Here is a 57,671-nt window from a genome sequence, read left to right on the forward strand (position 1 = left end):
GAAATTTACATGGCGTCTTTTTTTTTCACAATTGAGTGGCTAAGTTCATTCTAAAATCCACCAGAAATTTTCTCTTTTTTCAAATTATTCAATAAACAAAGAAATAGTAGAGGAAGGATTAGATACAATTGTTAGATATATCCTCGATAAAGAAGTCGTTTCTGAGAGAGATGGAACAGTAAATTGGTTGAGTTTAACTGTAGGAGACTTTGATGACTTGGAATTAGAGCCTATGAATTATTCTATTTATAATGGAATATCAGGATTAGCATTGAGTCTTATAGAATGTTACGATCTTTTAAAAGATGAACATTTAAGAATTCAAGTAAAAGAAACGATTGTAAGAATATATAATACTCTCAAAATTTCTTATAATTCTTATGGAGAAAATTATTCCTTGTTTTTAGGGAAGTTAGGAATGCTTTTAACCATGCGAAGCATAGAAAACTTTTTAAATATAACTCATACATTAAAATTTACAAAAGAGGTCAAAGAAATATGTAATTTGCTATGTCAACATAATTGTACAGATTTATTAGATGGGATAGCTGGAGCAGTAGATTACATATTTTGTAATCCCGAATTAATTAAAGAAACGAAACCGGAATTACTTCAAATGAAGGATATTCTATTGAATACCGTTCGACACAATGATGAAGGAAGCACATTCTGGGATAAATCGGATAGACCAAATGTTAGTTTAGCTCATGGAAATCTAGGCATTGAAATAGCTCTTTTAGAATTATATGCCATATTTAGAGACTCTAGAATAAAGAAAGTATTTTCGAAAGCTATCGCTTTTGATATCTCGAGAAAGTTAAATCAAGGATGGCTGGATATTAGAAATAATTCACATAGTGCTAATTGGTGTCACGGCTCAACGGGTGTTTTGATTTCTAGATTGAAATTTTTACGTATACATCAACAAAGTAATTGTCTATCTGAAAGTGAATGTAATACTTTCATTGAAGATATCAAACATGCAGTTTATGATATAAAAAATATTGGTATCGATATGACTAATTTTACGTTGTGCCATGGAACAAGCGGAAATCTATTGGCACTTTCTTACTATATCAGAGAAGATGTTTCAATTGATTTGAATAATGATATAAATCAAGCGTTTTTGTTAAATAAGTTTTGTAAGTTAAATAGTTTTGGCTTGGAGTTGGGATGGATGTGTGGACATGGAACTAATTATGAATCGTTAGGGCTGTTTACAGGTATAGCTGGAATTATTATGGCTAATAGTAAGTATATAAAATCAGCTACGATATCAAATAGTAATTTGATTGGTATATAACATAATAAAGGAAAAGGGTAGCAATGAAAATTATTTTACAAAATAATGAAGAAGATTGCTTGTTGGCATGTTATGCAATGCTATTGAACGATCTGGGATACAAAGTCCCTTTGTATGAAATCTATGATAAAGATTCGTTACCTGCTGATGGATTAAATTTAGAATATTTATTATCGTTAAATAATAGGTTTCATACAACTATTAAAGCATACCGTGCTTCCTTTGAAGGGGTGTATAGATTTTATCAAGAAAATAAAAGAAGACTAATTCTACATTGGAATTATGATCACTTTGTTGTGCTTGAAAAAATTAACCTTAATCAAGTTACAATAGTTGATCCTGCTATTGGGCGTCTGAGATATAGCAATGAAGAGTTTTTAAAACATTATTCGGGAACGATGGTTGATGTAAATAAAGCTAAAGATTTTCAAATAATCAAATATAAATCAATTTTTTGGAAGTATTTCAAAAAAACTTTAAGATTGAAGTCGATTAGCTTATTTCTTATGTCATTACTCTTAATCCAAGTCAGTATATTATTGTTTTCGGTAGTTCTACGACAGATTTTAACGAAGAGTCACGAAGTTGTCTCAAACATACTAGTATTAAGTACAGTCGTCATTTTTCAACTATTAGGTTACTATATAAAAAATGGGGCGCTAGATAAGTATAATTGTGATTTCGATAAATATTATAGCAACATGATGTTTCAAAATTTATTGGAGAAGCCGTTGCTTTATTTTAGAAATCAGCTAAGCGGAGGGGTGTCCGAAAAAGTTAATATCAAGTCAACGCTTAGGGATAATGTAACTTTGAAAATTATCCCATCGTGTATAAGTTTGATTTCTGTGGTTATTATTTTCCTATATTTAATGATGATTTCAGTACGGCTGACTTTTGTTTTGATTACAATGATAGTTGTCTATGGTATAGTATCTGTCATGGTTTATCAGAGACAAAATGAGTATAATCAAACATATTTACAATATTTAATTGATTTTAATTCGGAACTGCAGATAGATTTAGACGATATTGATTATATTAAAATTATGAGGAAGGAGAAAAAGACCCTTGAGTCTTGGAAGCATCATAATAAACAACTTACCTCCAAGTATGCTCAAATTCTTAAATTAGAAAATTTTTCTCTGTCTATTGGAATTATTTTTAAGTATATTAGTTTGTCTATGATAATCATTATCGCAACATACTATAAGGACTATATACAAATTTCTCTTGCTGATTTGTTGGTGTATCAAACAAGTATCTCTTTATTGATATCATCAATTGAACAAGTTAAAAGTGCAGTTTTTGAAATTAATCGATTAGATGTCTATGCAGATAGACAAGGAGATTTATTAAAAAAGACTGATCCTATTGTTACCCCAAGTAAGAAAAGTGATGAGTATTTAATAAGAGCAAAGCACTTAAATTTTTCATATGGTACACGATTAATATATAATAATCTGAATTTGACAATAAATAAAGGGGAAAAATTGGCTATTCTAGGTAAGTCAGGTAGTGGTAAGTCTACACTTCTTTTACTACTTGCCGGTGTGTTGAGATACGAAGGAGAATTAAATTATGGAGTAGAAAAAATTGAAGATTCTTTGAGTGTGGTTCTTCAGAATATGACTCTTAGAAAAGGTAGTGTTTTAGAAAATTTGGAGTGGAAGTCTGAAGATGCAGAATTGCTCACGCAAGTATTGGACGATACAACTGCTTCTGAAGTTATTGAACAGCTACCAAATAAAATTTATTCAAAATTACTGAAACAAGGAAAAAATCTCTCAGGAGGACAAATTCAAAAGATACTTATAGCTAAATCCCTTTTGAAAAAAGATGCAATTATTTTATGGGATGAAGCATTTAGTAATTTAGATGAACAAAGTAAAAATAAGATTTACCAAAATGTCCTACAAAATGATAAGTATTATGATAAGACAATGTTAATAGTGAGTCATCATCTTGATATCGTTAATTATGTCAACGGAGTAATTTTTATAGATAGTGAAACTGGAGAAGTTATAAAAGATAAGCATGAACACCTTATGAAAACAAATATTAATTATCGAAATTTCATCAAATCAAAGGTATAAACTTTTAATTTGATGAAATAAATGGAATTTTCTCTGGAGAGAGTGTAGTGGAGGAACTATATACATGGAAAACATAATTGAATTACATAACCTAACAAAGGTTTATAACGACGTAACAACAGTAAAATTAGAAAAAATTACAGTTAAAAGTGGTGAAATATATGGCTTTCTAGGGCCAAATGGAGCAGGAAAAACTACGATAATGAAAATGATTTTATCATTGATTGAACCAACTACGGGAAAAATCCTAGTAAATGGGAGAGATGTAAAGAAAAATAAAGATTACCTTAGTCAAGTTGGTTCAATGATTGAAGAACCATCTTATTATCCCAATTTAACTGGTTACGAAAATCTATTAGTATTTCAAAAAATGATTGGTTTTAGTGAAGGTAATATTTGGCCAACTTTAGAATTAGTAGGACTAACTGAAGAAAAAAATAGAAAGAAATTGGTTAGGGATTATTCTTTGGGGATGAAACAAAGACTTGCATTAGCGTTTGCGTTAGTTAAAGAACCAAAAATTTTACTTTTAGATGAACCAACAAATGGTCTCGATCCATCCGGCATTCATGAAATTCGTGAATTAATTGTTAGATTGGCAAAAGTAAAAGGGCTAACAGTATTTATTTCCAGTCACATCCTAACAGAAATAGAACATATAGCTGATAGGGTAGGAATTATAAACAAAGGCCATCTTGTTTATGAGGGAAAAATAGAGAGTATAAAATCTAGTAATTGGATAGAAATAGGTGGAAATTTCTATCAAAATAATATTGGCGGATTTTAGAAAGAACTTAGCCGCTCAATTGTGAAAAAAAGACGCCATGTAAATTTAATGTTAACATTGTAGCTGTACGACAAACAATGAAAGGATGAATTTACATGACGCAAACCGATAGTAGCACATCTCTATCGAATAGGAAATATTTAACCTATTAGGATCTGTGTAAAATAGAAGCTTATCGTGAAGAAAAATTATCCTTTTCCCTAGTAGTTTAACAAATAATATTAGAACTTCTATCAGCTAAAGCTTCAACAGATGGCAAAATACTCCTAGACAAAGTAACAGCTAACAATGATAGAGATGCTTCGGTTGCTTAAAGCTGAAATGCAGTCTATCGAAACAATGCCTCAGCTTGTGAAATGGATTGATGAAGAGAAATTCAAATTATCGCAGTAATTTATGCGAAGCGTGATCAAATAGCAGCGCTTAAAGGCCTTTAAATGCTGACCAAAGAATTACAAGCGTTGATCAGTAACTCAGATGAGTAGTAATAAGTCATCCTTCCTGAACTCCCAAGCTATGTAGAGATTGTTACTCTCAAAGTGAAATCGCTCCCCCTAAAGTTAGACCAATTAATCTAACTTTAGGGGGATTTGTAAAGTAGTTTATAGTTTTTCAATGCAGTCTTGAGATAAATCCTAAGACAGAGCAAATTGTATCAGTAGAAAAACAAGAGAGACATCGAACGGCACATCAAAATGGGGAGTGCATGGTTCTGTGTCTCTCTTTTTCTCCGGCCGACTATGTTTGCAGAAATTACTCATGCCAATTATTCGTTCCTCCTTTATGATAAATCTAGAATAAGAAAACAAAATTAAAGGAGGAAGCATCATGAATGTCATCACTGTTAAGGATCTATCTAAGAATTTCAATAACAAGGCTCTCTTCAACAACTTTTCACTTTCAATTGAACAAAATACCGTCCATGCTATTGTAGGACCAAATGGGTCTGGGAAGACCTCACTGCTACGTATTTTGACAGGTCTCTATCAGCCAGACCAAGGAGAAGTTCAAGTGAAAACTGACCACGCCATGCTATTAGAAAATGACTACCTCTATGAGGATAAGAGTGGACTGGAAAACCTAAAGTTGTTTGGTCTTTATTTTGGTTACCAACCCCATGGTTACGAAGATTGTGCAGAACTTTTAGAGATTAAAAATGATTTAGACCGTAAGGTCTCGACTTACTCTAAGGGTATGAAGCGGAAACTCTCCTTATTAATCATTGTGATGATGCAAAGAGGAATCATTTTTCTCGATGAAGTAACGTCTGGCGTGGATCCGATTTCTAGACGACAAATTCGCCAATTAATTGCCTTACTCAAAAGAAATGGGAAAACAATTGTCATCACATCTCATGACCTGGATGAAATTGAAAAGGTCGCCGATGTCGTCACAATGATAAAGCAAGGACAGATTCTTTTTACCAAGCGGATGGAAGAGATTAACGGTGAGAGCCTAGAAGATTTATTTATTGAGGAGGGATTAAAATGAGCCGTAAAGAAGGACTCTATAAAGCAAGTCAATATTATATACTCCATAGTCGGGATTATCGTGGAAATACGATATTAGCACTCATTTTCTGTATTTTGTTCAATGGAGTTATCTATGCCTTTGATGTATTTCCAGGAGATCAACGAAATGACATCCTAGTTTTATTGCAATGGATGCTGATGTTGGGAATTAGCCTGCTCTTTGGGAATTCGATGATTGTCGACTTAACGGTGAAGGATAAGTTGAGTCTGCGCTTGGAGTTTATCCTAGCATCAGGCCTACAAGTCAAAGATTTGGTTTTAGCCTACAGTTGGCAGATGTGTTATTTTTCAATGATTATCCCTTTTTTGCTTTTAATGACTATAGGTTTCTTATCTATATATGAGTTCAGCTTTCTTTATACATTTGGACTTTTCTTATCAACATTTGCCTTGGTTTATGTGGTGATATTATACTTTAATCTATTGGCTCTGGAACAAAAAAACTTAAAATTTTTCAAGTACCTACTGTTTGCGTCGTTGAATCTTTTGATCTTTTTACTCGGATCATATTCCAAAGCGTTTTTAATCTTCTTGAATGCCCATCGGATCGCCTTACCGATAATGATTCTTGCTGTTAACGGATGTCTAGTCTTGGTTTTTGCAGTGTTAGCTTATCTTAAGTTCAGCAAATTGACCAATGAATCCGTCATTAGACAGGAGGGGACTTGGTCATGAAGCTCATCCAGAGCCAAATCAATTCCTTGCTGGATCGGAATGCTTTTGTCTTAGCCGGTTTCGCCTTCTTAGGTGTATGGCTGTCAAGCAGTATTCAGGCTCCACCTCATGATCCGATGGCAATGTTAATGAAGATCGAAGGTCTTATTCTTTTATTCATGGTCATCGTGACAGAACTATCTAAGTCATTAATTATACGAGACAAGCAAAGTAAACGAACGGAATTTATGCTAGCCAATGGCGTGGACCAACAGACGTTAGTTAAACAATATGTCTCAACTCTATTTCTGACCAGCTTCTTATTACTTATTCCTGCTTTAGGCGTTTATGTTTTTAGTGCGTTAATTCAAAATAATCTAACAATGATATTGTGGTTTGGAGCTTCATTTCTGATACTAGCGCCATTGGCTTGTCTTTGGGTCACTTATTATATTCTGTACACCGAAGACCTTAATCGATTGAATGGGATTCAGATGAAGGCAATTGCCTTTATCCTATTTTTGATGATCGTATCATTTATTATCTATCACTCTATTCCTATGATAGAATTATATTTAGGAATTAAGGTGATTATGATGGGCATAGCCACTCTAATACTAAATCATCTGACAACAACTGAACGAATTGTAAGGAGCTACTATTAAGCCTATGTATAAAAAATTATCTGCCATTAGCTTAATTCATACCTCGATCATCATTTATTGGGCCTTTCTCTATCGGCAAGCTCTCTTGTTCTCTGAAGGTGTGGGATTGAATCTATTATCCATGCTTATATTTGGCACGCTTTATATTTATTTCTACGGCTGCTTATCGGGTCGACAGGCTTTTAGTCATAAGGATCTGTTCTGTTTAATAGGATCTTTCTTACCTTTGGCTGTCCTGCTTAGACAAGATGTACCTTATCCGACCATTTGGCTTGTTACGAGTCTGGGGGTAACTGTAAGTCAATATCTAAGAAGAGAAAGACTTCGAACCTTCAGCCTCTTGCCTCTATCTAAAAAGGCCACCCAGATCTTTACCTCCCTCTTTGTTTTGTTTTTGATGCTGATTATTTATTTATTGAATTTAGAAGTGGCTTTGGTTCAACTTTTTATCCATTTAATTTTTTGGGTGTGTGAGCAGTGGCTCATCTTCTATCTCAAGGAGAAGGAAAATACCTATGAAAAGCTCTATCAAATTTACTACTTGTCAGACTATTTGGCTCAAGATCGCAATGAATTTGCACGCCTCATCCATGATGAAGTGATTCAAGATATTTATGCGGCGAAGAATTTGTTGGCGATAAAGTCACCAGATATTACCTATACCAAAGAGGTGTTAACCCAATTAGAAGCAAAAGCGCGTGATATCATGAATTTCTACCAAAACCATCTCTTCGAAAACATGAAGTTAGAAGATAACTTGCTGACGATCTTTCAATCAATTCGAGTTCTTTACCCTCAGAAAAAATTAGATATTCAATATCAAATTGAAGACACGCTCTCACAATCAATGGATCAAGCAACCGTTCGATTAGTGTGTATTTTGACTAAAGAATTAATTAATAATATCTATAAGCATTCTCAAGGAACTTATTTGTCCTACCAAATTCAACAAGTGGGACAGGATATATTGATTGAATTGGAAAGTGATGGAGCAGATGATCAAGATATTGAAGAAATTCAAGCATCGAAGCGTGGTGTCCTGTTGATGAAAATGCTTGTGAACACACAAAGTGGCGAGCTTAACTACCAATTGAATGCCGATGTTTTAACCACAAAGATTCTACTGAAAGGAGGTCCTCATGAAGCTATTAATTCTTGATGATCACCAATTATTTGGTCAGAGCTTAAAGCGATTGTTAGAAGACCAGACAGAGATCGATCAATGCGATTATGTCAGTGACCCTGAACAGTTCTATAAATTCCTAGCTAGCAAAGAATACGATCTCCTCTTGATAGATATTAATCTTAAGGCCGATCTAACTGGTTTTGATGTGGTCCGTCAACTCAGGGAGAATCAGTGTGAATTACCCGCTGTCATCTTAACAGCTTATGATTTAGCGAATTATCGAACCACCGCCTATGAACTAGGCGTTAAGGATTTTATCAATAAGTCCGTTGAAATTGATGAATTAGTCATGCGTCTTAAAGCAGCCAAAGATGGAATGAATGCACCTCAACCAGAGAAAATTCTTGATCCACTAACTCCTCGGGAGATTGAATTATTACAAAAGCTCGTCCAGGGTCAAAGCAAGAAAGATCTAGCCAAGGAATTGTATATTAGCGAACGAACTTTATATAATCATTTAACTAATATTTATAGTAAGTTGGATGCCAGCAATTTAATTGAAGCCTATAATAAGGCGATGGAACTGGGCTACATTAATCCAGTGATGTAATTTCTCAAAGGAGGGATTAATTATGAAAAATACAGGCAAATGTCCAAAATGTGGGGGATCTGATCTATGTACCCGGAACATCCAGAGCTTGGGGCGCCGGGAATAATATTATGACAGGCGCAACAATCTTCTCGGCTGTGAATGTGAGTCGTTACGTTTGTGCAACATGCGGGTATATTGAAGAATGGGTGTATTTGGAAGATATTGCTAAGATTAAGAAGGCGTACGAGCTTCCATAAATAACATAAATAATAGGAAGGTTCTGAATAAGATGATTCGACAAATAATTGATGTCATTCTTTTAATTGTTTTAGTCTATTTTTTGCTTCCTATATCCTATTTCTCATAAGATCTGTGCTTTACGGAAAGGATAAAGTATATGGAACCAAGAATCCGACATTGAGAGATAAGATAAGAGGGATATTTTTCTTGTAGAAAGAATGATGAAATAGAAAATAGAGATGCCCTTGGTGTTTTCATGATTTGTATCTTAGGAGCACTTGCCATATTGTGTGTTCCATATTTATTTAATTTTGATTTTTTAATGAAAGTTTCAAGTTATTGGTAGGAAGACGCTTATAATGTCAACAAAAGAGTGCAATCAACCTATCTATTTCAATCCATAGCCTAACATCGACACATGTGGAGTGCGTCGTATTGCTTGAGTCTGTTCGAACGTAGTGAGTTACAGACTCAGCTCCGTAGCGTGAGCGTAGGTGATTTTATAGGAGAGTTCGAACGCAGTGAGCTACTCTCCTAAATGCGTTAGCTGAAAAAGTTAAGTGATAAATCGCATAAGGACGGGGTTCATAGGCATGTACTGAATTTCTAGGGACCTCGTTTTTGGCTTGGAAAGTAGAAATTTTGATCTAGGAGATGATTTACTGAGGGAAAATAGTGGTTGGAATGTGGGAACAGGTCGATTGGTGTGATACGGTGGAAAAATAGTAAGCGAAAGCGATTAGCAGACATCAAAACCTTCCTCAAGGGGCGGCATATTAAGCTAGAGGAGTATGATGAGAGCTTAGTCAACCGGTTGGTGGATGAGGTGAGAGTTAAAGAAGATAGCTTTGAGGTGAAACTGAAAACAAGCCGAATAATAGTTGTTGAAAAATAAGAGAGACCTCGAACGATGCATCAGAATGGGGATTGCATGGTTCTGTGTCTCTCTTTTTATGATGTGCAGAAATAGTCTCTTTTGAATTTATTTGGTGTAAATTTACCGCTGGTTTTTTCTTATATGATAAATTGAACAAAAAAATAAATCATTTATGCAATTCGAGGACAAATGGGTATTAATCCTTTAGTAAGCTTTCTTTCAGGCCGAAGTTGCTCTATGATTCCATTATTTATTAATAAAAATCTTGACACAGAAAACCCAAATCCGTATACTGTGTATATAGTATATACACAAAGTGTGAAGGAAAGAAGTTAAATGATTAATATTAATCTTTCGAAATTTTCTAAAGTCCCATTGTACGAACAGATAATAAAAGAAATGAAGCGTAACATTATATCTGGTGAATTAAAGGAAAAGGAACGTTTGCCATCTATTAGACAGTTGGCTAAAGATTTAGAAGTCAGTGTTATTACTGTTAAAAAAGCATACGAAAATTTAGAACAAGAAAAATTTCTGATGTCCATCCCAAGTCAAGGAACGTATGTAGCCGATTTGGATATTGATTTGATTGAAAGAAAAATTCTAGCAGAAATAGATGCGGGTATCGAACAAGTTATTATAAAAGCAAAAAGTATAGGCCTAAGTTCTGAAGAAATAGTTCAACGGTTCAGTGAAAAAGTGGAGGAATAAAAAATGCAATATGCGATAAAAATGAAAGATGTTACCAAAACACTTGGTGACTTTAAAATTGATTTAAAGAATTTACGGATACCAAAAGGCTATATTACGGGATTTATAGGACCCAATGGAGCTGGGAAATCAACAACCATTAAATTGATAATGGATTTGATTAAGGCGGATACAGGACAAATAGATCTTTTAGGCTATGATCATGAAAATGAAGGAAAAGCCGCACGTGAGCGAATAGGTTTTGTTTATGCTGAAAATATTTATTATGAAAATTTGAATGTTTGTTCTATTGGTAACTTAGTTAACGGTTTTTATCCTAAATGGGATAAAGATAAATTCGACTCTCTCTGTCGTGATTTTAAGCTGCCTTTGCAGAAAAAAGTAAAAGATTTATCTACAGGTATGAAGGTTAAACTTTCATTAGCCGTTGCTTTAAGCCATAATGCGGATCTGATCATCTTGGATGAGCCAACATCTGGATTAGATCCAGTCGTAAGGTTGGAGATTCTAGACTTACTGTATGATATTATCCAAGATCAAGAAAAGACGATATTATTCTCCACCCATATCCTAGCCGATTTGGAAAAAATTGCGGATTATATTATCTTTATTAATGATGGAAGATTATTAATTCAGGATTCTAAAAATTATTTGCTTGAAAATTACAATCTCATCAAGGGTCCACTTCAATTGCTGGATTCAGAGATGCGAGACTTATTAATAGGTTATACAGAGAGAGAATCTGGCTTTGCTGGTTTGTGCGAAGATGCAAAAAGTTTTCAAGAAATTTATGGTGATAAGGTTCTAATTGAACCAGCGTCATTGGAAGATATTATGATTTATCACTTGAAGGGAGATAATTAAATGCGAGCATTACTAGTTAAAGATTGGATAGTAAGTCGAAAACTATTAATTTTATCATTGATTATTCTTATCTTAGTCTCCTTTGTAGTGAGTAATGATCAATTACCTTTAATTTTAGGCTTACTGCTGTCCATGTTTAATATGCGAAATATCGATGGTCTGGAAGACAAAAATGAATATCACGCCCTCATTCAAAGTATGCCAGTGAGCCGCTTTGAAGTAGTAGTAAGTAAAACTATTTTTCATTTCTTACAAGTTGGTGTTAACTTATCGATTATAATATTGTTAAACAGCATACTTCCAAGTTTAAAAGGCAATAGTATAAAAGAAGTTTTCTTAACTGTAGTCATGGCTATCCTGTTAATTTTAGGTTATCAATTGTTGTACATTATTTTTGGCCCTGTATTCATGAGTTATGTTACTATCATAATTTTTCTAGTATTAATAACGTTTGGGTGGACATTAGCAAATAGCCCATTTATTCAAGGAGCATTAAGGTGGCTATCATCAATAAAACCAGCCACTCTAATCCTATCTTCTGCTTTAATAGTTCTAGTGGTATCTGCTTTATTATTGTTCTTGACTGTGAAAGTTTATGAGAGGAAAGATCTGTAATATATTTAATTGGAATCATATGTATTCTTCAGAGTGGTTTGGAGTGACTAGATAAAGTCCATATAAAGGAAAGTTCACCAAAGTCAACTTGCCTCGCCTGTTGGATGATCTAAAGGCAAGTAGACGACTGTCTCCTGTTTGACCTCTTCTCTTAATTCAGCCACTAAAGAGCGAATGATCCTAGGTGAAGCCTTTAAGAGCAAATCGCCTTGTTCGTGGAGTTCAAGGAGTCGGTCATAGACTCTTTGAGCGGTATGTCTTTGCTTCCTGGGGGCTTTAAAATCGTCTAGGAGCCATTGCTTAACAAGTGCTCGATAGGGATCTGTTTTGCGACTTCGCTTCTGTTTAATTGGGACATCAGGGCTAAAATCTTCCTGATTGACATATTTACTAATTGTGTCGCGATCGAAACCAGTCTCCCTAGCAATGCTTCTGATACTTTTCCCTTCCATGTCGTGCTTCAATCGTATATCATAAATTTGGTTCACTGTTAACACCTCTAATTCCATCCTTTCAGTGGTCGTATACTAAAAGGATATCGTATTATGGGCGGCAGTGGACTCTTTTGTTGGTCGAGTGGCTGGATTTTTAATTGCCACTTGGCTGATTTTTAGTTTACCAAATACAGATAAACCGCATGAGGACAGGGTTATCGCTGTTAGATGAATGTCTGGCGACCTCCTGTTTTGAATTTAGAAAATGGTGGTTAAGAGAAGATTTCTGGTGGCAAAATAAAAGTTCGGATGAGGGACAGGTCGGTGGCTGCGAAACAGTGGTCAAATGAGAATGGACAAGCTGCAACAGTTTAATCGAATTAAACTTTAATTTAAGGGCAGTTTACTTTACCGTTTTGCGATAGAGAGGGAATTTTTAATGATTGACTTGCGTGCGATTACAGAAGAAAATTTTAGCGAGTGTATTGCATTGACACCACCGTGTATTAATGAAGATCATGTAGACAGTGTGTTATATTCATTGGCTGAGGCTTGGTTATATTATGAATATATTGAACCTTATGCGGTATATTCTGATAATAATTTAATTGGATTCGTTTCTTTGTACACGGGAGAAAGAAATTACCAGATTATCAATTTTTATATTGATGAAAAGCATCGTTGCAAAGGAATCGGCAGCAAAGTAGTAACTATGTGTCTCAAGTATCTAAAATATAAATATGGAGCGGATCGAGTGTCTGCTCCAGTTGCACTCAGTAATAATGGTGCAAGAAGTTTTTGGAGAAAAATGGGTTTTGTTGATTCTTCCAATATTGAGGATGGCTATATTTATGTGCGGCGCATCTACTGATTTAGATACTCTATAGTAGGGAAGTTATCTGAATAATAATTATAATGTCAGTAAAAGAGCACAAGTACCCTATCTATTTCAATCTATAGCTCAAAGACGACACATGTTGAATCAATCGTTTTGATGATAAGGAGCGATGCTACCATGCCATCAATTACGAAAGATTAATTCACTTATTAGTCAAGTGGCATGAATATAGTGATAATTAATGGAGTGAAGATAGATGTCTGCTATTTTATTTATGAACTTTATTTTTCTATTTGTAATTGGATTCAATCTCTATAGAAGAAAAAAGAACTTAATCCAAGCCGAAATGCCTAAAACAGCATGGTATGGAGGAGCCTTATTATTCTTGCTAGGGCTGATGACTTGGTTCTGTAAGGATCAGTCAGTTCTGGGCTTAGTCACAGTCTTTCTTGCGGTAGGGACTTTTCTGTCTACTTTTTTAGCAATGGGTATTAATCACAAGGGAGTGAATTGCTTTATGGGAACCAATTGGTTCATTCAATTCATCCCCTATCAGAAAGTCAAGGGTATGAAGTTAATCTATACAGAAGGTCAGATCCAACTTCAGGTGGAAGCTTATGGGGATTTTGTCACACTATCCTTTGATACGAGTAAGAAAGAGCTTTTTAATAATCTACTCTTAAATAATTGCAAGGAATCTAAGTTATCACGCACTTATCTAAATGTTAGATAGGATCTATCTTCATTGGGTGATATTGCAATAACGGTCCATTCTAGCACCGTGGCTTTTCTGTTGATGAAGTTGATGTAACGATTGCAGAGGAATACGGTATATGATCGATTGTTATCAGCTTAGGTATTCAGTAGATGCATTTGGCGATTTAGGCGAAATCTATTCATATACCGCAAATGAACTTTTTGTTTCTGAAGTAGCTGCCGACCATTTTGGCAGTCTATGAGAGCAGTTATGAATGCCTTTCGTAAGTCATTACAATTTTTGCCCATGTAAAAAGCACCCTCTAAATGAGGATGCCTGTCTTTATAATAAAGATTCCCATTTTCTAGAAGCGTGTAAAATACGATGGATAAAAACCTTAGTCTCTAATTCAGAGATCGTGTAAAAAATTAAATATTTTTTATAGCGTGTCAGACTGTAACCCTTACTGGCAAAGTAATCATCATGGATCAATTGAAATTTTTGAGGTATATAACATAAAGTACCCATCTCATGTTCAAATACTTCTAAAAAGCTGAGAGCAGTCGTAGGGGAGAGCAAATCTTGATTAAGGTAACGATTAATTGCCTCTAAGTCTTTTTGAGCGGATTGAGTCGCTTCAATTGTATAGTTAACCATGACGGAGTTCCTGCTTGAGATTATTTATTACTTCTTGAAGTGGTTTCGTACGATTTTCTTTCAGATCTTCTTCGCTTTCTTTGAGAAGGCTGTATAGTTCCTGTTTACCTACCAATTGTTCATAAGACTCAATACTCATGACAGCTAAGTCACCCCGTCCATTTTTGGTGATGAAAACAGGATCATTTGTCTCATTACAAAAGTTTGAGATAGCGGTGTAGTTGTTCCTTAAATCGGTACTGGATTGAATACGTGGCATAATATCACCCCTTCTAAATATATAGTGCCTTTAGTTCTTTAGGAAATCAATGAGGGATCTTATCACGTATGTGCCAACTTTTAAATGTTTTATAAGCAAGTCTACCGGTAGTACAATATACTATAAGGGGGAGGGTTAAGAGAGCTTTCTCAATCAGACTTAGTGATCAAGAAAAAAGCATCGTTGAAAGTTACGCAGAAATTAAGGTGTTGAAGAGTTTTAGGAGAGACAAACGAGTTAATAGGCTGTTTTTTGTAGGAGCGTTTTCTAGAATAATGATGAAATGACAGAAACTAGCGAGGAATGAACATGAATAAGGGTAAAAACTTTAATCTTTTTCTTATGGATGGAGAAGTTACCGGTCGGATAAAATGCACTCTGGCTAACTGGACGGGTATTGCTTACAAAATCCCTCGTGCGTATTTGGATAGGTGTAAAGGAAGAACTGACTTAAAGCAAAGTGGTGTTTATTTTTTGTTCGGTAAAAATGATAAAGATGAAGATGCAGTTTACATCGGGCAAGCTGGTATTCGAATAAGCTGATTGAAGCAAGGTGTAAAAGGACAAGCGAGGGTTTTGTCGTTTTAGCTGGTAGTCAAATAGAAGAAACTGATGCTGAATCTATACCAGAAGTCATAAAGAAACTTCGAGAAAAATGTTATAAAAACGAGGAGATTGTCAATGGGCAATTGGCAAAAAATTATCTTTTCCAAAGTCCATCGTATGCGGCGTCTTTTGTTCTTGGAATGACTACAAATGGTAGAACTAGCTGGAAAACTAAAGTGGGGATTACGCTCAAAGATCTAGAGGAAGAAGATCATTAAGCATGATGTGTAGGGTTCGATGATCTTGTCTCATCATTCTTTCATCAGTAAGGTCAGTCAGTTAGGGGAATGTCAAAGAAATATAAAGGGGCTTTGTTTATGTGGGAAGATCAATTTAGGGAAGTGATCCTAGACCGGGGCTATGACTATTATCTGTTGGGAAGAGTCAAAACGGTTAAACGATCTGGAGACCATCTGGAAGGACGAGTGGAAGGGGCAGAAAACTTTTATCAGGTAGACCTATTGATGGATGAAGATGAGATAGAGGAGGCAGCGTGTGACTGTCCTTATGCTCTGAAAGGTAACTTTTGTAAACATATGGCAGCCATTCTTTTCTTTGACGATGAAGAAAAATCCATTTGTGATGATGAAGAGTATGAAGTTAATGGGGAAGAAAAATCCATGTCAGATGATGAAGAGTATGAAGCTGACGATGAAGAAGAGGCTATTTTGAAAGAGGAGGATGACTTAAAAGACGGACGAGCCGATAGGGATATAGAGACCATTTTAGCGGAAACTGCCCCAGAGAAATTACGTCAGTTTGTAAAAGAATTACTCCGAGATGATCCCTTAATTCAGAGACGTTTTTTAAAGGAAATGGCGACTAGTAAACTCGCTCACCCTTTGTCCTACTATAAAATAGCTATCCGAAATATTCGCTATGAGCACGAGCTAAATGGCTTTATCGATTATCGTGAGGGAATGCCTTTTGTTCATGATATGGGGGATTTTATGCAACGAGAAGTGGCTATCCTGATTGACCAAAGGGAGTATCGTTTATTGATTGATATTTTGCTGTATGTGATACAAATGCTTGAGACGGTGCATATGGACGGCTCACTGGGAGAATACCAAGATATAGTTTTGCAAGTGGAGGAGCTTTGGGGTGAAATGTTCGAACAGCTACCTTCACCAGATAGAGAGTATGCTTTTCTGGCTTTGCTTAAACTAGATAAGAAAAGAGAGGGTGTGGGTGTTCGAGAGGATTTTATTGACCAACGATTGAGTGAATTTGACACAAAGGAATATGGACAAGCTATTTATGATTTCTATCAAAAACGTTTGGAGCAAAGTTTAGCCAAAGAGGGTGGATATTCCTATCGTGTGGGACGTTACGCATCTTATATCTTCCAAGAATTAACGAGGATGGGTAAGGAGGAAAAAGCTTTAGATTTCGCGGAGAATTATTTGGAATCTAGAGATCTAATTTTCTTGCTGGTGGATTATTTGCTAGAACAAAAAAGAGCTGATGAAGCGATCGAATGGTTAGATAAAGCGGCTAAAGAGACGGCTGATAGAGTGAATAAGATCAGCTTTATGGATAGAAAATTAGCTATTTATTCGGCTAAGGGTGATTCTGAAAAGTATTATGAGATTTTGCTAAAGAAGGCTCGTCAATTTAAACAGGTGTCTTTCGATGAAATGCATTGGTTAAAACAATATGTGACGACAAAGCAGTGGGAGGCATTGCGAATAGAATTATTACCATTGCTTCGTGGAAGAACTGGCTATGCTAGCTTTTTGGCGGAAGAAGGGATGTATGACGAACTGCTGACTTTATCGATCACGGAAGTTAAAGCAACAAAAGCTTGGCCAATCTTGGTGACTAAATATCCAATTCAAGTCCTGCTAGCTATTAAAAAGTATGTGTTGACAGAGATGGTTGAGGCTAATGAAAGGCGTAGATATCGAGAACTAGCTAAGGATTTAGCGAGCATGAAGGAAGTCCCAGAAGGGCAAGTTCATGCTGAACAAATGGTCGAAGAATTGTGCGAAATCTATCCAAGACGTAAAGCAATGATAGAGGAATTGCGACGATGGGTCTTAGAAAAAGGGTAAAGAGAGAGCCTCTAATGGAGCTGGAAAGAAAAATAGTTTTTGGGGAATTGCAGTAAGGGGATGCTTTTATAATAAAGATTCCCATTTTTTTGAAGGATGATAGCTATATTGACTTATTAAAAGCTTGAATAAAAATAATAGGATTTATTTATTAACTCTAAGTGTATCTCGTATAAATATCTGATGCATTAGTAAAAGAAAACAGCGGTAAAAGACTGATGTTGAGCTATATTTATGGGGCTGACACATATTAAATCTACAAAAAATATTTCTGGATTTTAGTAAATCCATTGACAAAAATAGGAAAGATTGATAATATCATTTCAACAAGTTTTACAAGACTTTGAAAGGAGGCGAATAGCGATGATTAACAATTTAGTTAAAAAATCTTGTATGTGTCAACGAATGCAGAGCTCCCGGACATCTCATATGGCTGGGCTTGAGTCGTGCACACAAGATGGCATGGCTGTTCGCCTCAACACCATGCAAGACGAATTCATTTAGAATACGCAATGGTATAGTCATTTGTCCGGGAGCTTTCATAAAAAAGCTTCCGTTTTTTTATTTTAAAAATGGGAGCATGGCAGGATTTTACCTGCAAGTTATGCCTAATGTTAGAAGGAGGAAGGAATGAATGGACTGGACCTTTATAAAGAATTACCTACCCTTATATGAAAGAGCCACTGTTCTGACCTTACAAATTGGTCTCTTAGGAGTGCTAGGAGCGATTGTGTTGGGCTTAGTTTGTACAGTGATTCAACATCATCGATTATTCGGATGGAAATGGATAGTGGGTAGTTACATTGAAGTCAGTCGGAATACTCCTCTTTTGATTCAACTGTTCTTCATGTATTATGGCTTACCTAAATTAGGCCTCCAACTTAATGCTTATACTTGTGGGGCGTTAGGTCTTACATTCTTAGGAGGATCCTATATGGCGGAAGCCTTTCGCAGCGGGATAGAAAGTGTTGGCCAAAAGCAAGAAGAAAGTGCCCTAAGTTTAGGCCTGAGTAAGGGGCAATGTTTCCTATATGTGATTTTACCCCAAGCTATCCGCGTGAGTTTTCCAGCGATTATGGCGAATGTTATTTTTCTTCTTAAAGAAACGAGTGTATTTTCTGCCATTTCTTTAATGGATCTCACCTTTACTGCGAAAGATTTAATAGGCTTATATAGTAAAACTATTGAAAGTTTAGCCTTGCTCGTCTTTTTTTACTTGCTTATTCTCCTACCGGTATCCTTACTGGGAGCACTTATTGAAAGGAGGTTAAGCTATGGACAGTTTAGGGCTTAATGTATTGTTTAAAGGTGATAATTTCTACCGCTTACTTCTTGGTTTGGTCGAAGCCTTAAAGATTGCAGCAATTTCTGTCTTACTGAGTATTTTATTTGGGATTATTTTAGGGCATTTCATGAATAAAAGGCATAAAATAATCTATGCTATTTTACGGATTTATTTGGAAGTTGTTCGCATTATGCCACAGTTGGTTTTGCTTTTCATTGTGTTTTTCGGAAGTACACGGGCTTTTTCTTTAGATATTTCAGCCGAGTTCGCATCAATTTTGGTATTTACCTTTTGGGGGACGGCAGAGATGAGTGACCTGGTTCGATCAGCCATTCAATCTATACCTGTCCAACAATATGAAAGTGCGGAAGTGTTGGGCTTAAGTCCCTTGCAAAGTTACCGTTATGTGATCTTACCTCAAGCGATTAGACGCTTGCTGCCCTTGACCATTAATTTAGTCATGAGAATGATTAAAACGACCAGTTTAGTCTTAATGATCGGGGTGATTGAGCTACTGAAAGTTGGCCAGCAAATTATAGAGGCGAATCGGATGTCTAGCCCGAATGCGGTATTTGGGGTTTATCTGACGATTTTTATTCTCTACTTTTTAGCTTGTTGGCCGATTAGTCTAATGGCCAGATGGTTTGAGAAAAAATGGAGGTGAAGCATGACGGAAATTGCATTATCAATTGAACACTTGCATAAAAGCTATGGCGACAGCACGATCCTAAATGATTTGAATTTGCAAGTAAAAGAAGGGGAAGTTGTCGTCGTTGTTGGCCCCAGTGGTTGTGGGAAAAGTACGCTCTTGCGCTGTATTAATGGCTTAGAACCGATTCAATCTGGAGAAATTCAAGTCAATGGGCAAACGATTCAACAAAGTGGTAAAGATTTACTATTGTTACGACAAAAAATCGGTATGGTGTTTCAACATTACGCTTTGTTCCCTCACTTGACGGTTTTAGAAAATATTTTATTAGCGCCACTAAAGGTGCAAAAAAGGTCTCGTCCTGAAGTAGAAAAAGAAGCCCGAGCTCTATTGGAACGTGTGGGCTTATTGGATAAGGCTGATCGTTATCCTCACCAGTTGTCTGGAGGTCAAAAACAAAGGGTAGCCATTGTACGTGCTTTATGTATGCAACCTGAGATTTTACTATTTGATGAAGTAACAGCGGCATTGGACCCAGAAATGGTTCGAGAAGTTTTAGAAGTTCTCATTGATTTAGCTGACCAAGGCAAAACGATGATTGTTGTCACCCACGAAATGGCATTTGCCAGAGCTGTGGCCGACCGGGTCATTTTTATAGAAGCAGGTGTCATTCGGGAAGAAAATACACCAGAAGCTTTCTTTGAGTCTCCGAAAACGGAACGAGCTAAGCAATTTTTACAATCATTTACCTATCATCGTCATCGTAAAAAATAATGGATGTTAAAAATAAAATATGTAAGGAGTAGACTTATGAAAACTATTAAACGTATTATCAAATTAACCCTTTCCTTTTTAGTATTCGGTGTGTTAACAAGTATTTTAGGCGGGCAAAGCGTGGTTTCTCCTGTAGAAGCTGCAGGGGCTAAAAGTGATATTCATCGGAATTTAGATCAAATTAAGTCTTCTGGGACAATAAAAATTGGGGTATTTTCCGATAAAAGTCCATTTGGTTATGTTGATGAAAACAACAAATACCAAGGCTATGACATTTATTTAGGGAACCAATTGGCGAAAGATTTAGGAGTTAAAGTGAAATATATTTCTACTGAAGCAGCCAATCGGATCGAATATTTAAAAACAGGTAAAGTCGATGTGATTTTAGCTAATTTCACAGTTACGCCTGAACGTCAAAAAGAGGTAGACTTTGCTGAACCTTACATGAAAGTGGCATTAGGGGTTATTTCACCAAAGAAACGTGTGATCAAATCTCTCGACAAATGGGATCCTAAAGATCAATTAATTGTTATTTCTGGGACAACTGCTGAAAACTACTTGGTAAAGAACTATCCAAAAATTCCTCTTCAAAAATATGACTCATATGCTACAGCTAAGAGTGCATTGGAAAATGGTAATGGTGTTGCTTGGGCTAACGACAATACTGAAGTGATCGCTTTTGCTAGATTAAATAAAGACTTTAAAGTGGGTATCCCAAGCTTAGGTAGTGAAGATACTATCGCACCAGCAGTCGCTAAAGGGAATAAAACCGTTTTAGATTGGTTGAACAAAGACATCAAGAAATTAAGTGAAAAGAACTTCTTCCATGAAGCTTACGCAAAAACTCTTACAGATACTTATGGGAAAGAATTTGAAAAAGACCTTGTGATTCAAAAATAAAGATGAGGGAAAAGTGAATTCTCCTGCGTCGTAAGCCTTTATTAAAGGAAGAATGAAGCAAAATTTGACTTGCAGTTCGTCTGCAAGAACAGACCATTATTAAGAAGCTCTATACTTGCCTATGGAATAAATAGGATTATGAAAAAGCCTGTTAACTAAATGAGTTAGCAGGCTTTTTGAGCGTCAAGGTGTTCATAGTTCATTACTAGCTAAATTCCTGTAGAGTAAGCAACTGAGCTATCGGCCATTTATGTTAATCCTCAGAAAATTATCTAGTTAAGCCATAGGGTCTATGCTTTTCTGTGAGTTTTCACATAAATAGAAGAAAAAGAACGTAATTGCAAAATAGTGCACATTTTTTGCTTTCTGTGTTAAAATAGCCCTGTAATCGTTTCCCTTCTATGGATAGAGGGGATGATTAATGTATTGGATTAAGAGAAAGGAGGTGCATCAAATGAAATTTAATATGTTAAAAAGTAAGTTAAGTCTAATGCTTTTTCTAACGATGGCCACGAGTTTAATGACTCCTTCAGTGGCAGATACATCTGAAAAAGTTATAGGAAGGTTATCTCAATCCACACAACAGTTGGATAAGGTTAGTGAACCGGCAGGAGGGACAAAAACTGAACAAGATCAATCCCCTGTATCAAAAACAGAAGCAGAAATGATTACACCAATGAAAGACCCACTTGAATTAGATGAAGCAAGTGGAGCACTATCAAAGTCTGAGCAAGAAGAGGGTTTGGGAGAATCAAAAGCTTCCAAAACACCGGATTCGCTTCCAGCAGAAAAAAGCCATAAGGAAGACGATGGATCGACTGATCGATCAAATTCTCAGGCAGACAGCGGTTCACTACAAGTCAAGAAAGAAAATGAAGAAAGTGAACCAGCGGATGAACCAGAAGGAAGATCCGATCTTTCAAAGAGTGAATCAGCGGATGAACCAGAAGGAAGATCCGAGCTTTCAAAGAGTGAATCAACGGATGAACCAGAAGGAAGAGAAAATGACCCAGCAGTAGAAAGCGAGTCAAGCACTGACAGAAGTTCCAAGTCTGTTAGACTCGATATCTCTGATACAGCTAAAGAAGTTTATAACACTTATTATAAGGCTGATCCTTCCGGTATGAAAAAAGAAGAACAGCGCTATTTCAAGAACGCCTTGGCGCATTTGAAAAAGCTTTTAGATAAGCCGTTAAATTCTGAGCAATATCAAAAAGACTTGGCGCTAGCCGTGCAACGCTTGCAAGCTTTTGAATTGCAAAATGCAGGACAAAAGAAAAAAACGCAAGCGCCTCAAGTTGAGACTTTGAGGAATCTCGTTCAAGCGGTCAACCAAGCGGATAAGCTGGGACGCTTGAACGCCCAAGAAACAGAAGATGCTAACAAGCTCATCTTGGCGGCCCAAAGCTTATTGGAGGAAAAGCAACCGGATTTGAGTCAGTTAAAACAAATGATTGACCAGATGAAAGCTTTACAAGCTAGCATTCCGCGTGCTCGGACCTCTAAGGAAAGTCAGGACTTACTCCCAGCGATTAGCCAGGCCAATCAGTTATTGAGCGAAAAACTCGCTGAAACTTCCAAAGTCCCTGACAAGGTTAAAGACGACTATCAAAAAGTCCGTCAGGCTTTAGAAAACGCGATCAAGCAGGCTGAAACTCTAGCGGATGTCAAAAAACAAGCGCCAAGTGACGAGGTGATTGTGAAAAGTCTAACAACCTTGGGTCAAGCTAAAAAAGCTTACCAAGACTTTATTCAAGCTCATGATTCTCATATGCTCTCTGACTACACGGAAGGCGATCAGGATCAAGAGTTCAATAGCTATGTCAACCAAGGAGGCTTGCCAAGCGAACGTCTAAAAGAGAATCACTATTATGTCACCAACAACACCCCGATTGATCTAACCTTGCAATTGGTATCTAACAAAGCAACTGGGCCAGTGACCTTAGTTGTAGATGTCAGGGGCGAACAAGGGCAAAAAGTTCAAATTAATGGACTGAATGTTCCCGGTCTGACCAATCAAAAGATTGAAAAACGGTCTGACGGCTCGACCCGTGTTAAGCTCTATTATGACAATTTAGGTGCGCGCTTTATGACCAGTCAAATCGTCTTCAACTTGTTGAATGGTGATTTCCATGACCAAGTGACATTGACGGCCAAGCTCTATAGAGGCAATGGCTTTGAAGCGGATTTAACAGAAGTTCTAGCAGAGAAAGAGCTACAATTCACTGTGACCAAATCTGCTTATGATAAGCATCCTGGAGTGGGGCCAAATGCTAACTTTGGCAAGCCAGGATCGGGTGAATACTCCAATCCCTTTGCACCGGGCGAAGATTCTTATGGCCAAGACGCGCCAAACCAAGAAAACCCACTCGATGCAGGTCATGTGGATTCAAATGGCAAGGTGCTTGATGATAAGCATACTAAGACCATTGACTTTATCAATCGCCTGATCAAGGATTCCCAGTTCAAGGATAAGCCATTAGTGGCAGGTCCTGCTGATCCTATCCAATTGAATCACATTAGGGTGGAAGTCACGATTCCAGAATCGATGGGCAAGAAAGCCAAACACATTCTGAATAAGGAAGGCATCAACTACCAAGAGAAAGATGGCAAATTGTTCTTAGAATTAGACCTCAAGCAATTGGAAGGGAAGTCCATCTACCAATCGAACGGCCAGCTTTATGTTGGCGGTCAAGCCATTGGGGGCTTTAACAAAGTTACCGACGTACTTTTTACCGACCACCAAGGCAAATTAGTCTATCTCGATAGTGAAGGCAAACGCCATTATGTCGAAGAACAGGACTATCTGGCTTTAGGAGATAGTGATTACCGCATGTTGCCTGGCAACACGACGAGCATCTATGACAAAGAGGGTAAGCTGGTGGCCAAGCTGATCGGCGATTATCTGGTTGATCCTAAAGGAAACCACCTGAAGCTTGAAGATAATCAGTTCAAAATAACGAAAGAAAAAAATCGTTACCGTCTAATAGGTGATAAGCTGATCAGCTTTGATCAAGTTTACCGACCTCTAGATGACAATATGTATGTCACCAAGGACAAAGAGGGTAAAACAGTCCTCGTTCCGAATACCCAAAAGCTAAAGGGCAAGTATTTGCACTCGGATGGTAAGCAATTCTATGGTCGGATTTTGCCTCAGACTGATCAAGGTTATGTGGCCGATCGCGAAGGTAAGATCCTAGATAAAGCCGAATGGAAAACCCTGGCTGTCTTTGATACGACAGGTAAATACTTAGGTCAAGCGACAGCGGATGGTAAAGGCTATGTCTATAAAGACTTCCGCATTGAAAAAATCGGCGAACGTTGGGTCGTTAAAGACAAAGATGGCAAGCCAAGCACTTACCGCTTCGCCTTAGCAGTCGGTGTCGATCAGGATGGTTATGAAATTGACCAAGCCCGTCATCTGACTGGTGACACCATCTTAGTCGATAAGAACAATCGCTTGATCAAGAGCTTTACTCTGACCAAGCAAAAGGATGGCAGCTATGTCTTAACCGAAGTCGTGGATAAAGATCAAAAACCACGGACGATTAAAGTGGAAACAGGTAAAGGCATCCAAATAGGCGATGGCACCATCTATGTTGCTAGTGGCAACCGAATTGTAGCCAAGCCTGAATTGGATTCCAAGAATTATCTTTTAGATGAAGCGGGTCAGCTCATTAAAAAAGCGACTGAAGGATTAAGCGAAATAGCCGGTAAATTCTTCAGTAAGGTCAAAGAACTTTTCGAATTAAAAGAAAAGAAAGCCCAACAAGTGGATGGCAAAGACATGGATCTTTCCGATAAGAAGCGCTTGAAGGGGCAACCTGACCAATGGGTTAAAGATCCAGATGGCAAGATTCTCATCTATGACGCTCAAACAGGTAAAGTCTACGACCAAACGGGTGCGCTTTTACACAGCCGCCAAGGGGGACAATTTATTGTTCAAACCCTTGCAGACGGTAGTAAAAAGATCATCCCAGGAGACAACCTCTACGAACTCTTGCTTAAGACCAAGCTGTCCTTCAAGTTCCCTGGCTTCAAGACCGGGAATGCGGTCCACCATATCTATCAAACCGAGTGGGAAGCGACTTATCATGATCCAGCAACTGGTAAAGATGAGTCTGTCTTTGAAGGCGGGTCCTTCAAGACCTTCCATACTTTCCGTTTGAAATCTTTTGTGATGCCAAATGCTTTCAATAAGCTGCCACCAAAAGAATTAGATGGTCAGACCAAGATGGACTTCGAGCTCTTTAATCTCTTGTACCGTCATGAAGGGGATCGCAAGCGGTCACACTTCTTGATCAAGTACATGACGCAAGAATTGATCAAACGGACTGAAGCCAATCCTTCGATTGAAGATAAAGATCAAGCCATTGGTGAGATCAAGGCGACTTTTAAGACCTTAACAGGGAGAGACTATGATAGCTATATCTTAAAGACTATCGAAGAGAATAAGGCGCGTGATCTCTTAGCCAAATACGAAAAACTAACGGGTAAGGCCTTGACCTTGAACGACCAAGGCGACCTGGATGTGCCACGTGAACTGATCTGGACCTTGAATTTCAATAATCAAAACACAAGGTTCAGCTACCCTGATGAGTATGACAAGCAATTGGTCTTCCATGATTCGCATATGGATAACCGCTTAGTCTACAAGGACTTGATATTTAAGGCACCTCAAAAAGACTTGGACGGCTTTGCGATTCAAGCCTTTAAGGCTGGACGTCGCTTTGAACGGCCAAATCATTACTTTGGTATTGATGAAATCGACCGTATTCTCTTAGGTGTTCATCCTTATATCAAACGGGCTGACTTTATCGGCGTGGAAACGATTAAGGGCGAGGATATTCTAGCGGAATACAAGAAGGTTCTAAATGGCGGAAGCTCTGACTGGTTGTTTATTGATTCAGAGACTGGCCTCGTGCGAGTTCGCTTAATGCATCACTTCTATAAAGATGGCGAATCCCCAGTGATTGAAGAATTCTTGAAGCAATTTGGCAAGTTGAAGAAGATCTTTAATCCTGAAGATAACACGACTGCAAGCATGAAAGCTCTTGAAGAAGCTATGGCTAAGGCTAACATTGCCGGCGCACCTAAACAAAGCCCATGCTTCCACGAAATCGTGATGCACATGAAAGATCGGGTTCAAAAATCCAAACTTTCAGAAGCAGAGGCAGTTAAGCAGCTGAAGAAAGATTTAACAGCTTATCTTGAGTCTGTCATGTTAGGCGACAACAAATTATCGCCATTCAATCGTTTCAACGGCTTCTTCAATGCCTTCCAAATCTTCTTCAAGAAGGGCATCTCTGTTCCTGCGGCTAAATCCAAGCAAGTGCTCGTCACTTCGGTGATCAAGCCAAATGTCGATGTGCCTTATACCGATGAGTATGGCCAATTATTGACCAACCGCGGTATCCTCTTGCAACAAGCACTTCGCAAGCTTTACCAAGCAGGCAAGGAAGAATTCGACGAGACTAAGTTAAAAAAAGCTGGTTTAAGCTTCAAAAAGAAGAAATTAGCGGACTTAAGCGATGCGGAATTGCGTCAGCTTTATGATTATCTCGCTAAACAAGTCCCAGATGATAAAGTCAAAGCTTTAGTAGAGAAAGCAGACCCTGATAAGTCTGTTTATGGCTTCTTAGCTAAGAAGGGGTCTGACCTTGCTTTAGAAGACTTGATGGATTCAAACAAGAAAGCACTTGAAAGCAATGGAAAATTGCTGAATCCAAATTACATCTGGCATGCTACTCAAAAGCAATATGTCCAAGTAGAATCAATTTTAGGTAAGGATTCTGATCGTTCCAAAGCACGGATCAATTTGATTGGCTATTATCTGCACAAAGCGGGCTACAACCGAGCTTTCTTTGGCAATGCGGGTTCAGAATATCTCTTAGGCCGTTCGGAAGAAATCAATCCGTTCAAGCCAGGCTATTCTTGGACCAATGTCTACTGTGGTGTCGGCATCGGTCACTGTATCACCGAAACCGGTGGCGAACCAGGTCAAGAGGGCGATCCTGCTAAAGCTGGCGATCACAACTTCAGTCTGAATAAGACCCAAGTGACCATCACCTATACACCAGAAGCACCAACTTCTGACAACCATAACAAGATAGTCAAGAAGACCTTAACGCCTGGTAGGGTGAAGCCTAATGATCGGGTGGACTTTGAAATGGGTCTAGGCTTGGATATGTTAGACCTGAAGACCAAGGAAGAAAATGGCAAGCTTGAAAAGCTTAATAAAGATTGGAAAGTGGACGACAAGGAACGTCAAAAATATGGCACTAACGGCAAGGGCTACTACCTGCTGAAAGATGGCTATATTTTCGAAGTCTTACCAAAAGAAGTGGAATATGATGATCAATCGCGTGTGAAAGTCATCACCCACTGGCAACATCTACGCTACTTTAATCCAATCACTAATGAGTATGACAATGCCAATGCGAAGCGTTTCGCAGATGAAGCAGCACGTAAAGCCTTCGAAAATGGTGTGAAATACTTCTATGTCAGTGACTTTAGCCTCTACTATGCGTCGCTTGCTGACAATAATCCATTGAAAGCTTTGATGGAAAAGGCAGGCATCCATACCCTTAAGGGCCATGGCTTGATCGTACAATTGCCTGAATTTGAAGTGCCGAACTTCCAAGGCAAGGGGGCAGACCTCTTCACCTTGCAAGTTAAGGGACTGAAAGTGAAGCAAACGGTCTGGGGACAAAAGACCAACAAAGTCAAATTCTCCTCCACCCCATGGATTGGCGGGTCAGAATCTAACTTTACGGTCGGTGAAGGTAAGACTCAAGCCAACAAGTATGTGCGCTGGTATGTACCGTCAGACTATGATAAGAGGTACGGTTATACTGGTTCAGCTAGCGAATGGCATCAAGGGACCGCTAAGCTGGACTTTGGTCAACGTTACGATTATAAGTTGGAATATACCTACCAAACGCTCGATACCGGTCGTTTGGGTGTGGGAACGGACATGCGTAACCTAGTCTTGACCGATAAATTGCCTCAAAAGGGCGGTAACAATGGCCTTACGCCTTATCTAGTCGGTCGAGTTAAAGTGGAAAATGGTGCCGGAGCTCAGTTCTTGATTGAATACAAGCTTGGGGACAAGTGGCTGACTGATCCAGACGATTGGAAGTTAGTCACGGAAATCCGTATCAGCCAAAAACTAGGCATGGGTGGCATTAAGGCTGGCGATACCGTTAGCTTTATTATCCCAATGCAAGTGCCAAGTCTAACCCTCAAAGTAGACGAAAATGGCAAACCTGTCTTTAAAGATGGCAAGCCAGAATACGAAAACTTGGATCGCTTTAATTTCGACAAGCTATTTGCGGAAAACCAATTTGAGAGCAACGATAATAAGACTTCTAACAAGGTCAATATCGAGCTTGATAAGACGACCTTCATGCACTTCTACAAGATTTGGCAGAAGGAAAAACGTAAGCAAGATGGTAGCTTTGAAGTGGAAACGGAGCCGAATAATCAGTATCACGTACCGCTTCAAATCGATATCATCCAAACAGCCAAGAATGAGTTGGACAAGAAGGCTAAAGCGACTGAAAAGACGCATACACGGGTTTACTTGAATTACAACAATCGTTGGAATGGCTCCATTAGCGGCCTACCAACTGAATACAAGGCTTACCAAATCCTTACAGATAAAGATGGCAATGTGACTAAGACCTTAATCAAGCACTTGACTTATACTTACCGTGTGGTTGAAAATGCCAACAGTTTGAACGGCTATGCGCCAGTTGAAAAAGTGCAAAAAGTTGACTTGAAGAATGGTAATTCAGGGCTTGGTACAGGCTATATTTTCCGTAATATTCTGAATTTGACTCAGGTCAAAGCTGAGAAGAAATGGGAAAAGGGTGACAAGGTTCGTCCAGGTAGCTTAAGCCTGCAATTGCTGCAAGATGGTAAGGCTTATGGCAGTCCAAAAGCCCAATCATATCTTCACTATACTTGGTCAGATCTACCAGTTTATCAAATGGATGAAAAGACGGGTCTAGTCAAGCGTGACGATAAAGGAAACTTCATTCGTTATCAATACACGGTCGTTGAGTTAAACAGCGATGGCAGCATAGTAGCTTGGATTGTTCAAGATCCTAAGAAGCCTGCTGAAGGCCAAGAAGGTATCTACCATAACGGCGATCATCAATTTGCCTTGACCTTAAAAGGTAATATGTATGATGGCTTCACTTTAAGCAACAAATACATCGTGCCTGATCGAGAAGTAAAAGCCAAGAAGGCTTGGGTGAACGGTAGCAAAGTTCGTCCAAGTGGTAAGGTCTACTTCAAGCTCTGGCGTAAGATTGGTGAAAAGGGTCAAGCAACTCCTATGGTAGGCTTGAAAGCCATTGGCAATGCTGACCAAGAAGTGACTTGGAAGAAGCTCGACAAGACGGATGATCAAGGTAATGAATATATTTATTTCGTTACTGAAGTAGATCAAAATGGTAAGGAACTCAAGCTTACTGATTTCACTAAGAAAGAGGACGGCTTGACCATTACCAATACTTACCAAATTCCGAAGACTAACGTCACAGCTAACAAGACTTGGATCGGCGGTGAAAAATTCCGTCAAAAAGTCTACTTCAAGCTCTATCGTAAGATAGGTAAAGATGGTCAAGAGGAAGCGGTCGGTGAGCTGAAAGAAGTCGGCACATCGAATGCTTCTGTCACTTGGAATGATCTTGACAAGACGGATGATCAAGGGAATGTCTATAGCTACTTTGTCAAAGAAGTGGACGAAAAAGGCAATGATTTTGTTCCTAAATACTTCAGCAAGTTGGAAAAAGATCTCACCGTAACCAACACCTATGTGTCACCTAAGATCGAGATTGAAGCGACGAAGAAATGGATCGGCGGCCAAGCCGTTCGACCTCAAGTCTACTTCAAGCTTTACCGTAAGGTTGGCGAATCTGGACAAGCCGAAGCAGTGGGTCAAGTAAAAGCAGTCGGTACGGCTGATCAAGAAGTCGTGACTTGGACTGATTTAGACAAGACCGATGCGGATGGTCAAGATTTTATCTATTTTGTCCAAGAAGTGGATCAAGCGGGCAATGAGTTTGTTCCTGAACACTTCAAGAAGGCAGAAGATGGTTTAACCGTGACCAATACTTTTGAAGTACCACGGACAGCCATCGAAGTGCGCAAGATCTGGCAAGGCGGTCCAGACACGCATCCGACTATCACCATCCATTTATTACGCGATGGTCAAGTAGTGGATAGCATTCAATTAGCTAACGGCCAATTGACTTACCGCTGGACAGACTTAGCACTCACCGATCTAAGCGGACGCTCCTATGAGTACACAATTAAAGAAGATGCCGTTAACAACTATCAAAGCAAGATTTCCGGCAATGCCACTGACGGCTTTGAAATTGTCAACGAGTACATTCCTACCACCCCACCGGAAGTTCCAGAGATCCCTGGCAAACCAGAAAAACCAGAAAAACCTGGCAAACCAGAAAAACCTGGCAAACCAGAAAAACCAGAAACTCCAACGCTTCCGCAAACCGGTGAAGGATCGGTAACTGCGCTCTACCTATTAGCAAGCCTCAGCTTTATACTTGCTGCTGGTTTAATCACTAGCAAAGGCTACAAAGAATAGCTTTTTGTAGAGCTTAGTTGAATACTGACTTCTGACTAAAAAAGGTGCTAGCCCTCGTTTGGGTTAGCACCTTTTGTGTGTGTTTTATTTACTGAAAGCGATTCACATCCCGTCTGCTTTTGATATAATAGAATTAAATGAAAGCAATTTCTATTTTGTAGAGGAGAATGGTGAGGATAGCTTGCATAAGAGGATAATTCGTTCATGGCTAGACAGCTTAAGCTGAATGCTTCCTTTTGTTTTGGGAATAAAGCTCCCTAGTAGTTTCTCCTGATTGCAATAAACAAATAATGTATTCTTGAAATTATTTGCCTGTAGAAAAGCTTTTTTATTTGCCAGCATATGAGAATGATTCTCAGTCAATCAATAATAAATCAATAATCAATATAGAAAGGATGTGGATTTTTTGACTCAAAAGAAACAATCTACTCTCAAAAGGTTGATGAAGTATGGACAAGATAAAAAAATCTTTCTCTTTTTAGCCATGCTTTTATCTGCTTTGTCAGGTGTTTTATTACTTTTACCAATGGTTTATATCCATAGAATCATTAAAGAGCTTATTTTAACTGGAAGCCCCAATTTTGACCTTCTAAAGACTAACGCTCTTTATGCCGCTCTCTTACCTATGTTGGGCTTACTGCTCTATGCCCTAGCGACCCTTTCTTCTCATATTTTTGCTTTTGAAGTGGAAGAAAATATTGTGAACAGTTCTATGGAAAAGCTGTTAGAGATGCCACTTGGTTATTTCGAGGATAAAGAAAGTGGTAAGTTAAGAAATATTATCATAACAGGTGCAGGGGAAACGCATAGTATTTTAGCCCACCAATTACCAGATATGGCTTCAGCGATGATTTCGCCTATTGTTATTGTCATTTTTTTATTTCACTTTGATTGGCGTTTAGGTCTGGTTTGCTTACTACCTATTTCTGTAGGGATGGCCTTTATGGCGACAATGATGACAGAACAGGGGAAGGCTGATCGAGAGGCTTACTACGGCAATTTGAATAATCTTTCTGCAGAATCGATCGAGTACGTGCGTGGGATACCTGTCGTTAAGGTATTTGGGCAAAGTGTACTTAGCTTTCGTCAATTATATCAAACAATCATGACCATGAAGTCTAGCGTCTTAAAAATGGCTTTGGGTTGGCAAAATAAGATGGCCTTGTATGAAGCTGTTACTGAAGCTACAGCCTTTTTCTTGGTTCCCGTTGCCATTCTGCTCATCTTGTACGGGGATGACCCGAATAAAATCATCGTTCATACGATTATCTATCTATTAATTGGACCAATTTTTGGGATATTTGTCATGCGTAATGCCACGATCTCGCAATATATGTATTTTGCTAGTCAAGGCTTAGATAAAATAGAGGAAGCTTTAGATTATCCTGAAATGTCGGAAGGAAGCGAAACAGAACTAGCATCGGGTGCTTTAGAGTTTAGAAATGTTTCTTTCTCTTATGCTGAGGAGAAAATTTTAGACCATGTATCCTTTAAGGTTAATAAAGGGGAAACAGTGGCTTTAGTCGGTGCTTCTGGCGGGGGAAAAAGTACGATAGCAAAGTTGGCTGCTCGTTTCTATGATCCTCAAGATGGGAATGTTTTTATCGCTGGTAAGGATATTAAGGATTACACGAAAGCAAGCTTGATGGCAAATATAGCTATGGTCTTTCAAAATGCCAAGCTCTTCAAACAAAGTCTAAGAGCTAATCTTTTAATGGGCAAGACTAATGCTAGTGATGAGGACTTGGAGACCGCTTTGAAAGAGGCGGGAGCAAGTGAGATTATTACCAGTCTCCCTCAAGGCCTTGAAACAATTTATGGTAGCAAGGGTACTTACTTATCAGGTGGGGAAGCGCAACGTCTAGTTCTCGCTCGAGCTTTTTTAAAAAATCCCGACTATCTTATTTTAGACGAAGCGACCGCTTTTGCTGATCCAGAAAATGAAAAGCAAATTATCAAAGCCTTGCATCGCTTGGCGAAAAATAAAACGACCCTTATGATCGCTCATCGTTTATCATCAGTGGTGGATGTGGATCGCATATTAGTGGTTGAAAAGGGACAGATTGTAGAAGCAGGCCGGCATGAAGAATTATTAGCAAAAGAAGGCCTTTATGCCAAGATGTGGAAAGAGTATCAAGAAAGTTGCAAGTGGGAAATAGGAGGGAAAAATGATTAACTATTTCATGAGAAGATACGCCATGAGTGAAAAGGGAGCCAAGAATCTCAAAAAAGCTATTCTCTCCCGTACTTTACTCAATTTAACCAAACTTTGCCCTCCTTTTATAGCTTTTGTCTTTATTGGGCAATATTTAGAAAGCGACTATGGCTTATCATTAAATTTAGCGACCTACATCTCTTGTATTGCCGTGATGTTCGTCCTCATGTTTTTAGTGGCACGGTTTAATTATCGACATCTCTATATCAATGTTTATGAAGAGAGTGCGAATTCACGTATTGAAATGGCTAACCGTTTAAAAAAGTTGCCCCTCTCTTACTTTGACAAGCATTCGGCTTCTGATTTAGCGACGAGCATGATGTCGGATATTGGGACTTATGAGGAAATTTTCTCGCATGCTGTCCCACATATTTATGCTACAGCCTTATCGACTTGCCTGATTTTCTTGATGTTATTCCTGTATAATTGGCGGTTAGCTGTATCGGCGATATGGGTGATTCCAGTTTCCTTGCTCTTCTTTAACCTATCTAAGTTTTTACGGACAAAGGCAAATGATAGCTTTGTGAAAAATAATAGGCAAGTTATTGATGTCATGCAAGAAAATATCGAACAAATACAAGAAATCAAGGCGTATTCTTTTGAAAAAGAAAGAGCCGATCAATTTAGTAATGTTGTTAATTCTAATACGAAGGCCAAGATAAATGCTGAAATGGCTAGTGGGGCAACTCTTTCGATAGCCGTTATGCTATTAAGATTAGGCATTGTGAGTGTGGCTCTTGTTGGAGCTAATTTATTACAAGAGAAACAAGTTGATATGTTTACTTATGTCATTTTCCTCGTGATGACTGCTAGTATTTATTTACCAGTCCAAAATATTCTCAGTTTTATGGGGATGATTGATATGCTGGATAGTGTGGTCAAACGCATAAAGGAAATTAAAACTTTGCCTATACAAGAAGGCTCCCAAAGTTTAGAAGTTCAGAATTATGATATTGAATTCAATCATGTTGTTTTTGGCTACGAGGATTATTCAGTGATTAATGATGTCAGCTTCCTGGCTAAACAGGGAGAGGTGACGGCTTTAATTGGCCCATCTGGAAGTGGGAAAACAACATTGGCTAAGTTAGCGGCTCGCTTCTGGGATATTCAGCAGGGTAAAATTTTACTCGGGGGTGTTGATATTCATCAGGTTGATCCGGAAGTTTTGCTGAAAAATTTCTCTATTGTCTTTCAAGATGTCATCTTGTTTAATACCAGCATCAAGGAAAATATCAAGATAGGGAAAAAAGGAGCGACGGATGAAGAAATTTGGCAAGCGGCTAAGGTCGCTCGCTGCACAGAGTTTATTGAAGAGTTGCCTGAGGGGATAGATACAGTCATTGGGGAAAATGGGCAAAAACTATCTGGTGGTGAACGTCAACGTATTTCTATTGCTAGAGCCATTCTTAAGGATGCACCGATTATCCTTTTAGATGAGGCAACAGCTTCTTTGGATGTGGAAAATGAAAGCTTGATTCAAGCTGCTTTGTCGGATTTAGTCAAGGAAAAGACTGTTCTCATTATTGCTCATCGATTGCGAACGATTAGAAATGCTGACAAGATTATCTTATTGCAAGAGGGTAAGGTGGTCGCTAGTGGCACGGATAAAGAACTGATGGCAAGTTCAGAAGACTATCGTCAAATGCTTGAAGCTAGTTTGTCTTGAGTGATTGAATGACCTGTGACAGTTCGGAACTAGAGCATGTGAGTTCGTTTGCCATCTAGCTCTCTTATAAGATAATAGAAAGAAGCTAAGTCATAAATCCTGCTTAGCTTCTTTTTTACTTTTAAAATATCAAGTCATTAGAAAGTGAATAGGCCTAAAACACCTCATTCTACCCGCATTAGCCTGCAAGTAAATTTAGTGAGTAGCCTGCTTCTTTTACGTAAAAGTTACTTGAAGGAATAAGGGATTTAATATTCAAGTCTATACTGAAGATTTTAATAATGATTATATTAGCCTCACAGATATAGCCAGATACAAAAACAAGGAAGAGCCTAATGTCGTTGTAGCTAATTGGATGAGGAATTATAATACGATTGAATATTTAGGGATATGGGAGCAGTTAAATAATCCAAATTTTAACCCCCTCGAATTCGAGGGGTATTTACAAGAAGCAGCTAGTAATGCTTTTACTTTATCCCCACAAAAGTGGCAAAAAACAACCAACGCTATTGGGATATTTGTTAAAGGATTTGACCAAGGATCAATTGTCGTTTAAGTATGCCAGTGAAGCTGATATGTTAAATGTGGCATTATTTAATATAAGACCTTCTTCGATAAGAGAAAATATTTTATTGTCATGAATATGATTTATAGTAGGTCTTGACATTGTTCTAGAAAAGGTTTAAATTAATCATCAATATAAACATTTCTTGTTTTCATAACAAAACACGTAGAAGAGAAGAGTAGTTATGGAGAAGTCTTAAAGAGAGCCCGCTTGCTGAGAAAGGGTAGACATTCAAAGTAATGAAGATGAGCTCTGAGTGATTGGTTGGTTTACGCTAACCAAACGGATGCAGCCGATACCCTGCCAAGCCTCATGAGGAAGACTCCTCTTGGCGCTGTTGAGGCACTCATAACTTAAATGAGTGTAAATTTGGGTGGTACCACGGAGATTCTTCGTCCCTTTGCAGATTTGCAAGGGGCTTTTTTTTTTTTTTTGTTAGAAAAATGAAATGAATTGGAGGAGGGATAGCATTAAGGGAGAATATACAAGGATCATTGATATAAAAAGCAAAAGAGGTAAGGGAATAGTTTTATTAAGACAAGCTTTAACAGATAAGAACTGTAGGAAAACTCGACAACATATAGGGCTATCCTTTTCGACCTGCAGTAGTTTTTTTATCGAACGCTAGTACCATTATTCATTTCAAATAAGAAAGGAAGTTTTTTTCATGACACAAGCATCTATTGATATTTTAACAGCTAAACGTATTGATTTAACACACGCCATTCACTCCGAAATCCCACATTTTCACGCCTTTGACCCTCTAAAAGAAAAGACGCTCTATACGATTGAAAAAGACGGATTCTTGGCGAAAGAATACACACTCCCAACGGCTTACTCTACCCATATTGATACACCAGGGCATTTTTCAAAAGGCAAACGTCTTTTAGAGAAGATCAGTTTAGAAGAGCTAATCCTTCCTTTATATGTCCTTCATTTGGAGGAAGAAGTCGCTAAAAACCCAGATTTCGGGGTAGATAAAGCGACTATTCTTGCCTATGAAAAAGAGCATGGGGAAATCCCATCTGGCTCATTCGTTGCTTTTTCTAGTGGCTGGTCGGAGAAGTTTTCAGACCCAAAAGCTTACTATAATATTGACGAAAAAGGCATAGCTCATACACCAGGTTGGACGGTGGAGGCATTGGAATTCTTAGCACATGAACGTCAAGTAAAAGCAATCGGCCATGAAACTTTAGACACAGATCCTGGGATTATTTATCATAAAACCCAAGCTTTAGATGGTGAATTTTACTGGTTAGATCAAGACCGCTATCAAGTGGAAGTCTTAAATAATTTAAGGGCTGTTCCAACCAAAGGGGCAGTGATAGTGGTAGCTCCCGCTAAAGTCGTCCAAGCCCCAAGTTTTCCCGCCAGAGTATTTGCGCTTGTTCCAGAAACAGTTCAGTAATTAAGTAAGTAAGATGAAAAATAGTTCCAAGAGGATTAGATCTATTAGCAAAATGATGTGGATAGTTATCCTAGCAATATAGTTAAACCTTTAACAAAGGTTGTTAAACATAGGATAATTTATTGTAAAAAATTAAAGAGATAATGGCGATAAAGGGAGAAGTAAATGAAAAAACAATTTTGCTTAAGGAGCATAATGATAAATATTTTGCTAGTAGGATTGATTGGATATGGCTATTATAATTTAAAATCAAATTCTGTATATTATGCAAAAAAAACACCTCATAAGGAAGGCACCGAGCCAGTACTGATGATGCTAGTTGACAACTTAGCTTGGATATATAAACCAGAAATAAAAGAAATAAAGTATGAAGGTGAGGGAAAATCTACAATAAAAATATATAGTGATAAGAAAAACCAGGCAGGTTTTCTAACGACAGCAAATAAAAACGGGAAAAAAGGATATTTATTTGATAACATAAAAGCAAGGACAATAGTTGAATTTGACAGCGGGTTTAATGCTATAAAAATGTATAATACTTCAGAATCCATACAGGAAATAGATTTTACAAAAAAATGAAGGGGAAGAATATAAAAACACTCTATATAGTATGTTAAAACCGGTGATTGATGTCCAAACAAAACCATTAATAAATTTGCAATGGTTTTTTGACAGAGTTTATCATGACAAATTTAATGAATAAATTTGAATGAGTCACAGGAACGCACAGGAGTCTAGTAATAAGTATCTTTAGCGGCTTTTTATTTCTTGGCATGGGTACATTTGGCATAGTCAGTGGGCATAATGTAATTTAATCAAAAAGGACTAGGATGTGGTGACTACAGCTACCAATTCTAGTCTTTTTTTCATAAGGTTGGACGGTGGAGGCATTGGAATTCTTAGCTCATGAACGTCAAGTAAAAACAATCGGCAATGAAACTTTAGATACAGATTCTGGGATTATTTATCATGAAACCCAAGCTTTAGATGGTGAATTTTACTGGTTAGATCAAGATTGCTATCAAGTGGAAGTCTTAAATAATTTAAGGGCGGTTCCAACCAAAGGGGCAGTGATAGTGGTAGCTCTAGCTAAAGGCGTCCAAGCACCAAGTTTTCCAGCCAGAGTATTTGCGCTTGTTCCAGTAACAGTTCAGTAATTAAGGAGGATGGAAAAATAAACGATAATTGACATCTTTTTTTTTTTTTTTTGCGAGTATAATAATATTTAGTTTTGAAGAGGGGAGGGTTAGTGATGATTAAAAAAGTCACAAAAGTAGCATCAAGTAAAGACACTCCGGTTATTTGTCACTATGACCAAAATTGCTAGTTTATCAACTATAGAGAAGCCTCGTATTGATGATATATTCGATAACCAGGCTTTCTATAATAAGGAGGCTATTCGATGTATTATCAACTGAAACCATTTCTTCGTGTATTATATAATAAAGAAACTAATATTGTTCGAAGCGGAGAAAGTAAATTGTTAAATCAGACGGTTGTTATCAATTTAAGCGACCTTACTTTGCATTGGAATAACTTTAGGAAAAAGGAAGACTGTCCAGTCTGTGGTGATCATTATGATAAATAGAGTATGGAGTAAGCCAAAATATCTATTAATGTCTATTGTACTTGTTTTAGCGTCTCTAGATGGGGTGGTAATTGCCGATTTATTTAAAAATTTAATCGAACTTACCCACCAAGCAAATGAGAAAGCATTTTTGGCCTTAATTGAAAAGATACTCATAGTTTATGCGCTTGTTGGTATATCTAATTATGTGTATAATCTCATGAAATATCGATTTGCTTTTGATGCTAATCTTTTTTTGAAGGAAAAAATCGTTCGGCATTTTTTGGTACAGCCTTTTGATCCTGAAACACAAGCCAATATCAAAAAAGAAACACTGTCTTTTATGTTGAATGACATGAAATTATTAGAAACAAATTATCTTTTCCCATTCTTTGACTTTTATTTGTATATCTCTTATGCAACTACAGCTTTTATCTATAGTCTCTTACTTGATCCGGTATTGGCACTTGTGTTTTTAGCTTTTTCATTAGTTCCCTCTATAGTGCCAATGATCTTTAAAAAGCCATTGGCCAAGAAAACAGATCACTGGACTGATTGCAACCAAGATTATACGGAAAGAATGAATGAAACTGTTGAGGGAGCAGAAGAGATCAAAGAATTTCATCAAGAAGAAGTCTTTCTCAGTCGAATGATGAAAACTATTTTAGGCAGCGAAAAAGCCTTTTTGGATTTGCATAATCTACAATCCTTATCGCTATTTAGTGTGGGCACCATTTCCGTTCTATGTTGTGTATTACCTTTAGCTATTGGAGGGTTTTGGGTCATTCATCAACAGGCTAGTCTGGCTAATTTAGTAGCTGTATTTTTTGCTTCCGATCGCATCATTACACCGCTTAAATTATCGATTAATATTTATAATCAATTTAATTCAGTTAAGACCATAAGAGGTAAACTGGAAAGGATTATAAAAGCTGATGAGCAATTGCCTGAGAAAGAACAAGCAGCTTTACAGGGGATTTTGATTAAAGAAGGCAAGATGGTTCTTAAAGATCAGCTGATTCTCCAAGATATCAATATGGAATTAAAGCCCTATGATAAAGTTTTAGTTGTCGGGGAAAGTGGGGCTGGAAAGAGCGTTTTATTGAATCTTATTCGAGGCAATTTATCGCTTACTGATGGAGAATATAAGCGACAACCAGAAGATGCCAATCTTCTTTTGGGCTATCAAAAGGATTGTGTTTTCAAGGATTCTTTGAATTTTAATATTTTCTTTTCAGATAAAAAGATAGATGAAAAGCTAAAAAATGTCTTTGATATTCAAGATCAATTCCCTCATACTATTGCCTATCAAGGGGAAAATATATCCGGTGGGCAAGCTAAGCGTATCAATCTGGCTAGGCTCGTTAATCATGGGGAAAATTTGTTATTGGATGAACCTTTTCAAGGTTTAAGTAGTAAACAGTCTGAAAGGATAGAAAGTTATTTACTCCATCAGACCCATCTTTTGGTCTTAACGAGTCATATTCTTCATGAAGAAAACTTACCTCTTTATTCCATGTTTATCGTTGTTGAAAATAAGAAAGTTCATATTTATCGGGATTTAGCTACATTTAAACAAAGTAGTTATTATCAGAGAAACCACTTGGCTTGAAAATCTGAGAGATTTGTAGCTTGAGATGAAGAGAGGATGGGACTGGCAAGATTCTAAGGTTAGTAGGAATCTATTTTCTCTAGCTCTACTATATCTTATTAGCTTAAACGGATAGTCAATCGTGTGCGATAACAACTGACTACTATAGGCGAATGGGATATCCTACAATAAAAAGTCGCGGATAGTCAATTGTGTGCGATAACAACTGACTAGTCTAGGTGAATGGGATATCCTACAATAAAAAGTCTAGGGAAAAGGATGGGCTCAACTTGAAATAGGATGTAAAAAGCAAAGTGAGATAAGTTGAAATAGCTATTGACTTTAAATAAATAGGGTGTTAAAATTCTAAACAAATTTAATAAGATATATTAAACCGATGAAGCGGAGATAAAAATAATTATGCCTATACAGAGAGTCTAAGTGGCTGAGATTAGACTAGAAACAGATTATTAAATGGACCGCTGAGGGCGCAGTGAAAAGTTTTTCTGAGTATTCTGCGACGTGTGCATACGTCAGTTGCTAGGGGTATGTTAGTACCCTGATAGAGAGGATGGTAGGATCTCTGAAGGAGATTCGTTTTACCATCAAAACAAGGTGGCACCACGAATATGGCTTATTCGTCCTTGACAGATAGTTTGTCTGTCAGGGACTTTTTTTATGCAGGAATGGTTGGAAATTAAAGGAGGGTAAAAATGAATATTTCGCATACGATTGAAGAAATAAGAAGTATATGTAAAAGGGGGAATTTTGATGTCTTCCCCCTATCAATGGAAGTGGTAGGAGATTGCACGACACCGATAAAACTTCTTAAAACGCTAAAAAAGCATTCTAAAAAGGCTTATCTGTTAGAATCTGTTACTAAAAATAATATTTGGGCGAGATATTCCTTCCTTGGTTATCGTCCTAAACTTGAAATTAGTTTAAGAAATAATCTGATGCAGATAGGTGAAAAAACGATTGAAACAAATGATCCTAATGCAGAATTAAGGCGAATACTGCAAGACTATAAAGCCCCAAAACTTGAAGAACTCCCACCATTTACTGGGGGCTTGGTCGGTTATTTTTCCTTCGATTATTACAAGTATGCCGAAAATACCGTCATTAGGGATGTGTCGGATGACTATCAATTCAAGGATTTAGAATTGATGTTGTTTGACAAGGTGATAGCCTTTGATCATTATCGCAATAAAATTATTATAATCATTAATGTATCACTGAAAGACCTTGAGACTTCCTATAATCAAGCGATAGAGGAATTTAAAGAGATCAGAGACTTGTTAGTTAAAAATGAAGAAGTCGTTGATAATGGCCATATTATAGGGCAATGGAAAAGTTTATTTCAGAAAAAAGAATTTTGCCAGATGGTTGAGAAAGCCAAAAAATATATATACGAAGGTGATATTTTCCAAGTTGTCCTATCGAATGTGCTCTATGCAGGTTTCAAGGGTTCTCTTGTAAATGCTTATCGGAAATTAAGAAGTATTAATCCGTCGCCCTATATGTTTTATTTTTGCGGGACGGATATTGAAATTGCCGGAGCCAGTCCAGAAACTTTAGTGAAGTTAGTGGACGATAAACTCTATACTTTCCCATTGGCTGGGACGAGGCCGAGAGGGAAAAATGACAAAGAGGATGAGGCTTTGATAAAAGATTTATTGAGCGATGAGAAAGAAATTGCTGAACATAATATGTTGGTGGATCTTGGACGAAATGATTTAGGGAAGATATGCCAATTTGGCACGGTGAAAGTCGATAAGCTGCATACCATAGAGAAATTTTCACATGTGATGCACATTGGTTCTGTGGTTAGTGGGAGAATTGACGACCAATATGATGGCTTGGATGCCATAAGTGCAGTTTTACCAGCGGGGACTTTGTCAGGTGCTCCTAAAATTCGAGCCTGCCAGATTATATCTGAACTGGAAGGAGACAAAAGAGGCCTCTATGGTGGGGCGATTGGCTATCTGGATTTTTCTGGGAACATGCAAACTTGTATCGGCATACGGATCATTTTCAAAAAGAATGGGACAGTATTTGTGAGAAGTGGTGCTGGAATAGTCTACGATTCCAAGCCAGAAAAAGAATACCAAGAGTGTATTAATAAAGCAAAATCATCAGTTAAAGCATTGGAAGATCTTGAGGAATTTGAAAAATGATATTAATGATAGATAATTACGATTCATTCGCCTATAATTTATACCAATTAATTGGAAAATATGAAAATGATATTAAAGTCATCAGAAATGATGAATTGACACTAGAAGAAGTGGAAAAACTTCATCCAGACAAGATTATTATTTCTCCAGGGCCAGGGAAATGTGAGGACGCTGGAATTATCGTAGATTTGATCAAGACATTAGGATATCAAATACCTATTTTAGGGGTTTGTCTAGGTCACCAAGCTATTTGTCAAGCTTTCGGTGGAGAGATTACCTATGCGAAAAGATTAATGCATGGGAAAGTTTCTACCATCAAAATTGACAAGCAAGCTACTTTATTTAAGGGTTTGCCGAGTGAAATAAAGGTAGCTAGATATCATTCACTAGCTGCAGATAGAAAAAGTCTGCCGAGTGAATTACGGGTGATTGCTTCTGCGGAAGATGGCGAAATCATGGCTGTGGAGCATAATAGCCTCCCTATTTATGGCCTACAATTTCATCCGGAATCTATTATGACGCCTTGTGGGGAAGAGATTATTCAGAATTTTTTAGGAAAGATGCCTGAATAGTTTCGTCGTTATAGGGGGAGAGGAATAGAATAAGCTATTGTAAGTTTTGCCTTATAGCTAGTTACAATCTATGGGTAGGACGAGCAATAGCTTTTTTTACCGTATTTTTTTGACAATTGCTCGGAAAGTTGATGAGCAAGATGACTGACAGTGTAAAATTTCTTGTGTAAGCTCCAAACAACCATAGAAAAAGGGCCTGCCTTTTGTAAGATTGTTGAAATATTGTAGAGTTACAGTAAATATAGCTCATAATATCGCCAATATTAATTTTAATACGCCAAAATCAGAATAATGGCGAAATGATTCTTGTCATTTTTTATTTGCTGGATACATTAAATAATGCTGACAATATTTTACTGCCTTAGATTAATCGAATAGGGCGGCTGATTGAGTGATTATAGCCCTTATGTGCTTAGCGTGATAGAATGACTATAGGCATACCCTGGGATAAGGCTCACTGTTTGGATATATGATGAAAAGGCAACTGGCTATAAGCCCCCCTAGATGGTGGATGAGATATTTTGGACTTGGAATAACAAAAGTTACTGGAATGGACAATAGGAGGTGTGAATAAGTGATGATGGATTGGTGCCTTTGAGTTCGGAATGGCAGCGTAAGCGCTAACTTTTTTTGAAGATGCCAACTGAAAAGCGTGGATGTATAGTAAGAGCTATTCAAATGGGAGGTGTTTTTATGGAATATGTGGCAAATCCGGATCTTGATTTCGATCAGGTGCTCCATCTTTATCAGGCCAATCAATGGACAAACTACACGACTCATCCAGAGATGCTTCGTCAGGCGATCAGTCATTCCCTCTACATTTTAGCTTGCTTTGAAGAGGGGGAGCTTGTTGGCTTAATTCGATTAGTAGGAGACGGCTACTCCATTATTTTTATCCAAGATATTTTGGTGTTACCCGACTATCAAGGCCAAGGGATAGGGACTCGACTAATGAAACAAGCATTAAATGAGTTCAAAGGGGTCTATCAAATTCATCTGCTGACGGATAAGACAGAGAAGACGAAAGCTTTTTATGAAAGTTTAGGCTTTATTGAGGTGGGAGACATGGAATGTAGAGCATACAGCTATTTGCCCCATTAACTGCTGGGCTGGGGATTTAGCGAGAGGGCTAGTCTAGAATATATTTTTTGAAAAATATGATGAGGACAAGTTATCGATTTTTTTGGTAACTTGTCTTCTTTTTGTGTAAGTGATTTCTTTTATAGGGAAAGTTTTTTCAACATAAGCGATAAGGTAAAGTTTACTTTTTTTCTAAAAAATAGATTCCAAATTTGGGGTTGATTAGAAATAAAGAAAATTTACGACTTTCATTAATCTTTTTTATAGAATCTTCATCAATTAGTGGTCGTTGGAGTGTCTAAGTGATAATTTAATAGTATTTAAAACTATGAAATAAAAAATTACTTTTGTAACGAATTGTTTTCTAAAAAAAGTGACAGATGTCATTATTTAAATGGATTCTTCACAATTTAACTGTGCTTAAATGGAATGATAAGACTCTTGTTAATATGTTATTTTTGTTGTTATAATAGGAATCTTTAAGTTCTTAAGCTGTTCTTTTGATCTCTTTTTGAAAAACTAGTAGAAAGCATTTTTATTCATAACAAGGTGAAATGAACATGAAAAAAAATTGCTTTTCGATAAACGTTACTTGATTTTACTGAATATTAATTTATAATAAATAGCCGTATAATATGCTATTTATATACAGAAAATCGTTCGCAAAAATATGAAAAGGGGATTAAAGAATGGTCGGAAAGAACAATATAAAAGAACTTCGAAGAAAAAATTCTAGAAAAGTTACTCGCTACGGGATTAGACGATTGAATGTGGGGGTTGCTTCTGTAGCTGTTGGGGGCTTGCTGTTTTTATCTCAAGCAGCCATTGCTAATGTTCAAGCGGATGAAGAAGGAATCAATTCTTCCAATACGCTCAATATCAATAATGCTGATCAAGGAGCTAATGGGTTAGCCAGCAATGGCGATAAAGAACAAGCTACTGCGACTTCAGAAAAAGAAGTTAAAGAAGAGGATAAAGCTGTTCTTTCAACCGACCCTAAATCTGAAGAAAAAGACGCTTCAGTGAACGAAGAATCTGCTAGTCAACCAACTGAAAAAGAAAACGCTCCTGTAGGGACACCAGCTTTAGAAACAAGAGACTTACGACCAGTTGCTGCTACTACTGCTGGATACTATAGTGGAGCTAATGAGGATCGTAATAATTCTTTTGACAGCTTAGCCAAAAAAATACAGGCTTCTAATGATCCGAAGTCTGTTTTAAGAAATGAATTGAAAGAAGTTTATGGAGATAAGGATGCAGAAGGTATTCTAGCTCTTGTAGATTTCCGGAAGATTGTCAATGGGACTTCTTTACAAGAAGAAGTGATGAAAGCGGGAATTGCTTTTGCCAACAGTCGTCGTTTCTTGGATAAAGTGAGCCTATATGCAACTTTTGAGGCGAATAAGGGGAAAGATGTTTCTGGGAAAATGAATCCAGTGATATCACTAAAGGTGCCAGATCCAAGGAAACCAGTTTATCCTAATTTAGGACAAAGTGTGTATTTAGATTTTACTGTTGATGTACCTGAAGATGTTAAAGAGGGGGATTATTTTGTCATTGATTATGGCAAATTTATCCAACCAGGTGGACTTGAATTTCCGATTAACACAAGTAATTTAATCACCAAAGAAGGGTCTGTTGTTGCAACGCCTACGTATGATGTGGAACGTAACCAAGTGGTTTATAAATTCACCAATTGGGTTAATAGCCGTGGAAATATTAAGGCATATTTGAGGGAAGCTGTCTGGCCAAAGCGTGAAGCAATTAGAGATAATAATAAAGCTTATCCTATCACAGTTACAGTAGCAGGGAAGAAGTATACGCAAAAGATTTCCTATGATTACGGTAATAAAGATAATGGTGTGCATAAACTTTTGCATGGGCAAAGTATTTCTGTTGATCAAAGTAATCCAAATAAATATAGATTAACTCAAGTTTGGCATATCAACCGTGATGGGAAAAAAGTGCCTAATGGTGATCATACGATATTGTTTGAATCTAAAACCGATAATTTAGAGTATATTAAGGTGTACGAAGTTTTAGATAATAGAGCTTTTACAGATAGCGGTAGTTTAGATATCAATCCTGCCTATGTAAAAGAACTGCAACTGAACCCTTACACAGATAAAGAAGGGGTTCGTGTGAACGTTGGCAAATATGTAGCGCAAGGGAAACGTTTTATTGTTAAAACAGTGTCAAATCCTAAAGGAAAAGCTGCTGGTTACTATAATAGTGAGATTTTTCTGTCTCTTCGAAACAAACAAAATGTATCTGAAGCTTATCAAGGTTTATATTTAGGTTATAATTTCAGCGACTCTGTAGTGACTGGAGATAAGGTTCCGGGCTTGTTTGTAGAAAAGCATCGCTACGAAGTAACTGATGAACATGGGCGTTTAATCGGTGTAGACGAGTTAGTGACTAGATCACCGCAAACCGGTCTTAAAACTGAAAAGTATACCACCAAGCGTGAAGATCGTGAACATTACACATTTGTACGTGCTGAAAATCCAAAGAATGAACCGACCTATTCGCCAGAGGGTAATGAAGCTAGTGGCTTCTTTAAGCCTGGTAAGACACAAGAAATTACCTATGTTTATCAACGCAAATTGAAAAACTATGAAATGACTGTTGAAGATTCGTCTTATGAAACTAAGTATCAATTTGACAAAAACGTTAAACCAGGGGAAATCAAGGAAATTCAAAAGGGGCAAGACAAACGAGTTCGTGTGTTATATGAACATGTGAATCCTAAAGATATTCCTAACTTTAATCCAACTGACTTTAAACAAATGCGTGGCCAATTTTGGCGTGAAGTGTCTCGTGAAGTGATCCAAGAAGCCAGACCACAAATTTTCGCCTTTAACCTCAAATCTATTGTGAGAACGGATAAGAACAGTGATGGTGGGGTAACCATTATTTATAGTGACGGTGAAAAAGTCATCATTCCTGGACCAGATAAACCGAAAGAACCATTAAAACCAAATAAACCAATCGTGAAAGTAACACGTGGTGAAGGTAAACATCCTGAAACTGGTAAAACAGTGAAGGGGAGCTGGGTTACGGTTCAAATTTATAACCCTAATACGGATCGCTTTGAAGATAGTGAAACGACAAGAACCTTTATTCCTGATGGCTTAGATGGACAAAAAGGTGACAAGGGTGACCGAGGACCTCAAGGGCCAAAAGGTGACAAGGGTGACCAAGGCCTGAAAGGTGACAAAGGAGACCGTGGTGAAAAAGGTCAAAAAGGCGATAAAGGTGACAAGGGTGACCAAGGTTCGAATGGTAAAGATGGCAAGGATGGGTTGACGCCAGAAGTTACCGTTAAAGATAACAAGAATGGTACACATACTGTTACTGTTCGTATGCCACATCGTGACGAAAAGACAGGCGAGATCACTTATACTGAAACCACAACCATCATCAAAGATGGTAAAGATGGTGACAAGGGTGAAAAAGGTGACAAGGGTGATCGCGGTGAACGTGGTGAAAAAGGTGCCGACGGTCAAAACGGTAAAGACGGTAAAGATGGTAAGGACGGGAAAGACGGTCTAACACCAGAAGTAACCGTGAAAGACAACGGCAACGGCACTCACACTGTAACTGTACGTACCCCACACCGTGATGAAAAGACAGGTGTCGTGACTTATACTGAAACAACTACTGTGATCAAAGATGGTAAAGACGGTAAGTCTCCAGAAGCCAAAGTAGTGAATAACGGTAACGGGACTCACACAGTTACTATCAAGAACCCAGATGGCACCGTTACTGAAACCATCATCAAAGATGGTAAAGATGGTGACAAGGGTGATCGCGGTGAACGTGGTGAAAAAGGTGCCGACGGTCAAAACGGTAAAGACGGTAAAGATGGTAAGGACGGGAAAGACGGTCTAACACCAGAAGTAACCGTGAAAGACAACGGCAACGGCACTCACACTGTAACTGTACGTACCCCACACCGTGATGAAAAGACAGGTGTCGTGACTTACACTGAAACAACTACTGTGATTAAAGATGGAAAAGACGGTAAGTCTCCAGAAGCTAAAGTAGTGAATAACGGTAATGGCACTCACACTGTTACTATCAAGAACCCAGATGGAACTATCACTGAAACTGTCATCAAAGATGGTAAAAATGGTGACAAAGGTGACAAGGGTGAACGTGGTGAGAAAGGTGCCGACGGTCAAAACGGTAAAGACGGTAAAGATGGTAAGGACGGGAAAGACGGTCTAACACCAGAAGTCACCGTGAAAGACAACGGCAATGGCACTCACACCGTAACTGTACGTACCCCACACCGTGATGAAAAGACAGGTGTCGTGACTTATACTGAAACAACTACTGTGATCAAAGATGGTAAAGACGGTAAGTCTCCAGAAGCCAAAGTAGTGAATAACGGTAACGGGACTCACACAGTTACTATCAAGAACCCAGATGGCACCGTTACTGAAACTGTCATCAAAGATGGTAAAAATGGTGACAAGGGTGATCGCGGTGAACGTGGTGAAAAAGGTGCCGACGGTCAAAACGGTAAAGACGGTAAAGATGGTAAGGACGGAAAAGACGGCCTAACACCAGAAGTAACCGTGAAAGACAACGGCAACGGCACTCACACCGTAACTGTACGTACCCCACACCGTGATGAAAAGACAGGTGTCGTGACTTACACTGAAACAACTACTGTGATCAAAGATGGTAAAGACGGTAAGTCTCCAGAAGCTAAAGTAGTGAATAACGGCAACGGAACCCACACTGTTACCATCAAGAATCCAGATGGCACTGTTACTGAAACCATCATCAAAGATGGTAAAAATGGTGACAAAGGTGACAAAGGTGACAAGGGTGATCGCGGTGAAAAAGGTGCCGACGGTCAAAACGGTAAAGACGGTAAAGATGGTAAGGACGGGAAAGACGGTCTAACACCAGAAGTCACCGTGAAAGACAACGGCAACGGCACTCACACTGTAACTGTACGTACCCCACACCGTGATGAAAAGACAGGTGTCGTGACTTACACTGAAACAACTACTGTGATCAAAGATGGTAAAGACGGTAAGTCTCCAGAAGCTAAAGTAGTGAATAACGGCAACGGGACACACACTGTTACCATCAAGAACCCAGATGGCACTGTTACTGAAACTGTCATCAAAGATGGTAAAAATGGTGACAAGGGTGATCGCGGTGAACGTGGTGAAAAAGGTGCCGACGGTCAAAACGGTAAAGACGGTAAAGATGGTAAGGACGGGAAAGACGGTCTAACACCAGAAGTCACCGTGAAAGACAACGGCAATGGAACACACACTGTAACTGTACGTACCCCACATCGTGATGAAAAGACAGGCGTTGTGACTTACACTGAAACAACTACTGTGATCAAAGATGGTAAAGACGGTAAGTCTCCAGAAGCTAAAGTAGTCAACAATGGCAACGGGACACACACTGTTACCATCAAGAACCCAGATGGCACTGTTACTGAAACTGTCATCAAAGATGGTAAAAATGGTGACAAAGGTGACAAGGGTGACAAGGGTGAACGTGGTGAAAAAGGTGCCGACGGTCAAAACGGTAAAGACGGTAAAGATGGTAAGGACGGTAAAGACGGTCTAACACCAGAAGTAACCGTGAAAGACAACGGCAACGGCACTCACACTGTAACTGTACGTACCCCACATCGTGATGAAAAGACAGGTGTCGTGACTTACACTGAAACAACTACTGTGATCAAAGATGGTAAAGACGGTAAGTCTCCAGAAGCTAAAGTAGTGAATAACGGCAACGGAACCCACACTGTTACCATCAAGAATCCAGATGGCACTGTTACTGAAACCATCATCAAAGATGGTAAAAATGGTGACAAGGGTGATCGCGGTGAACGTGGTGAAAAAGGTGCCGACGGTCAAAACGGTAAAGACGGTAAAGATGGTAAGGACGGTAAAGACGGTCTAACACCAGAAGTAACCGTGAAAGACAACGGCAACGGCACTCACACTGTAACTGTACGTACCCCACACCGTGATGAAAAGACAGGTGTCGTGACTTACACTGAAACAACTACTGTGATCAAAGATGGTAAAGACGGTAAGTCTCCAGAAGCTAAAGTAGTGAATAACGGCAACGGGACACACACTGTTACCATCAAGAACCCAGATGGCACTGTTACTGAAACTGTCATCAAAGATGGTAAAGATGGTGACAAGGGTGAAAAAGGTGACAAGGGTGATCGCGGTGAACGTGGTGAAAAAGGTGCCGACGGTCAAAACGGTAAAGATGGTAAGGACGGGAAAGACGGTCTAACACCAGAAGTCACCGTGAAAGACAACGGTAATGGCACTCACACTGTAACTGTACGTACCCCACATCGTGATGAAAAGACAGGCGTTGTGACTTACACTGAAAAAACTACTGTGATCAAAGATGGTAAAGACGGTAAGTCTCCAGAAGCCAAAGTAGTCAACAATGGCAATGGTACACACACTGTCACCATCAAGAACCCAGATGGCACCGTTACTGAAACTGTCATCAAAGATGGCGCTAAGGGTGATAAAGGTGACAAGGGTGAACGTGGTGAGAAAGGTGCCGACGGTCAAAACGGTAAAGACGGTAAAGATGGTAAGGACGGGAAAGACGGCCTAACGCCAGAAGTAACCGTGAAAGACAACGGCAACGGCACTCACACCGTAACTGTACATACCCCACACCGTGATGAAAAGACAGGCCTTGTGACTTACACAGAAACCACAACTGTGATCAAAGATGGTAAAGACGGTAAGTCCCCAGAAGCCAAAGTAGTCAACAATGGCAATGGTACACACACTGTTACCATCAAGAACCCAGATGGCACCGTTACTGAAACAATCATCAAAGATGGTAAAAATGGTGACAAAGGTGACAAGGGTGATCGCGGTGAACGTGGTGAAAAAGGTGCCGACGGTCAAAACGGTAAAGACGGTAAAGATGGTAAGGACGGGAAAGACGGTCTAACACCAGAAGTCACCGTGAAAGACAACGGCAACGGCACTCACACTGTAACTGTACGTACCCCACATCGTGATGAAAAGACAGGTGTCGTGACTTACACTGAAACAACTACTGTGATCAAAGATGGTAAAGACGGTAAGTCTCCAGAAGCTAAAGTAGTGAATAACGGTAACGGGACACACACTGTTACCATCAAGAACCCAGATGGCACTATCACTGAAACTGTCATCAAAGATGGTGACAAGGGTGAAAAAGGTGACAAGGGTGATCGCGGTGAACGTGGTGAAAAAGGTGCCGACGGTCAAAACGGTAAAGATGGTAAAGACGGTAAGGACGGAAAAGACGGTAAAGATGGTAAATCGATTGTCGCTACTGTCGAAAGAGGAGATCATAAGGGTAAAGCAGGCGCATGGCTTGTGATTCGTGATCGTGAAACACTAAAAGAAATTGATCGTGAATTTATTGCGGATGGTGTCGATGGTAAATCAGCAGACATTTCGTCTGAAGAAACCAAAGATGGCTTAAAAGTCACTATTCACCACGCTAATGGGACAACACATACTCATCTGATTAAGCATGGTAAAGATGGTAAGGACGGAAAAGATGGTAAATCCATCACCGCTACTACTGAACCAGGTACATTTAAAGGAAAAACTGGTGTTTGGGTAGTTATTCGTGATAGAGCGACTGGTCAAGAATTAGATCGTGATTTTGTTGCTGATGGAGTGGATGGTAAAGACGGTAAGGATGGTAAAGATGGTAAATCTCCTATTGTCTCAACCGAAAAAGTCTTCGATAAAGACGGCAAAGAAATCGGTGTAAGAATTACCGTGAAACATCCAGATGGAACTGTTGAGAGTCAAGTCATCTATCATGGTCGTGACGGAAAAGACGGTAAAGATGGTGAAGCACCAAAAGTTCGTGTAGAACCTGGTAAGGATGGCCAAGGAAACTTAGGTAGATGGTTGATCATCGAAGATAAGAATGGCAAGGAACTTGTTCGTGAATTTATCCGAGATGGCAAGGATGGAAAGACCCCTACAGCTAAAGTTGAACCAGGTAAGAATGAAAAAGGTGAAAGTGGTCAATGGATTATCATTCATGATGGAGATGGAAATGAAACTTCCCGTGAATTTGTCCGTGATGGAAAAGATGGTAAAGACGGTAAAGATGGATTATCATCTACTATTGAAACGACTCCTGGTAAAAATGCGGATGGAGAAAGTGGCTTATGGGTCATTGTAAAAGATGGCTATGGTAAGGAAATTAGCCGACACTTTGTTCGTGATGGAAAAGATGGAAAAGATGGTAAGGATGGTCGAGGGATCAGTAAGATTTATAATGGAAATGGGAAGTTAGTGGTGGTTTACACCGATAGAACTAAAGTGGTTATTGAACTTCCATGCGCTAATGTTTGCCCAGCTCCAAAACCAGCTACTCCTAATCCTTTCCTTGTATTGAAAGTTAAAGGAAAAGATCGGACACCAAACAATCCGAAACCAGTGACACCAGAAGATCGGACACCAAACAATCCGAAACCAGTGACACCAGAAGACCGGACACCAAACAATCCGAAACCAGTGACACCGGAAGATCGGACACCAAACAATCCAAAACCAGTGACACCGGAAGATCGGACGCCAAATAATCCGAAACCAGTGACACCGGAAGATCGGACACCAAATAATCCAAAACCAGTGACACCGGAAGATCGGACACCAAATAATCCAAAACCAGTGACACCGGAAGATCGGACACCAAACAATCCGAAACCAGTGACACCAGAAGATCGGACACCAAACAATCCAAAACCAGTGACACCGGAAGACCGGACACCAAACAATCCAAAACCAGTGACTCCTGAAAAACGTATTCCAAAGGTAACCAAACCAGAAGTAAAAGTAACTGAGCCAACTCATAGGACAGCAGTTGAACCAACAGTTCCTACTTTGCCACAAACTGGTGAAGCAGGTAGAGAAGTAGTAGGCCTTGTTGCAACAGCTACGATGGTTACAGGATTGGGCGTATCAACTCTTCGTCGTAAAGAAGGATAAGAATTTAGTGAGGCTCTAATTTTATTGAGTCATGTCAAGTCTTTGCTTGATGATACTTAATAGGATCCTCGCCACTAACTATCGATCAGGCATCCTTTCTAGTAGTCTTGTTTTAGGCCTAAACAAAGGATGTCTGCGATAGAAAGGATTAATGAATGAACTCTTGATTTTTTGTACAGATGATGAGAAGTAGCCTTAATATTATTGAGGGGGACTTCAGCTATCTAACTTGCTTTTGAAAGCTTGATGTTTTTGGGAGTGTCATTATTGGCCTTTTAAAAGGGTTGAGTTACAGTGAGTGGGATTTAAGTAATAGCGAGCTTGTACAGACTTAAACTGTTCATTTTAACAAGTCATGAGCTTAAATCATGATTCAAACAAAAAGAGGCTGGGAAACCAGCCTCTTTTTTATTAAGGGGGGACTCGTCTTATTGTAAGCGGGCGACTATTAGTTGCTCATCTTCTATGACGTGGCCGTAAGTGGGCATCTACTAGCTAGCTATCCTTTTTGACTATATTCCTGTAGAGTAAAACTAACTCATACAGAAAGGAAGCCCTAAATAAAAGTATCGATATGGCCAAAGTAAAATCGTTAATGCCCCACATGGTTAAGGCAAGATGTTCTTCTTTTTGACGAATCTACCCATCCTTTTTACTAGAATTTCTTTAAAAATATCGCTACTTTAAGCCAATTGGTACCACTTACAATATAGCATATCGTTCTTACAAAAAAGCCTCGGTCTATCTAAAAATCAGATAGCAGAGGCTTTTTTATTTAGCTAAATGGATGAAGAGCTTTCATCACTAGAGATTATGCAATTATATCAATGTAATTTTACGGTGTCGGATGAATAGCTTAGACAGTTAAAGCTTGCATTTTTAAGGCATTTTATAGATAGGGTCATCTATTACATGTAGCTACAAAGCTAATCTTATTGTGCTCAGCAAGATAGAAATGAGCTAGACTAATAGAGCTACTTTTGACAAAATAGAAAGGAGCTGGCAAATAATAAAGAAGGAAAGTAAATCGTTGATCCAAGGTATTCGAACTAAATGGCTATGAACTTAAGATATCAGCTGTGCGTTCTTTTATAATTAGAAACAGGAGAAGCTACATGGGGAGCTGGAGTACAAGTAATGCCTGGCGTGACTATTGGGGATAACACGGTGATAGCTGGGGGCAGTGTAGTGGTGAAGGACATTCCTGAAAACAGCTTAGTTGCAGGGAATCCTTGTAGACTTATTAGAGAAATAAATGAAGCAGACCGAATGACGGATTGAAATAAGTCGTTCAGATGACTATTTAACAAGAAAAAATTTTGGGGGAAGTTATTGCTGGGGTTAAAGCTAAGGGAAGCTTTTCCCATCATTATAAAAACAGGGTAATAGCATGAAGTTGCATTTCATATTAGGTTGATAACATGAATGATATTTTATATAAGGGAGTGATTTGATCATGAATATTAGAAAAGTAGTCCATTCTGATATCATAGCTCTAGCTCAGTTAATGTTATCTGTCTATAATGCCCCACCGTGGAATGAGGAGTGGACAGAAAAAACAGCCCGACAATCTTTGGAGTCATTGCTAACTTTTCCTCATTTTTATGGGAATGTGATGGAAAAAGACGGGAAAATAGTTGCTGCCATGTTGGGCCATATAAGGATATATGCGACAGAAAAAAGTTATTATATGGATGAATTCTTTGTTTCACCGACTTGTCAAGGGCAGGGCTTTGGAAGTCATTTATATCAAACAACGCTCAAAGAATTAAAGCAAGAGGGAGTTGCTGGCAGCTTTTTTACTAGTTTAAAGAATAGTCCAGCCTATCATTTTTATAAGAAACAGGGAGCAAAGGATTTAGCCGATTCAGTTTGTTTTTACCATCACTTGTATTGAAAAAAGCTATCACCATATTGCTCTAGTAATCGAATCATTTTTATAAAAAGGCAATCCTGGTTGGCTAGAAAAGGGTGGCTAACTTGTACTTGAAATTTACGACTAGAAAGGGGTCTAGCATGATTGAAAAAGAAATATTAGCTTATTGTGGGAAGGCAAAAACTTATTTAGCCCAATCTTTGGCTTATAATTGTTGCAAGCTTTTGGCCAATGTTGTTTTTTCGGCTGTTTTGGCCAATTTTTTGAATTTCTTTCTAAAAGGAGAATGGCTACTTTCTTTTCCATTGTCTGGATTTCTACTCATCTTATCCCTTATTTTGAGACAAGTGAGTTTGAGAAATTCTTGGAAAGCCAATCAAGAGTTAGTGAAGGAATTGAAGATTAAATTACGGCAGTCTTTGTATCGAAAGGTTTTAGAATTAGGAACTTTATATAGGGAAACGATGACGAGTCAAGAAGTTTTACAGAATGGTGTGGAAGGGATTGAAAATTTAGAGAGTTATTTTGGACTCTATCTCGGGCAATTGTATTATTGTATATGTTCCACCCTAATTCTTTTTCTGATTATTCTTCCGATACAAGCTAAAGTAGCCTTAGTATTGCTTACTTTGTCTCCCCTTATTCCTCTGTTCTTAGCCTTTATTTTGAGGATGGTCAAGAATGTTCAGAGAAAATATTGGTCTAAATACGCCGATGTAGGTAATTTATTTTTAGATAGTTTAGAAGGAATGACTACTCTAAAAGTTTTCCAGGCAGATCAAGCGAGAGCTAAAGAAATGGAGGAGCGATTGTCGGGACTCTAGTGTCTTTGAAACAATATCAAGCAGGAGACTTGAATTTGTATGCCTTGCTTTTCATTCTTTTGTTGATTATGGAATTTTTTGTTCCTATGCGTACTTTAAGTTCCTATTTCCATATTGCGATGACAGGGATAGCTTCCGCTGAAAGAATCCTAGACCTGATGAAAAGAAAGACCGATTTTTCATACGGTGAAGCCGATTATCAAAAAGAGAGTGATTTATCAGTAAGGCATCTTTCTTATAGCTATGCGGATGGATTCGAAGCCTTAACAGATCTTACGATGCAATTTCCCTATCAACAACTGACGGCTATTGTTGGCCCTTCAGGTTCTGGGAAGTCTACCTTAGCAGCTTTGCTAGCTGGTCAGTATCAAACTAAAGAAGGACAAGTGTTTTGTGGAAATTTGCCTTTTCAAGAATTAAAGAAAGATGAAATAGCGAAAAATGTGATTCGGATTAGTCATGATGGTCATCTTTTCCAAGATACGCTGAAAAATAATTTACGCCTAGCGAAGGAAGAGGCGACGGAAGAAGAAATGATTCGAGTACTTGAAAAGGTTGGCTTGTTGGACTTTTTTAAAACCAGAGAAGGATTGGAGACGATGATTCTATCGCAAGGAAAGAATTTGTCAGGCGGTCAAGCTCAGCGGGTGTGTTTAGCTCGTGCCTTGTTGTTTGATGCCCAAGTCTATATTTTTGATGAAGCGAGCTCCAATGTGGATAGCACGTCAGAAAAAATTATTTTAGAGCAAATTTATCGTTTATCACAGGAAAAGACAGTGGTTTATATTTCCCATCGATTGGATACAGTTAAGGAAGCCAGCAATATTTATGTTTTAAATCATGGCCACTTGATAGAACATGGCCAGCACGACCAGCTGATGAAGGAAAAGGGGCTATATAAAAAACTTTACCAAGAGCAAACAGCTATCGATCGTTTTTTGACAGATGATCTAACGGAGGAAGAGCTTGATGATCTGGAAGACGTCACCAGTGAGGCAGAGCTTGTTGATTTAGGAGATAGTGCCAGTGAGGCAGAGCTTGATGATCTGGGGGATGGTATCAGTGAGAACGAACTTGACGATTTAGGAGCCCCCACTACAAGGGAAAGAAAAACTGTAGCGAATAGAGCTAGAAAGGATTTGAGAGGGGAGAAAGGCTAATGAAGCAAACGTATACCAATTCCAATATAATGAAAAAACTCATTCATTTAGTTTATCCCTTGTTGCCAGTTATGCTAGTAGCCATATTTTTGGGTACGCTAGGTTTTCTCTTATCTTTTGGCATTAGTATATGGGGAGGATATGCCCTATTATCACTTTTACCTAAAAGTCTTGTGACAAGTCCACTGGCTTTTTATGGACATCATTTTTCCTTCTATGTGAACCTATTAATCGCTTGTGGTATTTTACGTGGGCTTTTCCGTTATGGAGAGCAATTTTGTAACCATTACATTGCTTTTAGGATTTTAGCGCAATTGCGTCATCATGTTTTTCATGCCATGCGAAAGCTGGCTCCGGCCAAATTAGAAAGAGAAAATTCTGGGCAACTGATGAGTTTGATTATGGGGGATATTGAATTGCTGGAGGTTTTTTATGCCCATACTATTTCACCTATAATGATTGCTTTATTGACCAGCTGCTTTTTGGAAGGATATTTCTGGACTATTCATCCTCTTTTAGCTCTAGGGGCTATGTTTTCGCAATTACTTTTAAGCGTATTTTATCCGATGCGTGTGGCTAAAAGGAACAAATTAATTGGTGAACATTTACGAAAAGAAGTGAGTCAGTTGAACGCTTTATTTTTAGACCAACTCAAGGGCTTAAAAGAAGTGATTCAATATGATCAAGGCAGTCACTTTTTAAAAAAAATAGACAAGACGAGCCGAAATTTATTGTTTTGCCAAAAACAACTTAAAAGGCAAGAAATGACGATGAAAACGCATATAGATTCAGTCCTTCTTTTCCTTATTGTGGGCTTTGCTCTTTTGAATGTAACTTTATTTACAAGAGGGCAAATTTCTGCGGGAGCAGCTTTTATGGCTATCTTTTTATATCTTTCCAGTTTTGCCCCATTTTTAGCTTTAGCCAATTTGGGAGTCACTTTATCGCAAACTTTGGCGAGTGGGTCAAGAATTTTGGATATTTTAGAAGATAAACCTCTGATAGAAGAAGTGACACAAGGTCAAGATATTGATTTAGAAAAGCTTGAAGTAGACCATCTGGCTTTTTCTTATGATGGGCAGAAGTTACTAGAGGATATTT

39 protein-coding genes, 4 pseudogenes and 2 other annotated features (1 of these 45 running past the window's edge) are annotated in these 57,671 nt (G+C 38.3%); of the genes and pseudogenes, 40 read left to right on the forward strand and 3 right to left on the reverse strand.

What is annotated here, in order from left to right; genetic code table 11:
- The first annotated feature begins 217 nt into the window (after positions 1-217).
- The 13 genes and pseudogenes from D3H64_RS01800 to D3H64_RS01860 all read left to right on the forward strand — a co-directional run bounded on the left by D3H64_RS01800 (position 218) and on the right by D3H64_RS01860 (position 12,062).
- A complete protein-coding gene (locus D3H64_RS01800; RefSeq protein WP_158589195.1) occupies positions 218-1,303 on the forward strand; it encodes a lanthionine synthetase LanC family protein in 1,086 nt (361 codons plus the stop codon).
- A gap of 23 nt (positions 1,304-1,326) precedes the next feature.
- Complete coding sequence (locus D3H64_RS01805; RefSeq protein WP_121564274.1) at positions 1,327-3,399, forward strand: cysteine peptidase family C39 domain-containing protein; 2,073 nt, start codon at positions 1,327-1,329, stop codon at positions 3,397-3,399.
- A 64-nt stretch (positions 3,400-3,463) separates the two neighbouring features.
- Positions 3,464-4,174, forward strand: a pseudogene (locus D3H64_RS01810) (ABC transporter ATP-binding protein); the annotation flags it as partial.
- A gap of 840 nt (positions 4,175-5,014) precedes the next feature.
- Positions 5,015-5,677 (forward strand): ABC transporter ATP-binding protein, encoded by a 663-nt coding sequence (locus D3H64_RS01815; protein WP_121564276.1) that lies wholly within the window; start codon positions 5,015-5,017, stop codon positions 5,675-5,677.
- Positions 5,674-6,393 carry a hypothetical protein gene (locus D3H64_RS01820; protein WP_121564278.1) on the forward strand — a complete coding sequence of 240 codons (720 nt, stop codon included), beginning with the start codon at positions 5,674-5,676 and terminating at the stop codon, positions 6,391-6,393. The genes D3H64_RS01815 and D3H64_RS01820 overlap by 4 nt, the downstream gene beginning before the upstream one ends.
- Positions 6,390-7,037 carry a hypothetical protein gene (locus D3H64_RS01825; RefSeq protein WP_121564280.1) on the forward strand — a complete coding sequence of 216 codons (648 nt, stop codon included), beginning with the start codon at positions 6,390-6,392 and terminating at the stop codon, positions 7,035-7,037. The genes D3H64_RS01820 and D3H64_RS01825 overlap by 4 nt, the downstream gene beginning before the upstream one ends.
- A 4-nt stretch (positions 7,038-7,041) precedes the next feature.
- Positions 7,042-8,196 carry a hypothetical protein gene (locus D3H64_RS01830; protein WP_121564282.1) on the forward strand — a complete coding sequence of 385 codons (1,155 nt, stop codon included), beginning with the start codon at positions 7,042-7,044 and terminating at the stop codon, positions 8,194-8,196.
- Positions 8,177-8,773, forward strand: coding sequence for a response regulator (locus tag D3H64_RS01835; protein ID WP_121564284.1), 597 nt, complete (start codon positions 8,177-8,179; stop codon positions 8,771-8,773). Before D3H64_RS01830 ends, D3H64_RS01835 begins: the two co-directional genes overlap by 20 nt.
- 110 nt (positions 8,774-8,883) lie before the next feature.
- A complete protein-coding gene (locus D3H64_RS10475; RefSeq protein ID WP_255420992.1) occupies positions 8,884-9,012 on the forward strand; it encodes a hypothetical protein in 129 nt (42 codons plus the stop codon).
- 689 nt (positions 9,013-9,701) lie between these two features.
- The gene (locus tag D3H64_RS01845) at positions 9,702-9,890 is read left to right on the forward strand and encodes a hypothetical protein (protein WP_147429884.1); all 189 of its coding nucleotides are present in this window, start codon (positions 9,702-9,704) and stop codon (positions 9,888-9,890) included.
- Between the two features lie 318 nt (positions 9,891-10,208).
- Complete coding sequence (locus tag D3H64_RS01850; protein WP_121564288.1) at positions 10,209-10,583, forward strand: GntR family transcriptional regulator; 375 nt, start codon at positions 10,209-10,211, stop codon at positions 10,581-10,583.
- A gap of 3 nt (positions 10,584-10,586) precedes the next feature.
- Complete coding sequence (locus D3H64_RS01855) at positions 10,587-11,447, forward strand: ABC transporter ATP-binding protein (protein WP_121564290.1); 861 nt, start codon at positions 10,587-10,589, stop codon at positions 11,445-11,447.
- On the forward strand, positions 11,448-12,062 hold the full coding sequence (locus tag D3H64_RS01860; RefSeq protein ID WP_121564292.1) for an ABC-2 transporter permease: 615 nt from the start codon (positions 11,448-11,450) through the stop codon (positions 12,060-12,062). It abuts the gene before it with no gap.
- An 83-nt stretch (positions 12,063-12,145) separates the two neighbouring features.
- On the opposite strand, the gene D3H64_RS01865 is transcribed toward D3H64_RS01860, so the two are convergent.
- Complete coding sequence (locus D3H64_RS01865) at positions 12,146-12,559, reverse strand: hypothetical protein (protein ID WP_121564294.1); 414 nt, start codon at positions 12,557-12,559, stop codon at positions 12,146-12,148.
- Between the two features lie 376 nt (positions 12,560-12,935).
- Between D3H64_RS01865 and D3H64_RS01870 the strand changes: the two genes are divergently transcribed.
- The 3 genes from D3H64_RS01870 (at position 12,936) to D3H64_RS10480 (ending at position 14,293) form a co-directional block, all read left to right on the forward strand.
- Positions 12,936-13,367, forward strand: a complete 432-nt coding sequence (locus D3H64_RS01870; RefSeq protein WP_121564296.1) for a GNAT family N-acetyltransferase — start codon at positions 12,936-12,938, stop codon at positions 13,365-13,367.
- Between the two features lie 223 nt (positions 13,368-13,590).
- Complete coding sequence (locus tag D3H64_RS01875) at positions 13,591-14,067, forward strand: hypothetical protein (RefSeq protein WP_121564298.1); 477 nt, start codon at positions 13,591-13,593, stop codon at positions 14,065-14,067.
- 100 nt (positions 14,068-14,167) lie between these two features.
- A complete protein-coding gene (locus tag D3H64_RS10480) occupies positions 14,168-14,293 on the forward strand; it encodes an addiction module toxin RelE (protein ID WP_121564300.1) in 126 nt (41 codons plus the stop codon).
- 80 nt (positions 14,294-14,373) lie between these two features.
- Here D3H64_RS10480 and D3H64_RS01885 read toward each other — a convergent pair whose 3' ends face one another.
- Both D3H64_RS01885 and D3H64_RS01890 read right to left on the reverse strand, forming a co-directional pair.
- Positions 14,374-14,688: a type II toxin-antitoxin system RelE/ParE family toxin gene (locus tag D3H64_RS01885; RefSeq protein ID WP_121564302.1), complete on the reverse strand. Its 315-nt coding sequence runs from the start codon at positions 14,686-14,688 to the stop codon at positions 14,374-14,376.
- Positions 14,681-14,947, reverse strand: a complete 267-nt coding sequence (locus D3H64_RS01890; RefSeq protein WP_121564304.1) for a type II toxin-antitoxin system prevent-host-death family antitoxin — start codon at positions 14,945-14,947, stop codon at positions 14,681-14,683. The genes D3H64_RS01885 and D3H64_RS01890 overlap by 8 nt, the downstream gene beginning before the upstream one ends.
- A 309-nt stretch (positions 14,948-15,256) precedes the next feature.
- On the opposite strand from D3H64_RS01890, the pseudogene D3H64_RS01895 reads away from it, so the two are divergent.
- The 24 genes and pseudogenes from D3H64_RS01895 to D3H64_RS02005 all read left to right on the forward strand — a co-directional run.
- A pseudogene (locus D3H64_RS01895) lies at positions 15,257-15,771 on the forward strand (DUF4357 domain-containing protein).
- A 99-nt stretch (positions 15,772-15,870) separates the two neighbouring features.
- Entirely contained in the window at positions 15,871-17,610 is a 1,740-nt protein-coding gene (locus tag D3H64_RS01900; RefSeq protein ID WP_158589196.1) for an SWIM zinc finger domain-containing protein, read from the forward strand.
- Between the two features lie 634 nt (positions 17,611-18,244).
- Positions 18,245-18,904 carry an amino acid ABC transporter permease gene (locus D3H64_RS01905; RefSeq protein ID WP_121564309.1) on the forward strand — a complete coding sequence of 220 codons (660 nt, stop codon included), beginning with the start codon at positions 18,245-18,247 and terminating at the stop codon, positions 18,902-18,904.
- A complete protein-coding gene (locus tag D3H64_RS01910; RefSeq protein WP_121564311.1) occupies positions 18,885-19,559 on the forward strand; it encodes an amino acid ABC transporter permease in 675 nt (224 codons plus the stop codon). The genes D3H64_RS01905 and D3H64_RS01910 overlap by 20 nt, the downstream gene beginning before the upstream one ends.
- Before the next feature lie 3 nt (positions 19,560-19,562).
- The gene (locus D3H64_RS01915) at positions 19,563-20,318 is read left to right on the forward strand and encodes an amino acid ABC transporter ATP-binding protein (protein WP_121564313.1); all 756 of its coding nucleotides are present in this window, start codon (positions 19,563-19,565) and stop codon (positions 20,316-20,318) included.
- 36 nt (positions 20,319-20,354) lie between these two features.
- Positions 20,355-21,218 (forward strand): transporter substrate-binding domain-containing protein, encoded by an 864-nt coding sequence (locus D3H64_RS01920; protein WP_121564315.1) that lies wholly within the window; start codon positions 20,355-20,357, stop codon positions 21,216-21,218.
- 454 nt (positions 21,219-21,672) lie between these two features.
- Positions 21,673-30,837: a Cna B-type domain-containing protein gene (locus D3H64_RS01925; protein ID WP_158589197.1), complete on the forward strand. Its 9,165-nt coding sequence runs from the start codon at positions 21,673-21,675 to the stop codon at positions 30,835-30,837.
- A 397-nt stretch (positions 30,838-31,234) separates the two neighbouring features.
- Positions 31,235-33,013: an ABC transporter ATP-binding protein gene (locus D3H64_RS01930; RefSeq protein ID WP_233554863.1), complete on the forward strand. Its 1,779-nt coding sequence runs from the start codon at positions 31,235-31,237 to the stop codon at positions 33,011-33,013.
- A complete protein-coding gene (locus D3H64_RS01935) occupies positions 33,006-34,718 on the forward strand; it encodes an ABC transporter ATP-binding protein (protein ID WP_121564318.1) in 1,713 nt (570 codons plus the stop codon). Before D3H64_RS01930 ends, D3H64_RS01935 begins: the two co-directional genes overlap by 8 nt.
- A gap of 253 nt (positions 34,719-34,971) precedes the next feature.
- A pseudogene (locus D3H64_RS10370) lies at positions 34,972-35,341 on the forward strand (KilA-N domain-containing protein); the annotation flags it as partial.
- 99 nt (positions 35,342-35,440) lie between these two features.
- Positions 35,441-35,686: a binding site (T-box leader), on the forward strand.
- A gap of 264 nt (positions 35,687-35,950) precedes the next feature.
- Positions 35,951-36,691 (forward strand): cyclase family protein, encoded by a 741-nt coding sequence (locus tag D3H64_RS01945; RefSeq protein ID WP_121564322.1) that lies wholly within the window; start codon positions 35,951-35,953, stop codon positions 36,689-36,691.
- Positions 36,692-36,856: 165 nt separating this feature from the next.
- Positions 36,857-37,270: a hypothetical protein gene (locus D3H64_RS01950; RefSeq protein ID WP_121564323.1), complete on the forward strand. Its 414-nt coding sequence runs from the start codon at positions 36,857-36,859 to the stop codon at positions 37,268-37,270.
- Positions 37,271-37,572: 302 nt separating this feature from the next.
- On the forward strand, positions 37,573-37,848 hold the full coding sequence (locus D3H64_RS01955) for a hypothetical protein (RefSeq protein WP_147429885.1): 276 nt from the start codon (positions 37,573-37,575) through the stop codon (positions 37,846-37,848).
- Positions 37,849-38,093: 245 nt separating this feature from the next.
- Positions 38,094-38,279 carry a hypothetical protein gene (locus tag D3H64_RS01960; protein ID WP_121564326.1) on the forward strand — a complete coding sequence of 62 codons (186 nt, stop codon included), beginning with the start codon at positions 38,094-38,096 and terminating at the stop codon, positions 38,277-38,279.
- A complete protein-coding gene (locus tag D3H64_RS01965; protein ID WP_121564329.1) occupies positions 38,269-39,870 on the forward strand; it encodes an ABC transporter ATP-binding protein in 1,602 nt (533 codons plus the stop codon). The genes D3H64_RS01960 and D3H64_RS01965 overlap by 11 nt, the downstream gene beginning before the upstream one ends.
- A 367-nt stretch (positions 39,871-40,237) precedes the next feature.
- Positions 40,238-40,498 (forward strand) — a binding site (T-box leader).
- Positions 40,499-40,562: 64 nt separating this feature from the next.
- A complete protein-coding gene (locus tag D3H64_RS01970; protein ID WP_121564331.1) occupies positions 40,563-42,026 on the forward strand; it encodes an anthranilate synthase component I family protein in 1,464 nt (487 codons plus the stop codon).
- Positions 42,023-42,598 carry an aminodeoxychorismate/anthranilate synthase component II gene (locus D3H64_RS01975; protein ID WP_121564333.1) on the forward strand — a complete coding sequence of 192 codons (576 nt, stop codon included), beginning with the start codon at positions 42,023-42,025 and terminating at the stop codon, positions 42,596-42,598. Before D3H64_RS01970 ends, D3H64_RS01975 begins: the two co-directional genes overlap by 4 nt.
- 693 nt (positions 42,599-43,291) lie before the next feature.
- On the forward strand, positions 43,292-43,699 hold the full coding sequence (locus tag D3H64_RS01980) for a GNAT family N-acetyltransferase (protein WP_121564335.1): 408 nt from the start codon (positions 43,292-43,294) through the stop codon (positions 43,697-43,699).
- A 668-nt stretch (positions 43,700-44,367) separates the two neighbouring features.
- The gene (locus D3H64_RS01985; RefSeq protein ID WP_121564337.1) at positions 44,368-52,710 is read left to right on the forward strand and encodes an Ig-like domain-containing protein; all 8,343 of its coding nucleotides are present in this window, start codon (positions 44,368-44,370) and stop codon (positions 52,708-52,710) included.
- Positions 52,711-53,826: 1,116 nt separating this feature from the next.
- A pseudogene (locus tag D3H64_RS01990) lies at positions 53,827-53,991 on the forward strand (sugar O-acetyltransferase); the annotation flags it as partial.
- 175 nt (positions 53,992-54,166) lie between these two features.
- Positions 54,167-54,607, forward strand: a complete 441-nt coding sequence (locus tag D3H64_RS01995) for a GNAT family N-acetyltransferase (RefSeq protein WP_121564339.1) — start codon at positions 54,167-54,169, stop codon at positions 54,605-54,607.
- 119 nt (positions 54,608-54,726) lie between these two features.
- Complete coding sequence (locus D3H64_RS10315; protein ID WP_199700118.1) at positions 54,727-55,410, forward strand: ABC transporter transmembrane domain-containing protein; 684 nt, start codon at positions 54,727-54,729, stop codon at positions 55,408-55,410.
- Between the two features lie 5 nt (positions 55,411-55,415).
- A complete protein-coding gene (locus tag D3H64_RS10320; protein ID WP_199700119.1) occupies positions 55,416-56,570 on the forward strand; it encodes an ATP-binding cassette domain-containing protein in 1,155 nt (384 codons plus the stop codon).
- A protein-coding gene (locus tag D3H64_RS02005; RefSeq protein WP_121564341.1) for an amino acid ABC transporter ATP-binding/permease protein crosses the window boundary here: on the forward strand, positions 56,570-57,671 show its 5' portion. Its footprint extends 617 nt past the window's final position; the window shows 1,102 of its 1,719 coding nt (coding positions 1-1,102); it begins with the start codon at positions 56,570-56,572; the stop codon falls past the right edge of the window. The genes D3H64_RS10320 and D3H64_RS02005 overlap by 1 nt, the downstream gene beginning before the upstream one ends.

The organism is Atopobacter sp. AH10, from assembly GCF_003664595.1.
Classification (GTDB): Bacteria; Bacillota; Bacilli; order Lactobacillales; family Aerococcaceae; genus Atopobacter.

Bases quoted from the DNA above. Each gene is read 5' to 3' on its own strand.
- D3H64_RS01950 (WP_121564323.1), top strand. From the start codon at position 36,857: ATGAAAAAACAATTTTGCTTAAGGAGCATAATGATAAATATTTTGCTA.
- D3H64_RS01850 (WP_121564288.1), top strand. From the start codon at position 10,209: ATGATTAATATTAATCTTTCGAAATTTTCTAAAGTCCCATTGTACGAA.
- D3H64_RS01870 (WP_121564296.1), top strand. From the start codon at position 12,936: ATGATTGACTTGCGTGCGATTACAGAAGAAAATTTTAGCGAGTGTATT.
- D3H64_RS01875 (WP_121564298.1), top strand. From the start codon at position 13,591: ATGTCTGCTATTTTATTTATGAACTTTATTTTTCTATTTGTAATTGGA.
- D3H64_RS01915 (WP_121564313.1), top strand. From the start codon at position 19,563: ATGACGGAAATTGCATTATCAATTGAACACTTGCATAAAAGCTATGGC.
- D3H64_RS01890 (WP_121564304.1), bottom strand. From the start codon at position 14,947: ATGCCACGTATTCAATCCAGTACCGATTTAAGGAACAACTACACCGCT.
- D3H64_RS01830 (WP_121564282.1), top strand. From the start codon at position 7,042: ATGTATAAAAAATTATCTGCCATTAGCTTAATTCATACCTCGATCATC.
- D3H64_RS01815 (WP_121564276.1), top strand. From the start codon at position 5,015: ATGAATGTCATCACTGTTAAGGATCTATCTAAGAATTTCAATAACAAG.
- D3H64_RS01960 (WP_121564326.1), top strand. From the start codon at position 38,094: ATGTATTATCAACTGAAACCATTTCTTCGTGTATTATATAATAAAGAA.
- D3H64_RS01860 (WP_121564292.1), top strand. From the start codon at position 11,448: ATGCGAGCATTACTAGTTAAAGATTGGATAGTAAGTCGAAAACTATTA.
- D3H64_RS01820 (WP_121564278.1), top strand. From the start codon at position 5,674: ATGAGCCGTAAAGAAGGACTCTATAAAGCAAGTCAATATTATATACTC.
- D3H64_RS01965 (WP_121564329.1), top strand. From the start codon at position 38,269: ATGATAAATAGAGTATGGAGTAAGCCAAAATATCTATTAATGTCTATT.
- D3H64_RS01985 (WP_121564337.1), top strand. From the start codon at position 44,368: ATGGTCGGAAAGAACAATATAAAAGAACTTCGAAGAAAAAATTCTAGA.
- D3H64_RS10475 (WP_255420992.1), top strand. From the start codon at position 8,884: ATGACAGGCGCAACAATCTTCTCGGCTGTGAATGTGAGTCGTTACGTT.
- D3H64_RS01970 (WP_121564331.1), top strand. From the start codon at position 40,563: ATGAATATTTCGCATACGATTGAAGAAATAAGAAGTATATGTAAAAGG.
- D3H64_RS01905 (WP_121564309.1), top strand. From the start codon at position 18,245: ATGGACTGGACCTTTATAAAGAATTACCTACCCTTATATGAAAGAGCC.
- D3H64_RS01925 (WP_158589197.1), top strand. From the start codon at position 21,673: ATGAAATTTAATATGTTAAAAAGTAAGTTAAGTCTAATGCTTTTTCTA.
- D3H64_RS10480 (WP_121564300.1), top strand. From the start codon at position 14,168: ATGATCGATTGTTATCAGCTTAGGTATTCAGTAGATGCATTTGGCGAT.
- D3H64_RS01995 (WP_121564339.1), top strand. From the start codon at position 54,167: ATGAATATTAGAAAAGTAGTCCATTCTGATATCATAGCTCTAGCTCAG.
- D3H64_RS01945 (WP_121564322.1), top strand. From the start codon at position 35,951: ATGACACAAGCATCTATTGATATTTTAACAGCTAAACGTATTGATTTA.
- D3H64_RS01975 (WP_121564333.1), top strand. From the start codon at position 42,023: ATGATATTAATGATAGATAATTACGATTCATTCGCCTATAATTTATAC.
- D3H64_RS01805 (WP_121564274.1), top strand. From the start codon at position 1,327: ATGAAAATTATTTTACAAAATAATGAAGAAGATTGCTTGTTGGCATGT.
- D3H64_RS10315 (WP_199700118.1), top strand. From the start codon at position 54,727: ATGATTGAAAAAGAAATATTAGCTTATTGTGGGAAGGCAAAAACTTAT.
- D3H64_RS01900 (WP_158589196.1), top strand. From the start codon at position 15,871: ATGTGGGAAGATCAATTTAGGGAAGTGATCCTAGACCGGGGCTATGAC.
- D3H64_RS01825 (WP_121564280.1), top strand. From the start codon at position 6,390: ATGAAGCTCATCCAGAGCCAAATCAATTCCTTGCTGGATCGGAATGCT.
- D3H64_RS01935 (WP_121564318.1), top strand. From the start codon at position 33,006: ATGATTAACTATTTCATGAGAAGATACGCCATGAGTGAAAAGGGAGCC.
- D3H64_RS01855 (WP_121564290.1), top strand. From the start codon at position 10,587: ATGCAATATGCGATAAAAATGAAAGATGTTACCAAAACACTTGGTGAC.
- D3H64_RS01885 (WP_121564302.1), bottom strand. From the start codon at position 14,688: ATGGTTAACTATACAATTGAAGCGACTCAATCCGCTCAAAAAGACTTA.
- D3H64_RS01980 (WP_121564335.1), top strand. From the start codon at position 43,292: ATGGAATATGTGGCAAATCCGGATCTTGATTTCGATCAGGTGCTCCAT.
- D3H64_RS01920 (WP_121564315.1), top strand. From the start codon at position 20,355: ATGAAAACTATTAAACGTATTATCAAATTAACCCTTTCCTTTTTAGTA.
- D3H64_RS01910 (WP_121564311.1), top strand. From the start codon at position 18,885: ATGGACAGTTTAGGGCTTAATGTATTGTTTAAAGGTGATAATTTCTAC.
- D3H64_RS01835 (WP_121564284.1), top strand. From the start codon at position 8,177: ATGAAGCTATTAATTCTTGATGATCACCAATTATTTGGTCAGAGCTTA.